Source organism: Streptomyces sp. HSS9-12 (assembly GCF_054963655.1).
Genome location: NZ_JBUEGC010000023.1, coordinates 1 through 56934 on the forward strand (window position 1 = coordinate 1; position 56934 = coordinate 56934).

50 protein-coding genes, 4 pseudogenes and 1 riboswitch (1 of these 55 only partly in view) are annotated in these 56934 nt (G+C 70.0%); of the genes and pseudogenes, 39 read left to right on the forward strand and 15 right to left on the reverse strand.

Annotated features, from left to right (window positions below):
* Nucleotides 1–215 precede the first annotated feature (215 nt).
* Nucleotides 216–1778 (forward strand): signal recognition particle protein, encoded by a 1563-nt coding sequence (gene ffh / locus ACY34J_RS14510; RefSeq protein ID WP_462726948.1) that lies wholly within the window; start codon nt 216–218, stop codon nt 1776–1778.
* A 101-nt stretch (nt 1779–1879) separates the two neighbouring features.
* Here the strand turns inward: ffh and ACY34J_RS14515 are convergent, their stop codons facing one another.
* Entirely contained in the window at nt 1880–2743 is an 864-nt protein-coding gene (locus ACY34J_RS14515) for a methyltransferase domain-containing protein (protein ID WP_462726947.1), read from the reverse strand.
* Nucleotides 2744–2979: 236 nt separating this feature from the next.
* Here ACY34J_RS14515 and proS point away from each other — a divergent pair, with 236 nt between their 5' ends.
* From proS to ACY34J_RS14605, 18 genes and pseudogenes are all read left to right on the forward strand, one after another.
* Nucleotides 2980–4395: a proline--tRNA ligase gene (proS, locus tag ACY34J_RS14520; protein ID WP_462726946.1), complete on the forward strand. Its 1416-nt coding sequence runs from the start codon at nt 2980–2982 to the stop codon at nt 4393–4395.
* A gap of 157 nt (nt 4396–4552) precedes the next feature.
* Complete coding sequence (locus ACY34J_RS14525; RefSeq protein ID WP_462726945.1) at nt 4553–5143, forward strand: hypothetical protein; 591 nt, start codon at nt 4553–4555, stop codon at nt 5141–5143.
* 219 nt (nt 5144–5362) lie between these two features.
* Nucleotides 5363–5806: a 30S ribosomal protein S16 gene (rpsP, locus tag ACY34J_RS14530; RefSeq protein ID WP_462726944.1), complete on the forward strand. Its 444-nt coding sequence runs from the start codon at nt 5363–5365 to the stop codon at nt 5804–5806.
* Between the two features lie 2 nt (nt 5807–5808).
* Complete coding sequence (locus ACY34J_RS14535; protein ID WP_462726943.1) at nt 5809–6048, forward strand: RNA-binding protein; 240 nt, start codon at nt 5809–5811, stop codon at nt 6046–6048.
* Between the two features lie 164 nt (nt 6049–6212).
* Nucleotides 6213–6785, forward strand: a complete 573-nt coding sequence (gene rimM / locus ACY34J_RS14540) for a ribosome maturation factor RimM (RefSeq protein ID WP_462726942.1) — start codon at nt 6213–6215, stop codon at nt 6783–6785.
* Complete coding sequence (gene trmD / locus ACY34J_RS14545) at nt 6782–7597, forward strand: tRNA (guanosine(37)-N1)-methyltransferase TrmD (protein ID WP_462726941.1); 816 nt, start codon at nt 6782–6784, stop codon at nt 7595–7597. Before rimM ends, trmD begins: the two co-directional genes overlap by 4 nt.
* A 147-nt stretch (nt 7598–7744) precedes the next feature.
* Nucleotides 7745–8095, forward strand: a complete 351-nt coding sequence (gene rplS / locus ACY34J_RS14550; protein WP_462726940.1) for a 50S ribosomal protein L19 — start codon at nt 7745–7747, stop codon at nt 8093–8095.
* A gap of 46 nt (nt 8096–8141) precedes the next feature.
* Complete coding sequence (lepB, locus tag ACY34J_RS14555; RefSeq protein WP_462726939.1) at nt 8142–8921, forward strand: signal peptidase I; 780 nt, start codon at nt 8142–8144, stop codon at nt 8919–8921.
* A pseudogene (gene lepB / locus ACY34J_RS14560) lies at nt 8914–9993 on the forward strand (signal peptidase I). The gene lepB (ACY34J_RS14555) and the pseudogene lepB (ACY34J_RS14560) overlap by 8 nt, the downstream one beginning before the upstream one ends.
* Nucleotides 9893–10891 carry a signal peptidase I gene (gene lepB, locus ACY34J_RS14565; protein ID WP_462726957.1) on the forward strand — a complete coding sequence of 333 codons (999 nt, stop codon included), beginning with the start codon at nt 9893–9895 and terminating at the stop codon, nt 10889–10891. Before lepB (ACY34J_RS14560) ends, lepB (ACY34J_RS14565) begins: the two are co-directional and overlap by 101 nt.
* Before the next feature lie 57 nt (nt 10892–10948).
* Nucleotides 10949–11698, forward strand: a pseudogene (lepB, locus tag ACY34J_RS14570) (signal peptidase I); the annotation flags it as partial.
* 36 nt (nt 11699–11734) lie between these two features.
* The gene (locus ACY34J_RS14575) at nt 11735–12250 is read left to right on the forward strand and encodes an NUDIX hydrolase (RefSeq protein ID WP_462726956.1); all 516 of its coding nucleotides are present in this window, start codon (nt 11735–11737) and stop codon (nt 12248–12250) included.
* Between the two features lie 29 nt (nt 12251–12279).
* A complete protein-coding gene (locus ACY34J_RS14580) occupies nt 12280–12606 on the forward strand; it encodes a DUF2469 domain-containing protein (protein WP_443332036.1) in 327 nt (108 codons plus the stop codon).
* 291 nt (nt 12607–12897) lie between these two features.
* A complete protein-coding gene (locus ACY34J_RS14585) occupies nt 12898–13272 on the forward strand; it encodes a YraN family protein (protein WP_462726955.1) in 375 nt (124 codons plus the stop codon).
* Entirely contained in the window at nt 13272–14888 is a 1617-nt protein-coding gene (locus tag ACY34J_RS14590) for a YifB family Mg chelatase-like AAA ATPase (RefSeq protein WP_462726938.1), read from the forward strand. Before ACY34J_RS14585 ends, ACY34J_RS14590 begins: the two co-directional genes overlap by 1 nt.
* A complete protein-coding gene (dprA, locus tag ACY34J_RS14595; RefSeq protein ID WP_462726937.1) occupies nt 14885–16093 on the forward strand; it encodes a DNA-processing protein DprA in 1209 nt (402 codons plus the stop codon). The genes ACY34J_RS14590 and dprA overlap by 4 nt, the downstream gene beginning before the upstream one ends.
* A gap of 241 nt (nt 16094–16334) precedes the next feature.
* A complete protein-coding gene (gene whiG, locus ACY34J_RS14600) occupies nt 16335–17174 on the forward strand; it encodes an RNA polymerase sigma factor WhiG (protein WP_462726936.1) in 840 nt (279 codons plus the stop codon).
* A gap of 258 nt (nt 17175–17432) precedes the next feature.
* Nucleotides 17433–17972, forward strand: coding sequence for a TetR/AcrR family transcriptional regulator (locus ACY34J_RS14605; RefSeq protein WP_462726954.1), 540 nt, complete (start codon nt 17433–17435; stop codon nt 17970–17972).
* On the opposite strand, the gene ACY34J_RS14610 is transcribed toward ACY34J_RS14605, so the two are convergent.
* Nucleotides 17926–18933, reverse strand: a complete 1008-nt coding sequence (locus ACY34J_RS14610; protein WP_462761961.1) for a murein hydrolase activator EnvC family protein — start codon at nt 18931–18933, stop codon at nt 17926–17928. The genes ACY34J_RS14605 and ACY34J_RS14610 overlap by 47 nt on opposite strands.
* A gap of 363 nt (nt 18934–19296) precedes the next feature.
* On the opposite strand from ACY34J_RS14610, the gene rpsB reads away from it, so the two are divergent.
* The 6 genes from rpsB to ACY34J_RS14640 all read left to right on the forward strand — a co-directional run bounded on the left by rpsB (nt 19297) and on the right by ACY34J_RS14640 (nt 24317).
* The gene (gene rpsB, locus ACY34J_RS14615) at nt 19297–20190 is read left to right on the forward strand and encodes a 30S ribosomal protein S2 (RefSeq protein ID WP_462726935.1); all 894 of its coding nucleotides are present in this window, start codon (nt 19297–19299) and stop codon (nt 20188–20190) included.
* A 97-nt stretch (nt 20191–20287) separates the two neighbouring features.
* A complete protein-coding gene (tsf, locus tag ACY34J_RS14620; protein WP_462726934.1) occupies nt 20288–21124 on the forward strand; it encodes a translation elongation factor Ts in 837 nt (278 codons plus the stop codon).
* A 168-nt stretch (nt 21125–21292) separates the two neighbouring features.
* A complete protein-coding gene (pyrH, locus tag ACY34J_RS14625) occupies nt 21293–22060 on the forward strand; it encodes a UMP kinase (protein WP_462726933.1) in 768 nt (255 codons plus the stop codon).
* Nucleotides 22061–22191: 131 nt separating this feature from the next.
* A complete protein-coding gene (gene frr, locus ACY34J_RS14630; RefSeq protein WP_462726932.1) occupies nt 22192–22749 on the forward strand; it encodes a ribosome recycling factor in 558 nt (185 codons plus the stop codon).
* Complete coding sequence (locus tag ACY34J_RS14635; protein ID WP_462726931.1) at nt 22749–23786, forward strand: phosphatidate cytidylyltransferase; 1038 nt, start codon at nt 22749–22751, stop codon at nt 23784–23786. Before frr ends, ACY34J_RS14635 begins: the two co-directional genes overlap by 1 nt.
* A gap of 168 nt (nt 23787–23954) precedes the next feature.
* Entirely contained in the window at nt 23955–24317 is a 363-nt protein-coding gene (locus ACY34J_RS14640) for a DUF2267 domain-containing protein (RefSeq protein ID WP_462726930.1), read from the forward strand.
* Between the two features lie 155 nt (nt 24318–24472).
* On the opposite strand, the gene ACY34J_RS14645 is transcribed toward ACY34J_RS14640, so the two are convergent.
* The 3 genes from ACY34J_RS14645 to ACY34J_RS14655 are packed head-to-tail and all read right to left on the reverse strand — an operon-like array spanning nt 24473 to nt 28263.
* Nucleotides 24473–26701: a molybdopterin cofactor-binding domain-containing protein gene (locus ACY34J_RS14645; RefSeq protein WP_462726929.1), complete on the reverse strand. Its 2229-nt coding sequence runs from the start codon at nt 26699–26701 to the stop codon at nt 24473–24475.
* Between the two features lie 9 nt (nt 26702–26710).
* Nucleotides 26711–27694 (reverse strand): FAD binding domain-containing protein, encoded by a 984-nt coding sequence (locus tag ACY34J_RS14650; protein ID WP_462726928.1) that lies wholly within the window; start codon nt 27692–27694, stop codon nt 26711–26713.
* Nucleotides 27691–28263, reverse strand: a complete 573-nt coding sequence (locus ACY34J_RS14655) for a 2Fe-2S iron-sulfur cluster-binding protein (protein ID WP_462726927.1) — start codon at nt 28261–28263, stop codon at nt 27691–27693. Before ACY34J_RS14655 ends, ACY34J_RS14650 begins: the two co-directional genes overlap by 4 nt.
* A gap of 550 nt (nt 28264–28813) precedes the next feature.
* Here ACY34J_RS14655 and rlmN point away from each other — a divergent pair.
* The 4 genes from rlmN to ACY34J_RS14675 all read left to right on the forward strand — a co-directional run bounded on the left by rlmN (nt 28814) and on the right by ACY34J_RS14675 (nt 34003).
* Nucleotides 28814–29920, forward strand: coding sequence for a dual-specificity RNA methyltransferase RlmN (gene rlmN / locus ACY34J_RS14660; RefSeq protein ID WP_462726926.1), 1107 nt, complete (start codon nt 28814–28816; stop codon nt 29918–29920).
* Nucleotides 29921–29951: 31 nt separating this feature from the next.
* Nucleotides 29952–30072, forward strand: a riboswitch (TPP riboswitch).
* Between the two features lie 80 nt (nt 30073–30152).
* Nucleotides 30153–31247, forward strand: coding sequence for a thiamine ABC transporter substrate-binding protein (locus ACY34J_RS14665; RefSeq protein ID WP_462726925.1), 1095 nt, complete (start codon nt 30153–30155; stop codon nt 31245–31247).
* 74 nt (nt 31248–31321) lie between these two features.
* On the forward strand, nt 31322–32932 hold the full coding sequence (locus ACY34J_RS14670; RefSeq protein ID WP_462726952.1) for an ABC transporter permease: 1611 nt from the start codon (nt 31322–31324) through the stop codon (nt 32930–32932).
* Nucleotides 32933–34003 (forward strand): ABC transporter ATP-binding protein, encoded by a 1071-nt coding sequence (locus ACY34J_RS14675; RefSeq protein ID WP_462726924.1) that lies wholly within the window; start codon nt 32933–32935, stop codon nt 34001–34003.
* Between the two features lie 11 nt (nt 34004–34014).
* On the opposite strand, the gene ACY34J_RS14680 is transcribed toward ACY34J_RS14675, so the two are convergent.
* The 4 genes from ACY34J_RS14680 to ACY34J_RS14695 all read right to left on the reverse strand — a co-directional run bounded on the left by ACY34J_RS14680 (nt 34015) and on the right by ACY34J_RS14695 (nt 39525).
* Nucleotides 34015–35205 carry a hypothetical protein gene (locus ACY34J_RS14680; RefSeq protein ID WP_462726923.1) on the reverse strand — a complete coding sequence of 397 codons (1191 nt, stop codon included), beginning with the start codon at nt 35203–35205 and terminating at the stop codon, nt 34015–34017.
* Nucleotides 35187–35915 (reverse strand): ABC transporter ATP-binding protein, encoded by a 729-nt coding sequence (locus ACY34J_RS14685; RefSeq protein ID WP_462726922.1) that lies wholly within the window; start codon nt 35913–35915, stop codon nt 35187–35189. Before ACY34J_RS14685 ends, ACY34J_RS14680 begins: the two co-directional genes overlap by 19 nt.
* 228 nt (nt 35916–36143) lie before the next feature.
* A complete protein-coding gene (locus ACY34J_RS14690; RefSeq protein ID WP_462726921.1) occupies nt 36144–37775 on the reverse strand; it encodes a thiamine pyrophosphate-binding protein in 1632 nt (543 codons plus the stop codon).
* A gap of 268 nt (nt 37776–38043) precedes the next feature.
* Nucleotides 38044–39525 carry a sodium:solute symporter family protein gene (locus tag ACY34J_RS14695; protein ID WP_462726920.1) on the reverse strand — a complete coding sequence of 494 codons (1482 nt, stop codon included), beginning with the start codon at nt 39523–39525 and terminating at the stop codon, nt 38044–38046.
* A gap of 132 nt (nt 39526–39657) precedes the next feature.
* Here ACY34J_RS14695 and ACY34J_RS14700 point away from each other — a divergent pair, with 132 nt between their 5' ends.
* Entirely contained in the window at nt 39658–41214 is a 1557-nt protein-coding gene (locus ACY34J_RS14700; protein WP_462726919.1) for a PucR family transcriptional regulator, read from the forward strand.
* Nucleotides 41215–41296: 82 nt separating this feature from the next.
* Here ACY34J_RS14700 and ACY34J_RS14705 read toward each other — a convergent pair whose 3' ends face one another.
* Nucleotides 41297–42658 (reverse strand): aspartate aminotransferase family protein, encoded by a 1362-nt coding sequence (locus ACY34J_RS14705; protein ID WP_462726918.1) that lies wholly within the window; start codon nt 42656–42658, stop codon nt 41297–41299.
* Between the two features lie 2 nt (nt 42659–42660).
* Nucleotides 42661–43134, reverse strand: coding sequence for an Lrp/AsnC family transcriptional regulator (locus tag ACY34J_RS14710; protein WP_462726917.1), 474 nt, complete (start codon nt 43132–43134; stop codon nt 42661–42663).
* Nucleotides 43135–43311: 177 nt separating this feature from the next.
* Here ACY34J_RS14710 and ACY34J_RS14715 point away from each other — a divergent pair, with 177 nt between their 5' ends.
* Nucleotides 43312–44751, forward strand: coding sequence for a gamma-aminobutyraldehyde dehydrogenase (locus ACY34J_RS14715; RefSeq protein ID WP_462726916.1), 1440 nt, complete (start codon nt 43312–43314; stop codon nt 44749–44751).
* 244 nt (nt 44752–44995) lie between these two features.
* Here ACY34J_RS14715 and ACY34J_RS14720 read toward each other — a convergent pair whose 3' ends face one another.
* Entirely contained in the window at nt 44996–46018 is a 1023-nt protein-coding gene (locus tag ACY34J_RS14720; RefSeq protein ID WP_462726915.1) for an adenosine deaminase, read from the reverse strand.
* A 135-nt stretch (nt 46019–46153) separates the two neighbouring features.
* Here ACY34J_RS14720 and ACY34J_RS14725 point away from each other — a divergent pair, with 135 nt between their 5' ends.
* Nucleotides 46154–46933, forward strand: coding sequence for a DUF4190 domain-containing protein (locus tag ACY34J_RS14725; RefSeq protein ID WP_462726914.1), 780 nt, complete (start codon nt 46154–46156; stop codon nt 46931–46933).
* Here the strand turns inward: ACY34J_RS14725 and ACY34J_RS14730 are convergent.
* Nucleotides 46848–47562: pseudogene (locus ACY34J_RS14730) on the reverse strand (NADAR family protein). The gene ACY34J_RS14725 and the pseudogene ACY34J_RS14730 overlap by 86 nt on opposite strands.
* Nucleotides 47563–47763: 201 nt before the next feature.
* On the opposite strand from ACY34J_RS14730, the gene ACY34J_RS14735 reads away from it, so the two are divergent.
* From ACY34J_RS14735 to ACY34J_RS14765, 7 genes and pseudogenes are all read left to right on the forward strand, one after another.
* Entirely contained in the window at nt 47764–49278 is a 1515-nt protein-coding gene (locus ACY34J_RS14735; protein ID WP_462726913.1) for a gamma-aminobutyraldehyde dehydrogenase, read from the forward strand.
* Between the two features lie 23 nt (nt 49279–49301).
* Complete coding sequence (locus ACY34J_RS14740) at nt 49302–50534, forward strand: polyamine ABC transporter substrate-binding protein (RefSeq protein WP_462726912.1); 1233 nt, start codon at nt 49302–49304, stop codon at nt 50532–50534.
* 13 nt (nt 50535–50547) lie between these two features.
* The gene (locus tag ACY34J_RS14745; RefSeq protein ID WP_462726911.1) at nt 50548–51693 is read left to right on the forward strand and encodes an ABC transporter ATP-binding protein; all 1146 of its coding nucleotides are present in this window, start codon (nt 50548–50550) and stop codon (nt 51691–51693) included.
* Nucleotides 51690–52619: an ABC transporter permease gene (locus tag ACY34J_RS14750; protein WP_462726910.1), complete on the forward strand. Its 930-nt coding sequence runs from the start codon at nt 51690–51692 to the stop codon at nt 52617–52619. The genes ACY34J_RS14745 and ACY34J_RS14750 overlap by 4 nt, the downstream gene beginning before the upstream one ends.
* Nucleotides 52619–53425 carry an ABC transporter permease gene (locus tag ACY34J_RS14755; protein WP_462726909.1) on the forward strand — a complete coding sequence of 269 codons (807 nt, stop codon included), beginning with the start codon at nt 52619–52621 and terminating at the stop codon, nt 53423–53425. Before ACY34J_RS14750 ends, ACY34J_RS14755 begins: the two co-directional genes overlap by 1 nt.
* Nucleotides 53422–54837: an NAD(P)/FAD-dependent oxidoreductase gene (locus tag ACY34J_RS14760; protein ID WP_462726908.1), complete on the forward strand. Its 1416-nt coding sequence runs from the start codon at nt 53422–53424 to the stop codon at nt 54835–54837. Before ACY34J_RS14755 ends, ACY34J_RS14760 begins: the two co-directional genes overlap by 4 nt.
* A 91-nt stretch (nt 54838–54928) precedes the next feature.
* Nucleotides 54929–55200: pseudogene (locus ACY34J_RS14765) on the forward strand (hypothetical protein); the annotation flags it as partial.
* Here ACY34J_RS14765 and ACY34J_RS14770 read toward each other — a convergent pair.
* Nucleotides 55127–55753: a phosphatase PAP2 family protein gene (locus ACY34J_RS14770; RefSeq protein WP_462726907.1), complete on the reverse strand. Its 627-nt coding sequence runs from the start codon at nt 55751–55753 to the stop codon at nt 55127–55129. The pseudogene ACY34J_RS14765 and the gene ACY34J_RS14770 overlap by 74 nt on opposite strands.
* 355 nt (nt 55754–56108) lie before the next feature.
* Nucleotides 56109–56934: the 3' portion of a 4-aminobutyrate--2-oxoglutarate transaminase gene (gabT, locus tag ACY34J_RS14775; protein WP_462726906.1), read on the reverse strand. Its footprint extends 524 nt past the window's final position; 826 of the gene's 1350 nt are visible here — the last part of the coding sequence; the start codon falls outside the window, past its right edge; its stop codon occupies nt 56109–56111.

A 56934-nucleotide genomic window follows, 5' to 3' on the forward strand; every position in this document is an offset into this window, starting at 1 on the left:
GCGCTAGCCAGGAGGAGAAGCCGCCCACCCGGCAGATCCCACGCAGGCGCGGGGACGGCCCTGTCGCCGCGAGGCGATGGGAGACGGCGCCGAAGTGGACCCCGCGCACGGCGGTCACTGACTGTCCCCACGCAGACAGGGACGGTTTCCCCGCCGGGACGGATACCCTGGAGGGCGATTGCCTCCGCCCCCGACCCAAGGGATCAACGACCGCCGTGTTCGATACGCTTTCCGACCGCCTGGCGAGTACTTTCAAGAACCTTCGGGGCAAGGGCCGCCTTTCCGAGGCCGACATCGACGCCACGGCGCGCGAAATCCGTATCGCCCTCCTCGAGGCCGATGTCGCCCTGCCCGTCGTGCGGGAGTTCATCAAGCACGTCAAGCAGCGGGCGCTCGGCGCTGAGGTGTCCCAGGCGCTCAACCCGGCGCAGCAGGTCATCAAGATCGTCAACGAGGAGCTGATCGGCATCCTCGGTGGCGAGACCCGCCGTCTGCGGTTCGCCAAGCAGCCACCGACCGTGATCATGCTCGCCGGTCTGCAGGGTGCCGGTAAGACCACCCTGGCCGGAAAGCTCGGCCTGTGGCTCATGGGCCAGGGCCACACCCCGGTGCTCGTCGCCGCCGACCTCCAGCGCCCCAACGCGGTCAACCAGCTGCAGGTCGTCGCCGAGCGCGCGGGCGTCGCATTCTTCGGGCCCGAGCCGGGCAACGGTGCAGGCGACCCGGTGCAGGTCGCCAAGGACTCCATCGAGCACGCGCGGACCAAGCAGCACGACGTCGTGATCGTCGACACCGCCGGCCGCCTTGGTATCGACGCCGAGATGATGCAGCAGGCCGCGGACATCCGGGACGCCATCAACCCGGACGAGATCCTGTTCGTCGTCGACGCGATGATCGGTCAGGACGCGGTGAACACCGCGGAGGCATTCCGTGACGGCGTCGGCTTCGACGGTGTCGTGCTGTCCAAGCTCGACGGCGACGCGCGCGGCGGTGCCGCGCTCTCCGTCGCGCACGTCACCGGCCGCCAGATCATGTTCGCCTCCAACGGCGAGAAGCTGGACGACTTCGACGCGTTCCACCCGGACCGCATGGCGTCCCGGATCCTCGGCATGGGCGACGTGCTCAGCCTGATCGAGAAGGCCGAGCAGACCTTCAGCCAGGCCGAGGCCGAGAAGATGGCGGCCAAGCTGGCGAAGGGTCCCAAGGAGTTCACGCTCGACGACTTCCTGGCCCAGATGGAGCAGGTCCGCAAGATGGGCTCCATCTCCAAGCTGCTCGGCATGCTGCCCGGCATGGGCCAGATGAAGGACCAGATCAACAACCTCGACGAGCGGGACGTGGACCGCACGGCCGCGATCATCAAGTCGATGACGCCCGCCGAGCGCCAGGACCCGACGATCATCAACGGCTCGCGCCGTGCCCGTATCGCCAGGGGCTCCGGCGTCGACGTCAGCGCGGTGAAGAACCTGGTGGAGCGCTTCTTCGAGGCCCGCAAGATGATGTCGCGGATGGCGCAGGGCGGCATGCCGGGTATGCCCGGGATGCCCGGGATGCCGGGCCTGGGCGGTGCCAAGAAGAAGGCCAAGCAGCAAAAGAAGGCCAAGGGCAAGCAGCGCAGCGGCAACCCGATGAAGAGGGCGCAGCAGGAGCAGGAGGCGGCTCAGCGCAAGGCCGCGTCTCAGGACGGCGCCTTCGGGCTGCCGGGCGCGGGCCAGGAGCCGGGAGGCTTCGAGCTGCCGCCGGAGTTCAAGGACATGCTGGGCGGCGGCCCGAAGTAACACACTGCGGGGCGGGCGCCCCCACTGCACCCGCCCCCAAGATCCCCGCAGGTATGTGGCCGACGGCCGGCCAGTGCTAGGCCATCCGAGTTACGGGGCGCCTACGTGCCGTAGACCCGGGCGATCAGATAGCGGAAGACGTTCGGCATCCAGACGGTGCCATCGGCGCGCCGGTGCGCGTGCAGGGCCTCGGTCAGCTCCTTGTCGACCTGGGCCCGGTCGGTCGCCGCCACAGCGTCGTCGAACAGGCCGGTCGACAGCAGGCCACGGACCGCGCTGTCCACGTCGGCGTAGCCGAACGGGCAGGCCACCCGCCCCGAGCCGTCCGGCCGCAGCCCGGCCTGGTGGGCGAGCTCCTCCAGGTCGTCCCGGCCGCAGGGACGCCAGCCACCGGGTGTACGCAGGGGGTCGGCCAGCCGGGATGCCACGCGCAGCACCGAGGACGTGGCACACCGCTCCGCCGGACCCCATCCGGCGAGGACGACCGCGCTGCCGTGCTCTGCCAGCTGGGCAGCCGCCGACAGGGCCGTTACGAGGTCGTCTCCGGTGTACGACTGGGGGTCGAGGGCCGTCACCAGGTTGAAAGCCGCCCCGCCGCCCTCCGTAGCGTCTTCCGGCAGCTCGTCCAGCAGGCGCGCCCCGGTCTCCCGAGCGCCCCCCGCCGCGGTCCCCGTATCGCCCGGGATCAGCCGCTCGCGGGCCAGTGAAAGACGCTGGGGATCTGCGTCCATTCCAGTGACTTCCGCCCCACGGGCCGCCGCCATCAGCAGAGCGAGGCCGGAACCGCAGCCCAGCCCCAGCAGGCGCGTATCGGTGCCGACCTCCAGCCGTTCGTAGACGGCCTCGTACAGGGGCACCAGCATGCGTTCCTGGATCTCCGCCCAGTCGCGGGCGCGTGTGCTGATGGCTGCCGGGTGACGGGAAACCGGGTGGGTGTGCTGCTGCCGAACGAGCGTGGGTGTCATCAATGCGCCCCAATCCGCCGAGAGCCGATTGCCGTCTTCTGCTTGACCGCCCCCATGGACCACGCGGTAACGCGTCCCCCGTACGTTCATCCCCCGTACGTCAGGGAACTGCGCATCCATCCCCGAGTCCAGGGGTTGCACGGGGATGCTTTCGTGCCCCCTCCGCGCGCCCCTGGTGTCGGCCCGCACACCGGCCGATTCACCATTCAGACTGACACCCCCGTACCATCTCCGCCATGGCAAAGGCTCCCGTTCTCACCCCCCAGGCGGTTGACTTCCCGCGCTGGTACCAGGACTTGATCAACAAGGCCGAGCTGGCCGACAACGGCCCGGTACGCGGCACCATGGTCATCCGACCGTACGGGTACGGGCTGTGGGAGCGGATGCAGCAGGAGATGGACGCCCGCATCAAGGCCGCGGGCGCCTCCAACGCCTACTTCCCCCTCTTCATCCCGCAGTCGTACCTGACCAGGGAGGCCGAGCACGTCGAGGGCTTCGCGCCCGAGCTCGCGGTGGTCACGCACGGCGGCGGCAAGGAACTCGAGGAGCCGGTGGTCGTCCGGCCCACCTCCGAGACGATCATCAACGAGTACTTCTCCAAGTGGGTGCAGAGCTACCGCGACCTGCCCCTGCTGATCAACCAGTGGGCCAACGTGGTCCGCTGGGAGATGCGCCCCCGCGTCTTCCTCCGCACCAGCGAGTTCCTCTGGCAGGAGGGCCACACCGCCCACGCCACCTACGAGGACGCCCGCGACTACGCCGCCCGCATCCACAAGGACGTCTACTGCGACTTCATGGTCAACGTCCTGGGCATCGACGTCGTCCTCGGCCGCAAGACCCCCAAGGAGCGCTTCGCCGGTGCCATCAACACCCTCACGCTCGAGGGGATGATGGGTGACGGCAAGGCCCTGCAGATGGGCACCAGCCACGAGTTGGGCCAGAACTTCGCCCGGGCCTTCAACACCCAGTACCTGTCCAAGGACGGCAAGCAGGAGCTGGTCTGGCAGACCTCCTGGGGTGTCTCCACCCGCATGGTGGGCGGCCTGATCATGTCTCACGGCGACGACAGCGGTCTGCGCGTCCCGCCGCGCCTCGCGCCCATCCAGGCCGTCGTCCTGGCCATCAAGGGCGATGACGCGGTGATCGCCAAGGTGCATGAGATCGGCGACCGCCTGAAGGCCGCCGGCATCCGCGTCCAGGTCGACGACCGGACCGACACCCCCTTCGGCCGCCGCGCCGTCGACTGGGAGCTCAAGGGTGTCCCGGCCCGGATCGAGGTCGGGCCCCGGGACCTGGAGAGCGGCACCGTGATGGTCGCCCGCCGCATTCCCGGGGGCAAGGAGCCGGTGCAGGCCGACCTTCTGGAGTCGCTGCTGCCGAAGGTCCTGGAGGAGGACCAGGCGCTGCTGCTGCAGCAGTCGCGCGAGCGTCGCGAGTCCCGTACCTCGGACGTGCGGACCGTCGAGGAGGCCGCGGAGGCCGCACTCGCCGGCGGCTGGGCCCGTATCCCGTGGGCCACGCTGGGCGAGGCGGGCGAGGCCAAGCTGGCGGAGCAGGCCGTGACCGTGCGCTGCCTGGTCGGCGCGGACGGATCTGTCCCCGGGGCCGACGACACCCCCGGTACGCTCGCGATCGTCGCGCGCGCCTACTGAGGGCTTTCGCCCCGGCGTGCGGAGTTTTCCACGCGCCGGGGTGTACGCGCGGTTGCGTACCGGCTTGGTGGGTGAGTGCATAACTGACTGGTACGTGCAAAATAATTGGGATGGCCCGGAATCGGAACACCGGGCCGGTCCGGCTCGTTGTCACGACGTGAGCACGACACCACCTGTTCTCGCCGCGGAGCTGGCACAGGCGTGGGCCGACATTCAACGGCACCACCCCGAGCTGCCGGATCTCGCCGCGCCCGAATCGCTGATCGGAGAGTCGTCGTCCGCCTGTGGCGCCGAGCTCTCCTTCGAGCGGCTGCTCCACGAAGCTGTGCACGGCATCGCCGCTGCCCGCGGGATCCGCGACACTTCGAGGGCCGGTCGTTACCACAACCGGAGATTCCTTGCGATCGCCGAGGAGTTGGGGCTGCACCACGCCGAAGAGCCGCACCCCAGCAGCGGCTTCTCGCTGGTGATCCTCGGCCCGGAGGCAAGAAAGCGCTATCGCCACACCATCGACCGGCTGCACCGCGCGCTCAAGGCTCATACGGCCGCCACGGCCGCCGACACCACGCGCGCCTTCCGGGGCCCTGCCGCCCGGCACGGCTCCTCCGGTGGCGGCGTCAGGGTGAAGGCCGTCTGCGGCTGTGGCCGCAATGTCCGGGTCGTTCCGTCCGTCCTCGCGCAGGCGCCGATCGTCTGCGGCGGGTGCGGCAAGCCGTTCCGGATTCCCGACGCGGTCGCGGCCGCGTAAAGACGGTCGTCGCGTATGACGGTCTACGGCATGGGCGCTCGGCGGGGACGGAGGTAAAGAGAGGGGCTGCGGTGTGGCAGAATGGACCGCTGAGTACTCGGCAGCCGGTTCGGACCCCTCTCTCCCTCGGCTGACGCGTCCATCGAGCACTCGGATCCCACCACCCCACGTGGAAGCCGTGGTGCTCAAACACGTCGTAGAGCAGGAGACACCACTCCCGTGGCAGTCAAGATCAAGCTGAAGCGTCTGGGCAAGATCCGGTCGCCGCACTACCGCATCGTCGTCGCCGACTCGCGCACCCGCCGTGACGGCCGGGCCATCGAGGAGATCGGTCTGTACCACCCGGTGCAGAACCCCTCGCGCATCGAGGTCGACTCCGAGCGGGTCCAGTACTGGCTGGGTGTCGGCGCGCAGCCGACCGAGCCGGTCCTGGCCATCCTCAAGGTCACTGGTGACTGGCAGAAGTTCAAGGGCCTGCCGGCTCCGGAGCCGATGAAGGTCGCCGAGCCGAAGGCCGACAAGCGCGCCCTCTTCGAGGCCGCCGCCAAGGAGGCCGCCGACGAGCCGAAGGGTGAGGCCATCACCCCGAAGGCGAAGAAGTCCGAGAAGAAGGCGGACGAGGCGGCCCAGGCCGCTGAGTCCACCGAGTCGACCGAGGCCTGAGGATGCTCGAGGAAGCCCTCGAGCACCTGGTGAAGGGCATCGTCGACTACCCCGATGACGTGCAGGTCGCGTCGCGCAACCTGCGTCGCGGGCGCGTGCTGGAGGTCCGGGTGCACCCTGACGACCTCGGCAAGGTGATCGGCCGCAACGGCCGCACCGCGCGCGCTCTGCGCACCGTCGTGGGCGCCCTCGGCGGCCGTGGCGTCCGGGTCGACCTCGTCGACGTGGACCAGGTCCGCTGAGAAGCGTGAGAGCACCGGCACGGGCCGGGGACAGCGGGCAGCCGTTGTTCCCGGCCCGTGTGCGTGACCGAAGGACGCGCCGGTGCCGGAAGATGGGTACCTCGTGGGCGCCCCCAGCGGTGGCTGGAACGGTGATACTGCCGTAGAGAGCAGGAGAGGCAACAGTGCAGCTGGTAGTCGCACGGATCGGCCGCGCCCACGGCATCAAGGGCGAGGTCACGGTGGAGGTGCGGACGGACGAGCCGGAGCTGCGGCTCGCCCCGGGCGCTGTGCTGGCCACGGATCCGCCCTCGGTCGGGCCGCTGACCATCGAGACCGGCCGGGTGCACAGCGGCCGGCTGCTGCTGCGCTTCGAGGGCGTACGGGACCGCAACGCCGCAGAGGCGCTGCGCAACACCCTGCTCATCGCGGAGGTGGATCCGGACGAAACCCCGGAGGACCCCGAGGAGTTCTACGACCACCAGCTGATCGATCTCGACGTGGTGACCACCGACGGCACCGAGGTCGGGCGGATCGCGGAGATCTCCCATCTCCCGTACCAGGACCTGCTGATCGTCAAGACCCCCGACGGCCGTGAGGTCATGGTGCCGTTCGTCGCCGAGATCGTCCCGGAGATCGACCTCGAGGCGCAGCGGGCCGTCATCGCGCCGCCGCCCGGGCTGCTCGACGAGAGCCACGCGGTCGTCGGTGGCGCAGGCAGTGATGGCGACGCGGGCAGCGAGGACGAGTCCGCATGAGGCTGGACGTCGTCACGATCTTCCCCGAGTACCTGGAGCCGCTGAACGTCTCCTTGGTCGGCAAGGCACGCGCGCGTGGACAGTTGGACGTCCGCGTGCACGACCTGCGCCAGTGGACCCACGACCGGCACCACACCGTGGACGACACCCCGTACGGCGGTGGCCCGGGCATGGTCATGAAGCCCGAGCCGTGGGGCGAGGCGCTCGACTCGATCATCGGATCCGGTACCGGAGACGAGCGGCCGACCATCGTCGTGCCCACGCCGAGCGGCCGCCCGTTCACCCAGACGCTCGCGGTCGAGCTCGCCGAGCGGCCCTGGCTGATCTTCACCCCCGCCCGCTACGAGGGCATCGACCGGCGCGTCATCGAGGAGTACGGCGAGCGCTACGAGATCCACGAGGTCTCCATAGGCGACTACGTCCTCGCGGGCGGTGAGGCCGCGGTGCTGGTCATCACCGAGGCCGTCGCCCGGCTGCTGCCCGGAGTGCTGGGCAACGCCGCATCCCACCAGGACGACTCCTTCGCCCCCGGCGCGATGGCCAACCTTCTGGAGGGCCCCGTCTACACCAAGCCGCCCCAGTGGCGCGGCCGGGGCATCCCCGAGGTCCTGCTCAGCGGGCACCACGGAAAGATCGCCCGCTGGCGGCGCGACGAGGCATTCCGCCGCACCACACTCAACCGGCCCGATCTGATCGAGCGTTGTGACCCCGCTGCCCTGGACAAGCACGACCGCAAGATCCTGGCCGAGCTGGGCTGGACCGAGGGCCCGGACGGGCGATTTTGGCGGGCGGCAGGGGCCGTGGAAGAATAGGCGGCTGCCCGGCGTCCGGCGCACGCCCCTGCCACAGGGGGAACGACGTCCGCCCGACGCCACGCCACCCGCTCCGGGTGGCACACCCGGATCTCATCACGACATTCCGCTGATGACCTGTGGCATCAGCGAGGAAAGCAGACGGTCATGTCTCACCTTCTCGACACTGTCGACGCCGCATCGCTGCGCAGCGATGTCCCGGCCTTCCGCCCCGGCGACACCGTGAACGTCCACGTGCGCGTCATCGAGGGCAACCGCTCTCGTATCCAGCAGTTCAAGGGCGTCGTCATCCGCCGCCAGGGCGCCGGCGTGCGCGAGACCTTCACCGTCCGCAAGGTGAGCTTCGGTGTCGGCGTCGAGCGCACCTTCCCGGTGCACAGCCCGATCTTCGAGAAGATCGAGCTCGTCACCCGTGGTGACGTGCGCCGCGCCAAGCTGTACTACCTGCGCGAGCTGCGCGGCAAGGCCGCCAAGATCAAGGAGAAGCGCGAGAGCTGATCTCCCCATCGGCCGTCCAGGACCGGCCGGATAGGCTCTGGACTCGATGGACAGCGACGCACAGTTTTCGGAGCGCGATCCCTCTCCCCAACCCGGCGACGGGCAGGAGAAGGGATCGCGCTCCTCGCGTTCTCCGGAGTACGGGCGTCGGTCGTGGCGCCGTACTGCCCTGTTCATGGGCATTTGCTTGAGTTTCGTGATGCTGCTGAATGCCTTTGTGGTCCAGCCCTTTCTCGTCCCGAGTGGCTCGATGGAAAAAACCATTCGCGAGGGAGACCGGGTTCTGGTGAACAAGCTGGCGTACCGTTTCGGTGATGAACCGCGTCGCGGCGATCTGGTGGTCTTCGATGGCACCGGATCGTTCGTCGACGGGGAGTCGTCCGGAAACCCGGTCACCGAGCTGCTGCGCGAGGGCGCGGCTGCGGTGGGACTGGCAAAGCCGGACGAGACCGACTACATCAAGCGCGTGGTCGGCGTGGGGGGCGACCGTGTCACCTGCTGTGACAAGCGGGGGAGGATCAAGGTGAACGGACAGCCGGTCGACGAGGACTATCTGTACCCGGGTGACGACCCGTCGCGGGTGCGTTTCGACATCGCGGTGCCGGACGGCAGGCTGTGGGTCCTGGGCGACCACCGCAGCGACTCCCGCGACTCCCGGGACCACCTGGGCGACCCCGGTGGCGGCATGGTCCCGGTCGACCGGGTGATCGGCCGGGCCGACTGGATCGGCTGGCCGACCGACCGCTGGAGCTCCCTGGAACGGCCCACTGTCTTCGGCCATGTGCCGGTCCCGGCCGGGGCCGGCGCGGACGGTGCTCATGGGTAACCGCGGCATACCGAAGTCCGGCATGCACCGCGTGGGCGTGATACGGACACCCCGGACGACCGGGCGTGCCGAGCGCCGCCGGGCCGCCAAGCGGATCAAATGGCGTCGCCGCCGGTCCGCCGCCAGGGAAGTGCCGATCCTCATCGGGGTGGCGCTGCTGATCGCCCTGGTTCTCAAGACCTTCCTGGTCCAGGCGTTTGTCATCCCTTCGGGGTCGATGGAGCAGACGATCCGGATCGGCGATCGAGTGCTGGTGGACAAGCTCACCCCCTGGTTCGGGTCGAAGCCGAAGCGCGGGGACGTGGTGGTCTTCAGGGACCCGGGCGGCTGGCTGGAGCAGGAGCGGACGCCCGTGGCCGACGACCCGGCGGGGATCAAGCAGGCCAAGGAGGCCCTGACCTTCATCGGCCTGCTGCCGTCGGCGGACGAGCGGGACCTGATCAAGCGGGTCGTCGCGGTCGGCGGGGACACCGTGAAGTGCTGTGACACCACCGGGCGGGTCACCGTCAACGGCGTGCCGCTCAACGAGCCGTATCTGCACCCGGGGAACCCGCCGTCGAAGCTGAAGTTCGAAGTGCGTGTGCCGCCCGGCCGGCTCTTCATGATGGGCGACCACCGGTCCAACTCGGCCGACTCCCGCTTCCACCTCAACGACGTCGGCAATGGAACGGTCGGCGAGGACCTGGTGGTCGGCAGGGCCGTGGTGATCGCATGGCCGTTCGGACACTGGCGAGGCCTCGAGGAGCCGGAGACGTACGCCTCGGTGCCCGACGCGTACGGCACAACGACGGCTGCCGACGCTGCGCCCCCTAGGGTGGTCTCCGGGGCCGGAAGATCAGCGGCACCCCAAGAAGTGCAAGGAATGATCCAACTCCCGACCCCTGCGGAACTCCCGCTCGTTATGGGAGTGGTGGGCCTGCGCCGAGCCCGGGGCAGGCGGCAGCGTGCAGTGAGGAGTTGATGTGGGGGAATTGGCGGTCGGCGCACGGTCCGGCCACGAAGAACCCGAGAAGCGCCCGGACGGATTCGCCGAACCGCCCGCGGCGGCCGGCGAGCACCCCAGGGCGCCTGAGCCGGACCCGGGTGAAGAGGGCGACAGTGGGGAGAGGCCGAAGCAGCGTTCCTTCTGGAAGGAGCTGCCAATCCTCGTCGGCATCGCCCTGCTGCTCGCCCTGCTGATCAAGACCTTCCTGGTCCAGGCCTTCTCGATCCCATCCGAATCGATGCGGGACACGCTGCAGCGTGGCGACCGCGTGCTGGTGGACAAGCTCACCCCGTGGTTCGGCGCCAAGCCGGAGCGCGGTGAGGTCGTGGTCTTCCACGACCCGGGAGGCTGGCTCGGTGAGACGCAGCAGCCGACCTCCGGGCCGGTCGCCCGGGGGCTGCAGAGGGTGCTGAGCTTCATCGGCCTGATGCCCTCGGCGGAGGAGAAGGACCTGATCAAGCGGGTCATCGCGATCGGCGGGGACACCGTCGAGTGCAAGGGCGGCAACCAGCCGGTCGTGGTGAACGGCAGAGCGCTCAACGAGCCGTACATCGCCCCGGGGAACACGCCCTGCGGGGACAAGCCGTTCGGGCCGATCAAGGTGCCGCAGGGCCGGATCTGGGTGATGGGCGACCACCGTCAGTACTCCCTGGACTCCCGCTACCACCAGGACCTGCCGGGCCGCGGCACCGTCTCGAACGACGATGTGGTCGGGCGCGCCATCGTGGTGGCCTGGCCGCTCAACCGCTGGGCCACCCTGCCCATTCCGAGCACCTTCGACCAGCCGGGTCTGAACGCCGCGGGCGCCGTAGCCCCCGCGGCGCTCGGGCTCGCCGGCGCGGTGCCGATCGTGGTGTGGCGGCGTCGGCGCCTGACCGGCCAGGACGCGGTTTCGGGGCCCGGTGCGGCCCCCGGGCCGCAGGGCGCGGCCCGAACCGCCGAGCGCGTGGAACCGCTGAGCGAGAAGGCCGTCCAGGACGGCTGACTCGATTCGGTACCGCCGGGTAGGGTTCGGTCCCAGACTTCGATCCGGGGAGCTGGGATGAGCGAGGCAGGACGTCGTGCGGATGGCGGCCAGGGCCGCCTGGGCAGTGTGCTGTCCGGGCTGGCCGTGGCCGTCGGCTGTGTGCTCTTCCTTGGCGGCTTCGTCTGGGGAGCGGTGCTGTACCAGCCGTACACCGTGCCGACGGACTCGATGGAGCCCACGGTGGGCGCCGGGGACCGGGTGCTGGCGCAGCGGATCGACGGCAGCGAGGTGCGGCGCGGGGACGTCGTCGTCTTCACCGACAAGGTGTGGGGCGATATGCCGATGGTCAAGCGCGTCGTCGGGACCGGCGGCGACAAGGTCGTCTGCTGCGACCGCAGGGGGCGGCTCACGGTGAACGGGAAGCCGCTGGACGAACCGTATCTGCGGGACCAGCACGCGTCGGGCCGTTTCGACGCGACAGTGCCACAGAGCAGCCTCTTCCTGCTCGGCGACAACCGGGTCACTTCGCTGGACTCGCGCGAGCACCTGACGGACGCCGCGCAGGGCTCGGTGCCGCGAGCGGCCGTGCAAGCCCGGGTCGACGCCGTCGCGTGGCCCACCGAGACCCTGGGGATGCTGGCCCGGCCCACACCGTTCGAGGCGCTGCCCGGCGGGATCTCGGAGCCCGGGCCGCTCCGGCTGATCTGCACGGCCATGGCCGCGGGAGCGGTGCTGATCTTCGGGGGAGCGGCGTACGGCCCGATCGCCAGCCGTGCGGGACGCGGGGCGCGCGGGGGCGGCACCGAGACAGCGGGGAGCAGCGGACGGAAGGGCACGGAAGGCGGCAGACGGAGCAGGCCCGTGCCTGACGGGCAGCCGCGTACCGTCGCGCGCGTCGTCCTCCTCGATCCGCAGGACCGGATACTGCTGCTGCACGGATTCGAGCCCGCCGATCCCACCTCCAGGTGGTGGTTCACGCCGGGCGGCGGCGTCGAGGACGGGGAGACGCTCGAGCAGGCGGCCCGCCGCGAGCTCCTGGAGGAGACCGGGATCAGCGATGTCCGGCTCGGGCCGGTGCTGTGGCGGCGCAACTGCTCGTTCCCCTTCGACGGCCGCCGCTGGGATCAGGATGAGTGGTACTACCTGGGGCGTACCGGGCAGACGCGCACCGAGACGAGCGGGCACTCGGAGCTGGAGCGGCGCAGCGTCGCGGGGCTGCGGTGGTGGACGTCCGAGGAACTGTCGGCCACCCGTGAGACCGTGTATCCGATCAGGCTCGCTGAGCTGCTCCGAATGCTGCTCGACGAGGGTCCTCCGAGGGAGCCTGTGGTCCTGGCGACGGAAATCGTCCAGGGCGACAGGACTGAGGAACAATAGGGGGACGCACGGCTGAAGGGGAACATGCCATGAGCGCCGAGGACCTCGAGAAGTACGAGACCGAGATGGAGCTGAAGCTCTACCGGGAGTACCGCGACGTCGTCGGCCTGTTCAAATATGTGATCGAGACCGAGCGGCGCTTCTACCTGACCAACGACTACGAGATGCAGGTGCACTCGGTGCAGGGTGAGGTGTTCTTCGAAGTGTCCATGGCCGACGCCTGGGTGTGGGACATGTACCGGCCGGCGCGCTTCGTGAAGCAGGTGCGGGTGCTCACGTTCAAGGACGTGAACATCGAGGAGCTGAACAAGAGCGATCTCGACCTGCCGTCCGGGGAGTCCGGCTTCAGCAGCTGACGCCGGGTTTCGGCGTGAGAGGTTCACTCGTCGGGGTGGCCGGGTTGTCCACAACCAGCGAGTAATCCACCGTTCCGCAGCAAGATCCACTTTTTGCCTCGGAGACCGTCACAGTCGGTGACGGAGGTGGTGCCGATGCTGCGGTTCTCCGGGGAGCGAATCTCCCCCGACGTTCGGTACGGGGTGTCCGACGTACCCCTGCGACATGGCGCGGCGGCCGGGACGGAGCCGGGCGGGAGCGCGAGACCCGGCCAGGTGCGAGCCGGCCTGAGCCGGCCCAGGCGCGGCCTGGTGCAGGCCAGGCGGGCGCTCGGGCGCTACGGCGAGGACTTGGCCGCCAGGCGGCTGGCCGAGGCCGGGGTGACGGTCCTGGAGCGGAATTGGCGCTGCCGGGACGGTGAGATCGACATTGTCGCCAAGGACGGCGATGCCCTGGTGATCTGCGAGGTCAAGACCCGCAGGGCCGGAGCGTACGAGCACCCGATGGCCGCCGTCACCCCGCGTAAGGCGGCGCGGCTGCGGCGGCTGGCCGCGCGCTGGCTCGCGGAGCGGTGGCTGGAGCGGCATGGCGGCCCACCGCCTGGCGGTGTGCGGATCGATCTGGTCGGAGTGCTGCTGCCGCTGCGCGGGGCGCCGCTCGTGGAGCACGTCCGGGGGGTGGCCTGATGGGCTTCGCGCGTACGTGTTCGGTGGCGCTGGTGGGCGTCGAGGGAGTGGTGGTCGAGGTCCAGGCGGACCTGGAACCCGGCGTCGCCGCGTTCACGCTGGTCGGCCTGCCCGACAAGAGCCTGGTCGAAAGCCGTGACCGGGTGCGTGCGGCCGTTGCGAATTCCGGAGCCGACTGGCCGCAGAAGAAGCTCACCGTCGGGCTCAGTCCGGCATCCGTTCCGAAGGGCGGCAGCGGCTTCGATCTGGCCGTGGCCTGCGCGGTGCTCGCGGCCGCCGAGCGTGTCGACCCCCGGCAGATCGCCGATCTGATGATGATCGGTGAGCTCGGCCTCGACGGGCGGGTGCGGCCCGTGCGGGGTGTGCTGCCGGCAGTGCTCGCGGCGGCCGACGCCGGCTACCGCCAGGTAGTCGTCCCGGAGCGGATGGCCGCCGAGGCGTCCCTGGTACCCGGCGTCTCGGTGCTCGGAATCCGCAGCCTGCGTCAGCTCATCGCGATCCTGGCGGACGAGCCCGTCCCGGACGAGGAAGACCTGCCCGAGGACGGTCGGCCTGATCCGATGCTGGCGGGTCTCACGGTGCCCGGGGCGGGCATGGGCGTCGGCTTCGCCGCCGGGGGCGATGGTGGCACGGTGCCCGACCTGGCTGATGTCGCGGGCCAGAAGGCGGCCCGACTGGCGCTGGAAGTCGCCGCAGCGGGTGGCCATCACCTCTACCTCAAAGGCCCGCCGGGCGCTGGAAAGACCATGCTGGCAGAACGGCTTCCGGGCCTCTTACCGAAGCTCACCCGACAGGAGTCGCTGGAAGTCACGGCGGTGCACTCGGTAGCGGGCATTCTGCCTGCGGGAAAGCCACTGGTGGACAGCCCGCCGTACTGCGCTCCGCACCACTCGGCGACGATGCCCTCGCTGGTGGGAGGCGGCAACGGGCTGCCGAGACCTGGGGCGGTCGCGCTCGCCCACCGTGGGGTGCTCTTCTTGGACGAGGCGCCGGAGTTCAGCGGGCGCGTGCTCGACGCCTTGCGCCAGCCGCTGGAGTCCGGGCATGTCGTGGTGGCCCGCAGCGCAGGGGTGGTACGGCTGCCTGCCAAGTTCCTGCTGGTCCTCGCCGCCAACCCGTGCCCCTGTGGACGCCATTCGCTCCGTACGGGCTGTGAGTGCACGGCGTCTGTCATTCGCCGGTACCAGTCCCGGCTGTCCGGGCCCCTGATCGACCGGGTCGACCTCCGCGTCGAGGTCGAGGCGGTGAGCCGGTCCGAACTGACCGGATGCATGGTGGGCGCCGAGTCCACCGAAACGGTTGCCGACCGGGTGAGGGCGGCCAGAGAGAGGGCTGCCGCGCGCCTGGCGGACACCCCATGGCGGGTCAACAGCGAGGTGCCCGGGCACGAGCTGCGTACGCGATGGCGGGTGGAACCCGGTGCGCTGTGGCAGGCGGAGCGCGACATGGAGCTCGGACTGCTCACAGCTCGTGGTCTGGACCGTGTCCTCCGTGTCGCCTGGACGATTGCCGATCTGGCCGGCAATGGCCGCCCCACATCGCGGGACGTGGCGTGCGCCCTCCAACTGCGCACCGGTGTGAACCGCGGCGCTGTACCGGCAGGTGGTCCGGCATGACCGACGGCCGGGACGAGACGGTCTTGAGCGAGGCGGCCTCCGTGGGCGGTGCGGCCTGTCTGGGGCAAGAGGAACGGCTGGCGCGGGCCGAGCTGACCAGGATGGTGGAGCCGGGTGACGAGCTCGTCGGCCGGTGGCTGCGGGAACACGGGGCGGTGGAGGTGGCCCGGATACTGACCGGGACCGGAGCCGTGCTGTCGGGGGTGAGCGAGCAGCGGATCGCCGGATACCGGGCCCGCGCCGCGCGGATCGAACCCGCCGCCGACCTCGCCGCCGTCGCCGCGATGGGGGGCCGGTTCATCTGCCCGGGCGACCAGGAGTGGCCGCGGCAGCTCGACGATCTCGGGGACGCCCGGCCGATCGGACTGTGGGTGCGGGGACGGCCGTCGCTGCGAATCTGGGCCCTGCGGTCCGTGGCCGTGGTCGGGGCGCGGGCCTGTACGGACTACGGCGCGCACGTGGCCGCGATACTCGGCGCCGGGCTGGCGGAGACTGGCTGGGCCGTCGTCTCGGGCGCTGCCTACGGCGTGGACGGCGCCGCCCACCGAGGGGCGCTCGCGGCGAGTGGTGCGACGGTCGGTGTGCTCGCGTCCGGCGTGGATATTGCCTACCCGCGCGGCCATACCCAGTTGATCGCACGCATCGCCGAACAGGGGCTGCTGGTGGCCGAGTTGCCGCCCGGAGCGCGCCCCAGGCGCAGCCGGTTCATCCTTCGCAACCGCGTCATCGCGGCCCTCACCCGGGGCACCGTCGTGGTGGAGGCGGAGTACCGCAGCGGTTCGCTGGTCACCGCTCGGCGTGCGCAGCAGCTGGGCCGGTTCACCATGGGGGTGCCAGGACCGGTGACATCGGGGCTGTCCGCGGGCGTACACGAACTCCTGCGCGCGGGTGCCACGCTGGTCACCGACGCGGCGGAAGTGGCCGAACTGGTCGGGAGCATCGGGGACCTCGCTCCCGAACGGCGTGGCCCGGTACTCGACCGGGACCTCTTGGATCCGGTCGCCGCACGTGTCCTGGATGCCCTGCCCTCGGGAGAGGGAGCGGACGCCCAGCAGGTCGCCCTGGATGCCGGTGCGGCCCAGGAAGAGGCATGGGCAAAGCTGTACGAACTCCAGTCACTGGGGTTCGTCGAACGGATCGGCGAACGCTGGCAGTTGACGCGTCATCCCGGGCGTTCGGGCGCCCTTCGGCGAGGCGGTCCTTGACCTGGTGCGATCGGGTGAAAGGGTTGGGCCGATGACCGCAACAGCCGACTCTGCGTTCTTGCCCCGGCCGACACGCGTTCCGGCGGCCGTAACCCTGGCGTGCCGTCAGCGGAACGTATCTGCGCAAGCCCGCGCCCGCGCTCTTCGCGCGCTGCAACGCTCCAGTCACGCTACGCTCACATGCGTTCCGACCACGAAAGACGTCCGCACCAGGTGACGGCAGAACGGCTCAAGGCGACGAATGCCCCAGCACACCTCCGGGTCTGATCGCGCGGCAGCGCCCCCCGCCGCCCGCGGGAGCGTGCGCCGCCCCGGCACACCCTCGTCGCTCGACGAACTGTGGCGGTCGTACAAGGCCACGGCAGACGAGCGGCTGCGGGAGCAGCTGATCCTGCACTACTCGCCGCTGGTGAAGTACGTGGCCGGCCGGGTCAGCGTCGGCCTTCCGCCCAACATCGAACAGGCGGACTTCGTCTCCTCCGGGGTCTTCGGGCTGATCGATGCCATCGAGAAGTTCGACCCGGACCGCTCCATCAAGTTCGAGACGTACGCGATCACCCGGATCCGCGGCGCCATGATCGACGAACTCCGCGCGCTGGACTGGATCCCCCGCTCGGTCCGGCAGAAGGCCCGCGCGGTCGAGCGGGCCTACGCCACGCTGGAGGCCGCGCTCCACCGCACTCCGACAGAGGCCGAGGTGGCTGCGGAGATGGGGATCGGACTCGACGAACTGCACAATGTCTTCAGTCAGTTGTCCCTGGCCAATGTGGTGGCGCTGGAGGAGCTGCTGCATGTCGGCGGCGAGGGCAACGACCGGCTCAGCCTGATGGACACGCTGGAGGACACGGCCGCGGACAATCCCGTGGAGGTGGCTGAGGACCGCGAACTGCGCCGGCTGCTGGCGCGGGCCATCAACACCCTCCCGGAGCGGGAGAAGACCGTGGTGACGCTCTACTACTACGAGGGGCTGACCCTCGCCGAGATCGGCCAGGTCCTCGGAGTAACCGAGAGCCGCGTCAGTCAGATCCACACCAAGTCGGTGCTCCAGCTGCGGGCCAAGCTGGCCGATGTCGGACGCTGAGTCAGGTAAATCGATCTGCCGGTCTGCTGGCCACGGTGGCCGCTCCGGGCCGGGGCCAGGGCCCTCTGCCCGAGGTGTCGGCGAGGTCTGGTCGTTCGGTTTGGGGTGTGGGTGCCAGGCCGTACTGCCGCCCGGACTCGTGGCGCCGCCGTGCTGAGGGGGTGTTGAGTGCGGCGAGGAGTGCCGCGGCCGGGCGGGCGTCCGTAGAGTGGGGGCGTGCCAAGGATTCGAGCGGCCTCTGTGGCCGAGCACCGGACGATGCAGCGTGGCGCCCTGCTGGAGGCCGCCCGCTCCCTGCTGTCCGAGGGAGGTACGGAAGCCCTGACCTTCCCCGCCCTCGCCGAGCGCACCGGGCTGGCGCGCTCGTCCGTCTACGAGTACTTCCGCTCCCGGGCGGCTGTCGTCGAGGAACTGTGCGCTGTCGACTTCCCGGTCTGGGCGGCTGAGGTCGAGGCCGCCATGGAGCGCGCCGACTCACCCGAAGGGAAGGTCGAGGCGTATGTGCGGAAGCAGCTGGCCCTCGTCGGCGACCGCCGGCACCGGGCCGTGGTCGCCATCTCGGCGGGAGAGCTGGACGCCGGCGCGCGGGAGAAGATCCGCGCCGCCCACGGCGGACTGATCGCCATGATCGTCGAGGCCCTCGGCGCCCTCGGCCATGAGCAGCCCCGGCTGGTGGCCATGCTCCTGCAGGGCGTCGTGGACGCCGCGGTCCGCCGTATCGAACTCGGGGCGGCGGAGGACCCGGAGGAGATCACCGAGGCTGCGGTTGCGATGGCTCTGCGGGGCGTCCGGGGCTGACCCCGCCGGCCCGGACCCAAGCCGGGAGGTCGCGGCCAGGGACGTCCCCGCCCGTACTTGCCCTGGGGCGGCGCTGTCCGTGCCGAGAGCGGAGCCTGCCGTGGGCCCGCCACGCCGCGACGGCCAAGGCGACGGCCGACGCCCCCTCCGCCACGCCTGGCTCACTCAACCCGCTCTGCGCGACCGCGGTCATCCGCTCACTCGTCGCCGACCCGGCCGCAGCCCCGGACCCTGCCGCGGTCACCGGCTCGGGCTCAGGGACACCGAAGACCGGGAGCAGCCGGGATGGCCCGCCGCGCAGCATCCACCCAGGCAGAAGCGAGAGCGGGTCGAGATAGCGGTCCCCACGCAGCAGTCCCCAGTGCAGACAGCCGGCTGGGCAGTGGAAGGGGCCGGAAGCGAGCTCCCCGACCGTCTGGCCCGCCGCCACCCGGGCTCCCTTCTCGACACTTGCCCGCACCGGCTCGTATGTGATCCGAAGCGGCGGATCGCCCGTACCCGCGAGCTCGATGGACACAACCGGACGTCCCGCCACCCGTCCCGCGAAGGAGACCCGGCCTGCCGCTGCCGCGCGGACGGGATCGCCCGGCCGCGCGGCCAGGTCCACTCCCCGGTGCCCCGCCGCATACGGCGAAGGCGGCGGCTCCCACCCCCGCAGCACCACAGGACGTTCCAGCGCCCCCGCTCCTTCGACTGGCCACGCACGGTCGCCTCCCCCGACGCTCTGCGTGGCTCCGCCTCCATCCGCGCTTGCCGAAGCCGGAACCGGTGCCGCGGCGGCCAGGCCACCGACGAGGAGCAGTGAGGCCAAGGTCACGGCCACCCGAGCGGCCACGCAAGCGGCCACGCGAGCAGCCGCGCGGCAGGTGGTGCGGCGCAGCCGTGGGTGGCCGTGCGCGGTCGTCAGGCGCCCTTTCCGTACGCGGCAGCCCCCGGGCGCGCGCATGTCGTGGTGTCGCATGAGACGACGGTGGCGTACCCCGCCGATGTGTGGGGATCATGGCCGCGGACTGTGGAGTACTCGTCGGTTGTGGACACCGCCTTCACCTTTCCGGGTGAGGCGCCGCACTCCGGCCAACAGCGGCGGCTTGGTCGCTCCGTGGTTCGGCGGTCCCGTACACTTCTGGTGGCGACCCGGGTCACCGGGTCGACTTCGCACGCCCCGCCACCGGCGCTCCATCCGCCCTCGGGCAACAGCACGGCGGTCGCGCCCCTCGGTCCTCGGAAGGCCCCGCAAGGTTCCTCCGTGGCAAGGCGCCTCGGGGCGTCAGGAGCGGTGGCCGCCCGGCCGCCGTGGAAACCGAGTACCTCGAGGAGTACGGCCATGGCCGTCGTCACGATGCGGGAGCTGCTTGAGAGCGGCGTCCACTTCGGACACCAGACCCGCCGTTGGAACCCGAAGATGAAGCGCTTCATCTTCACCGAGCGCAACGGCATCTACATCATCGACCTGCTCCAGTCGCTGTCGTACATCGACCGCGCCTACGAGTTCGTCAAGGAGACCGTCGCGCACGGCGGCTCCATCATGTTCGTCGGCACCAAGAAGCAGGCCCAGGAGGCCATCGCCGAGCAGGCGACGCGCGTTGGCATGCCGTACGTCAACCAGCGCTGGCTGGGTGGCATGCTCACCAACTTCTCGACCGTCTACAAGCGCCTGCAGCGCCTGAAGGAGCTCGAGCAGATCGACTTCGAGGACGTGGCCGCCTCCGGCCTCACCAAGAAGGAGCTCCTGGTCCTCTCCCGCGAGAAGGCGAAGCTGGAGAAGACCCTCGGCGGTATCCGCGAGATGCAGAAGGTGCCCAGCGCCGTCTGGATCGTGGACACCAAGAAGGAGCACATCGCCGTCGGTGAGGCGCGCAAGCTCAACATCCCGGTTGTCGCGATCCTCGACACCAACTGCGACCCGGACGAGGTCGACTACAAGATCCCGGGTAACGACGACGCGATCCGCTCCGTGACCCTGCTCACCCGCGTGATCGCCGACGCCGTCGCCGAGGGCCTGATCGCCCGCTCCGGCGCCGCCGCCGAGGGCAAGGGCGAGAAGGCCGCCGGCGAGCCGCTCGCCGAGTGGGAGCGCGACCTGCTCGAGGGCGACAAGAAGGCCGAGGGGTCGACGGCCGCCGAGGAGCCGGCCGCCGCCGAGAAGCCGGCGGAGACCGCGTCTGCCGAGGGCGACGCCGCTGCCGAGGCTCCGGCCTCCGGCGCCGAGCAGGCCTGACGCACAGCTGACGGCTGCTGACGGCGGGGGTCCACCGGCCCCCGCCGTCCACCCGTAGATCAATCGACTTTTCGAGATCGGGAAGAGATTCCAGACCATGGCGAACTTCACCGCCGCTGATGTCAAGAAGCTCCGTGAGCTCACCGGCGCCGGCATGATGGACTGCAAGAAGGCGCTGGACGAGGCGGAGGGCAACGTCGACAAGGCCGTCGAGATCCTGCGCGTCAAGGGCCAGAAGGGTGTCGCCAAGCGCGAGGGCCGCAGCGCCGAGAACGGTGCTGTCGTCTCTCTCCTCGCCGACGACAAGTCCTCCGGTGTGCTGGTCGAGCTGAAGTGCGAGACCGACTTCGTCGCCAAGGGCGACAAGTTCGTCGGCGTCGCCGATGCCATCGCCGCCCACATCGCCAAGACCTCCCCGGCCGACCTCGAGGCGCTGCTCGCCTCCGAGATCGAGCCCGGGAAGACCGTCCAGGCGTTCGTGGACGAGGCCAACGCCACCCTCGGCGAGAAGATCGTCCTCGACCGCTTCGCGCAGTTCACCGGCGGCTACGTCGCCGCTTACATGCACCGCACCAGCCCGGACCTCCCGCCGCAGGTGGGCGTCCTGGTCGAGCTGGACAAGGAGAACGCCGAGGTCGCCAAGGACGTCGCGCAGCACATCGCCGCCTTCGCCCCGAAGTACCTCACCCGTGAGGACGTTCCGGCCGAGACCGTCGAGAACGAGCGCCGCGTCGCCGAGGCCACCGCTCGCGAGGAGGGCAAGCCGGAGGCTGCCCTGCCGAAGATCGTCGACGGTCGCGTCAACGGCTTCTTCAAGGAGAACGTGCTGGTCGACCAGCCGTTTGCCAAGGACAACAAGAAGACCGTCCAGAAGGTGCTGGACGAGGCCGGCGCCACGCTGAAGCGCTTCGCCCGCTTCCGCGTCGGCGTCTGAGTCCGTACAGCTCCGTTCAGCGACGGAATACGCCCGACCCGCTAGGGTCGAGTGCAGTCGGCCGCTACGCCGGACGACCGCAGATGTGACGAGGAGGCCATTGCCGCAGAGGGCTCAACACGACCCCAGCCGGCAATGGCCTTCTTGTATGTGCACGAGGAGATCCCCATGAATCAGGGCGCCGACAAGAACGACAAAAGCGACCACACGAGCAAGGGCCGCCGCTTCCTGCTCAAGCTGTCCGGTGAGGCATTCGCGGGCGGTGGAGGCCTGGGCGTCGATCCTGACGTCGTGCAGAAGATGGCGCGTGAGATCGCTGCGGTGGTCCGGGAGGGTGCGCAGATCGCCGTTGTCGTCGGCGGCGGCAACTTCTTCCGCGGCGCCGAACTGCAGCAGCGCGGCATGGACCGGGCGCGCTCCGACTACATGGGCATGCTCGGCACGGTCATGAACTGCCTCGCCCTCCAGGACTTCTTGGAGCGGGAGGGCATCCAGTCCCGGGTTCAGACCGCCATCACCATGGGGCAGGTCGCGGAGCCGTACATCCCGCTGCGGGCCGTACGGCACCTGGAGAAAGGCCGCGTCGTCATCTTCGGCGCGGGTATGGGCATGCCCTACTTCTCCACGGACACCACCGCCGCCCAGCGTGCCCTGGAGATCGATGCCGAGGCGCTGCTCATGGGCAAGAACGGTGTGGACGGGGTCTACGACTCCGACCCGAAGGTGAACCCGGACGCGGTGAAGTTCGACGCCCTGGAGTACAGCGAGGTGCTCGCCCGGGGTCTGAAGGTCGCCGACGCCACCGCCATCAGCCTGTGCATGGACAACAAGCTTCCGATCCTCGTCTTCGAACTGCTCGCCGAGGGCAATATCGCGCGCGCCGTGAAGGGTGAGAAGATCGGCACGCTCGTGAGTGACGAGGGAACCCGGGTCTGACCGTTGGCGATTCCCGGCCGTACGGACAGCCCGGCACGGGGATGGACAACGGCCTGCCGGTTCGGACACCGTGCAGGAGAAGACGCACGCAGGGGCGAGGCTGTGCTCACAACGAAGACCAGGAGCAAGTGGTGATCGAAGAGATCCTCCTCGAGGCCGAGGAGAAGATGGAGAAGGCCGTCGTGGTCGCCAAGGAGGACTTCGCCGCGATCCGCACCGGGCGTGCGCACCCGGCGATGTTCAACAAGATCGTGGCGGACTACTACGGTGCCCTGACGCCGATCAACCAGCTGGCGTCGTTCTCGGTGCCCGAGCCGCGGATGGCCGTGGTGACCCCGTTCGACCAGAGCGCGCTGCGCAACATCGAGCAGGCGATCCGCGACTCGGACCTGGGCGTGAACCCGTCCAACGACGGCAGGATCATCCGGGTGGTGTTCCCGGAGCTCACCCAGGAGCGCCGCAAGGAGTACATCAAGGTCGCCAAGGCCAAGGGCGAGGACGCGAAGATCTCGATCCGCAGCGTCCGCCGTAAGGCCAAGGAGTCCATCGACAAGCTCATCAAGGACGGCGAGGTCGGCGAGGACGAGGGCCGCCGCGCCGAGAAGGAGCTCGACGACACCACCGCGAAGTACGTCGCGCAGGTGGACGAGCTGCTCAAGCACAAGGAAGCCGAGCTGCTCGAGGTCTGATGAACGACTCTTCCTGGGGCGCCCCGCCACGCCTCGGCTACGGCGGACCGCCCGACCAGGGGCCTGCCCCGGCGGGTCCCCTGCATGGGGCGGACGACGCGGCGCAGACTCGGCCCATGCCCATCGTGCCCGACGCAGGCGGAGACCAGGACGACCGTGACCGGGGGGCCGCTCGGCCGAGCGGCCCCTCGCCGCAGCCGTCTGAGCAGCGGTCGCGGAAGAAGCGCGCGGGTCGCGATCTGCGCGCGGCGATAGGTGTCGGGGTCGGCCTGGGTGCCGTCATCATCGCCGCGCTGTTCATCGTCAAGGCCGTCTTCGTCGTTGTGATCGCCGCAGCGGTCGTCGTCGGCCTGTGGGAGCTGTCTTCCCGGCTCAAGGAGCAGAAGGGCATCCGGATCCCGCTGGTGCCGCTCGCGGTCGGCGGCGTCGCCATGGTCGTCGCCGGGTACGTGCGGGGCGCCGAAGGCGCGTGGGTGGCGATGGCCCTCACCGCGCTCGCGGTGCTGGTCTGGCGTATGACAGAGCCGCCCGAGGACTATCTGCGCGATGTCACCGCCGGTGTCTTCGCGGCCTTCTACGTGCCGTTCCTCGCCACCTTTGTGGCGCTCATGCTGTCCGCGGAGGACGGCCCCTGGCGCGTTCTGATCTTCCTGCTGCTGACCGTCGTCAGCGACACCGGTGCGTACGCGGTCGGCTGGCGTTTCGGCAAGCACAAGCTCGCGCCGCGCATCAGCCCCGGCAAGACCCGCGAGGGGCTGATCGGGGCGGTGGTCTTCGCGATGGCGGTCGGCGCGCTGTGCCTGCAGTTCCTGATCGACGGCGGTGTCTGGTGGGAGGGGCTGCTGCTCGGTCTGGCGGTCGCCATCAGCGCGACCCTCGGCGACCTGGGTGAGTCCATGATCAAGCGGGACCTGGGGATCAAGGACATGGGCAAGCTGCTGCCCGGCCACGGCGGGATCATGGACCGGCTGGACTCCCTGCTGCCCACCGCTCCCGTCGCCTGGCTGCTGCTCGTGATCTTCGTCGGCTCAGGCTGAACTCGGGGCGTCCTGGCTGCCCGGTATCCGTCGGGGTCCGCTCCCTCGCGCGGTAGGGCCCCTTCGTACGTCCGAGGGCACTGGGTTACGCCGCAGGGGCGATGATCGATCCCGTTTTGGGGGATATGTCACGGGTACCCCGAGGGGCGTTTCGACGAGGAGGCGCCCATGGAGTACGACGAGTTCATTCGGTTGGTGGCTCAGCGGGCCCATGTGCCGGAGGAGCAGGCAACGGCGCTGACGCGCGCGACGACGCTGACGCTCGCCGAGCGGATCACCGGTGGCGAAGCCCGTGATCTGGCCGAAGTACTTCCCCCCGAGGTAGCCCCGCCGCTGATCCCGCCGGAGGACGTGGCGCAGAAATTCGGCGTCGACGAATTCGTGCGGCGCGTGAGCGAGCGCGCGGGCACCGACGAGACGGTGGCGCGCCGGGGGGTGGCGGCGGTGTTCATGACGCTGCACGACGCTGTGCCGGGCAAGGAATTCCAGGACGTCATGGACCAGTTGCCGAACGAGTTCCAGAACATTTAGGCCCTGCGTCCGTCATCGCGGTGCGCGCATGCCGTGCTGCCGGGCGGAGGCGTACGGCTCGCCGGGCGCAGGTGTCGGGATGAGGTCCGCGGCGGCGAGGGCGGGTTTCCACGGCCCGGCGAAACCGGCATCGCCGTCACGGATTCGTCACGGACTCAGGCCTCCAGCAGTGGCAGACCGGGCAGCACCTTCTCGATGGTGATGGGGAAGTCGCGCACGCGCACGCCGGTGGCGTTGAACACCGCGTTCGCGACCGCCGCGCCGGCCCCGCAGATTCCCAGCTCACCGACGCCCTTCGCGCCAAGGACGTTGGCCTTGTCGTCGAACCCGTCAAGGACGACGGCGTCGACGTAGGGGACGTCGGCGTGGACCGGCACCAGGTACTGCGCGAAATCGCGGTTGACGAAGGCGCCGGATCGCGGGTCGACGACGGCCTCTTCCTCGAGGGCCGCACCGACTCCCCAAATCATGCCGCCGATCAGCTGCGAGCGGGTCGTCTTCGGGTTGAACACGCGGCCCACCGAGAACACGCCGAGCATCCGCCTCAGACGGATCTCGGCGGTGTCCGCGTCGACCCCCACTTCGGCGAAATGGGCCCCGTAGGTGTTGATCGAGTAGGCCGTGTAGTTCGGATCATCGCCCATGAAGCGGGTCCCGCCCTCCGCCTCCACACCTTCGGGATGGCTGCGTGCGACGATCTCGCTCACTGCCTCGGACGCGCCGCCGATACCCACGTTGCCATCGGAGAACACGGCGTCTGCTGGGTCGAGGCCGTGCAGCGGAGAGCGCGTGTCGCTGCCCGCCGCGACCAGCACCTTCTCGCGCAGGGCCAGGCACGCCCGATGCACCGCGGTGCACGAATTGGTGGCGCCCCACGAGGCCCCGGACCCCCAGCTGGAGGGAAGATCGGACCGCCCGAGCTCGATCCGCACCCGATCGGGCGAGAGCCCGAGGCCGTCAGCCGCGACCTGGGTCAGGATGGTGTAGGTACCGGTGCCGATGTCGGTCATGTCCGTCTGGACGACGGCGGTGCCGTCGGCCTCCAACCGTACGCGCACCGCGGTCGGCCCTTGGAAGTGCCCGCGGATGGCGGCCGACATGCCGTAGCCGACCAGCCATCGCCCGTCGCGCACGCTCGCCGGGGCGGCGGGGCGGTGCTCCCAGCCGAACCGGCGCGCACCTTCGCGCAGACACTCGACCAGGTGCCGGTCGCTGTACGGCACATCCCGCTCGGGATCGACGGTGGGCTCGTTGCGGATCCGCAGCTCGACCGGGTCCATATCGAGCGCATGGGCCAGCTCGTCCATCGCCGACTCGACCGCGAGCATGCCCGGCGCCTCGCCCGGTGCGCGGACGTCCGTCCCGCGCGGCAGGTCGAGCGGCGCCAGCCGGTGACTGGTCAACCGGTGGGGCGCCGCGTAGAGGCTGCGGGTCGTGGCGGCGGTCTGCTCGGCGTACTCCACGTCGGGGTTCGTGTGCATGGTGACGTCATGGGCGATCGCAGCCAGCCGTCCGTCCTGCCCCGCGCCCAGCCGAACCCGCTGGCTGGATGTGGGGCGCATGCCGACGAGCTGGAAGATCTGCTGCCGGGTCATCGCGATCTTGACCGGTTGGCGCAACGCGCGAGCGGCGAGCGCTGCCAGGATCGTCTCGGAATGGACGCCCAGCTTGGACCCGAATCCCCCGCCGACGAAGGGGGTGACAATGTGAACCCGCGCCGGGTCGATCCCCAGTGTGCTGGCGATCGAGGTCTGCGCCGCATCGACGATCTGGCAGCTGACGTAGACGACCAGGTCCTCGTCACGCGGTTCCACCACACATGCGTGCGGTTCCATCGGCATCGAGAACTCGTACGGCGTCGTGTAGTACTGGTCGATCCTGACGTCCGCGCTGTCGAACCCGGCATCGAAATCGCCCACCGCGGTGTCGGTGGGGAGACCGGCATTGACCACCTTCGGGATGTACACCTCGTCTTCCTGCTCGGCAAAGTTGAAACGTCCACGCCCGCTGGTGTATTTGACTTCGATGAGATCGGCCGCCGCACGGGCCTGCTCGAGGGCCGTGGCGACGACGAGTGCCACCGGCTCGCCGTAATGGTGAATGTCGGGGCCGGTCAGCACCGGCTGGGCGCGCCAGTACTCGAACGGAATCGACTCATCGCGAGTGCCTTGCGCCGGGGCATTGAGATGGGTCATGACCATGTGCACGCCGGGCGCGCGTTCGGCGCTCTCCGTGTCGATCCGGGTGATACGGCCCTTGCCGATCGTCGCCCCGACGATGGAACCGTAGAGCGGCTGGCCGGCCTCCCATTGCTCGTAGGCATAAGTGGCCCGGCCGGCGACCTTCGACGGGCCGTCGACGCGGTTCAGAGCTTGCCCGATCATGCCGCCTCCTCAGCTCGCCCGGGCCACTTGCGCCAGCGTGCGGCACAGCGTGCGCTTGGCCAGCTCGATCTTGAAGTCGTTGTGCCCCTGCCCGACCGCGTCGCGCATCGCCGCCTCGGCGGCGGCGTGATAGGTGGCCATCGTGGCCGGACGGCCGGTCAACGCGGCCTCCGCCTCGACGGACCGCCACGGCTTGTGCGCGACACCGCCGAACGCCACCCGCGCCTCACTGATCGTTCCCTGATCGGTCGAGACGACAGCCGCCACGGAGACCAGCGCGAACTCGTACGACGCCCGGTCGCGCACCTTGCGGTACTTCTGCCGGCCCGGCGGGGGCGGGGGCAGGAGGACGCCCGTGATCATCTCGCCCGGCCTCAGCACGTTCTCGATGTGCGGCGTGTCGCCCGGCAGCCGGTAGAAGTCCGTGATGGCGACGCGGCGCACCTCCTGATCGGCGCCGAGCAGCTCGATCTCCGCATCCAGTGCGGTCAACGCGACGGCCATGTCCGAGGGGTGGGTGGCGATGCAGGAGTCGCTGGCTCCGAGGATCGCGTGTATCCGGTTGAACCCGCCGATCGCCGAGCATCCGGAGCCGGGATCGCGCTTGTTGCAGCCCGCGGCGGTGTCGTAGAAGTACGGGCAGCGAGTGCGCTGCACCAGGTTTCCGCCGGTGGACGCCTTGTTGCGCAACTGGCCCGATGCGCCGGACACCAGCGCCTCCGACAGCACCGGATAGCGGGTGCGTACGCGGGCGTCGGCGGCCACCTCGGAGTTCGCCGCCTGGGCGCCGATGCGCAGTCCGCCGTCCGGGAGTTCCTCGATGTCCCGCAGCGGAAGCCGGCTGATGTCGACCAGATGGCTGGGCTTCTCGATGCCGAGCTTCATCAGGTCGAGCAGATTGGTGCCGCCGCTGATGAACTTCGCGCCGTCTTTGGACACCGCGGCAACGGCGGCTTGCGCGTCCGTCGCTCGCTCGTAGGTGAACGGCCTCATTCCGGGCCCCCTTCCGCGGTGCTGCCGCGGATGGCCGCGACGATGTTCGGATAGGCGGCGCACCGGCAGATGTTGCCGCTCATCCGCTCGCGGATCTCCTCGTCGGTCAACGCGACCTGCGGCGCGGACACGTCAGCCGTGGCGTGGCTGGGCCAGCCCGCCTCCACCTCGGCGAGCATGCCGACGGCCGAACAGATCTGGCCTGGTGTGCAGTAGCCGCACTGGAAGCCGTCGTTCTCGACGAAGGCGCGTTGCATGGGGTGCAGGGCATCGGGGTCGCCCAGGCCTTCGATCGTGACGATCTGGTCGTCCTCGTGCATCACGGCGAGCGTCAAGCAGGAGTTGACGCGCCAGCCGTTGATCAGCACGGTGCAGGCGCCGCACTGCCCGTGGTCGCACCCTTTCTTGGTGCCGCTCAGGCGCAGATGTTCGCGCAGTGCGTCGAGCAGCGAGGTCCGCGGATCGACCTCAAGCTGCCGCACCTGATCGTTGACGCTCAGCCTGATCGTCGAGAGTCCGGCCGTCTCGCCCTGGGTCCGCCCCATGGCGCCGGTATCGGAATCGCTCATCACGGCCCGCCTTCTTAGCCAGGTGCGGGTTCCGGCTGGGAATGCGTCGCCACATTCGGGCGCGCTCCTCCCTCCCAGCGTCTCGCGAAAGCCGTCGCCCCGCGCGTCGGAAGGCGGACGCCGGGCTGCCCGCAAGGTCCCCGGTGCCGCTCATCGCGCGGCCTGGCGTATCACGACACAGGTAGGCCGCGCCAACAGCTAGACCAATCCGAACGATGAGCATCGAGAGCGGCTTGGTGGGCGAAGAGTCGCAAGTCAGCGAGTCGTACGAGTGGCACGCCAGTCGATTTGCGCCGGGTTTGCTTCGGCCCCGGACGCGCGTTTGCAGCCTGGTGGAGGAAGATGCCGGCTGCGGAAGCAATCGGGTCGGTGTGATTGATCGCCTCTGACATCTTCGATAGTCGATGGCCCTGCGGTCTGCCATCGACTGCTGGGCCGTCTCTGGGCCGTGCGCGGTTGGCCAACGGTGATCAGAGGACCACCGGGGGTGACCGTTCGCGCACCACTGCGGCCTGGGCCGCTCCTGGCGATCTGCGACACTGGACGGACCATGCCTGCACCCGGAGAACTCACTTTCGTCGCGCCGCGCGGAGCCAAGAAGCCCCCGCGGCACCTTGCTGATCTCACGCCCGCCGAGCGCCGCGAAGCCGTGGCCGCCCTCGGCGAGAAGCCGTTCCGGGCCGGCCAGGTGTCGCGGCACTACTTCGCCCGCTACGCCCACGACCCGGCGGACTGGACCGACATCCCGGCGGCGGCCCGCGAGAAGCTGGCGAGTGAGCTGCTGCCCGACCTGATGTCCGTGGTGCGGCACATCTCCTGCGACAACGACACGACCCGCAAGACGCTGTGGCGGCTCTTCGACGGCACGCTCGTCGAGTCCGTGCTTATGCGCTATCCGGACCGGGTCACCATGTGCATCTCCTCGCAGGCGGGCTGCGGCATGAACTGCCCGTTCTGTGCCACCGGCCAGGCCGGCCTCGACCGCAACCTGTCCACCGCCGAGATCGTGCACCAGATCGTCGACGGCATGCGGGCGCTGCGCGACGGACAGATCCCTGGAGGCCCGGCGCGGCTGTCCAACATCGTCTTCATGGGCATGGGCGAGCCGCTGGCCAACTACAACCGCGTCGTCGGCGCCATCCGTCGCCTCACCGACCCCGAGCCCGACGGTCTCGGGCTCTCGCAGCGCGGCATCACCGTCTCGACGGTCGGCCTGGTCCCCGCGATGCTGCGGTTCGCCGACGAGGGCTTCAAGTGCCGCCTCGCGGTCTCTCTCCACGCGCCCGACGACGAACTGCGCGACACCCTCGTACCGGTCAACACCCGCTGGAGGGTGCGCGAGGTTCTCGACGCGGCCTGGCAGTACGCCGAGAAGTCCGGCCGCCGGATCTCCATCGAGTACGCCCTGATTCGGGACATCAACGACCAGGCGTGGCGCGGCGACCTGCTCGGGCGTCTCCTCAAGGGGAACCGGGTGCACGTCAATCTCATCCCGCTCAACCCGACGCCCGGTTCGAAGTGGACGGCCTCCCGGCCGGAGGACGAGAAGGCATTTGTCGCGGCCATCGAGGCGCATGGTGTGCCCGTGACCGTACGGGACACCCGCGGTCAGGAGATCGACGGCGCCTGCGGGCAGCTCGCCGCTTCCGAGCGTTGACAGGTCAGGTATCGTCTGATCGAACAAATACACATTCCGACAGGGGAGCGCACAGCGCTGAGAGTGCGGCAGTGTCATCGACAAGACGCTGTCGCAGACCCTCGAACCTGAACCGGGTCATACCGGCGTAGGAAGTTCGGTCACCACTCAAGCTGCCCTGCCCTGCCCGGCCACCGCTCATCAAGCGCCGGGCGGGGCACGCGCCTTCTCCTGGCCTCCCAGGAGGAAACTTGTGAGCACCACCACGAAGCGCCTGCGGACCGCCGCCCTTGCCCTCGCCGCCGCACTGGGCACCTCGACCCTCGCGGCCTGCGGCGGCTCGGGCGAATCCGCGGACAACAGCGGCCAGTCGAAGACGGTCACGCTGGTCAGCCACGACTCGTTCGCTGCCTCCAAGTCCGTCCTGAAGCAGTTCACCAAGGAGACCGGCTACAAGGTCAAGGTGCTGCGCGGCGGTGACGCCGGCGCGGCCGTGAACCAGGCCGTTCTCTCCAAGGGCAACCCGCAGGGCGACGTCTTCTTCGGCATCGACAACACGCTGCTCTCCCGCGGGCTCGACAACGGCCTGTTCACCCCGTACGAGGCCAAGGGCCTGGACCAGGTGCCCGAGAAGCTGCAACTCGACGCGAAGCAGCACCGCGTCACCCCGATCGACTTCGGCGACATCTGCGTCAACTACGACCGCAAGTACTTCGCCGACAAGAAGCTGGCCCCGCCGAAGACCCTCGACGACCTGACCAAGCCGGCGTACAAGAACCTGCTTGTCACCGAGAACGCCGCCACCTCATCCCCTGGCCTGGGCTTCCTTCTCGCCACCGCCGCGGCCCACGGCGATCAGGGCTGGCAGGGCTACTGGAAGAAGCTCAAGGCCAACGGCGTCGAGGTGGTCGACGGTTGGGAGCAGGCCTACTACGACCGCTTCTCCGGCTCGGGCGGCGGCAAGGGCAAGGGCGACAAGCCGCTGGTGGTCTCGTACGCCTCCAGCCCGCCCGCCGAGGTGCTGTCCCTGAAGCCGCAGCCGGGGCAGGCCCCGACCGGGGTCGCGACCGGTACCTGCTTCCGGCAGATCGAGTTCGCCGGACTGCTCAGCGGCGCCAAGAACAGGGAAGGCGGCCAGGCGCTGCTGGACTTCCTGCTGAGCAAGAGCTTCCAGGAGGACATGCCGCTGAACATGTTCGTCAACCCCGCGCGCAAGGACGCGAAGCTGCCGGAGATCTTCACCAAGTACGGCGCGACCATCGAGGACCCGGCGACCATGGCCCCTGACAAGATCGCCAAGAACCGTGAGCAGTGGATCAAGACGTGGTCCTCGCTCGTCCTGAAGTAGCGGCAGCCGAGAGTGCCGCGGCGCCTTCCAAGGGCACCGCGGCGCTCAAGGGGACCGTGGCGCGGCTCGGCCTGATGGCCGTACCCGTCGCCTTCTTCGCCCTCTTCTTCGCCTACCCGGTGGCCTCGATCGTCGAGCGCGGCCTGCGACCCGCCGGGACATGGCAGTTCGGCCGAATCCGCGAGGTCCTGTCCGACCCGGACGTCCTGCACGTGCTGTGGTTCACCACCTGGCAGGCCGCCGCCTCCACCGCGCTCACCCTGGCACTCGCGCTCCCCGGCGCATACGTCTTCGCCCGGTTCGCCTTCCCCGGAAAGCAGTTGCTGCGGGCGTTCGTGACCGTGCCGTTCGTGCTGCCGACCGTCGTCGTCGGATCGGCGTTCCTGGCGTTGGTGGGGCGCGGCGGGCTGCTGGACGAGCTGTGGGGCGTACGGCTCGACACCCGTGTGTGGGCCATCCTGCTCGCACACGTCTTCTTCAACTACGCGGTGGTGGTCCGTACGGTCGGGGGGCTGTGGGCCCAGCTCGATCCCCGGCAGGAGGAGGCGGCGCGGGTCCTGGGCGCCGGCCGGTTCACCGCCTGGCGCCGCGTCACACTGCCCGCGCTGGCGCCCGCCGTGGCCGCCGCGGCGCTCATGGTCTTCCTGTTCACCTTCACTTCCTTCGGGGTCGTCCAGATTCTCGGCGGCCCGCGGTATTCCACCCTGGAAGTGGAGATCTACCGGCAGACCGCCCAGCTGCTCGATTTGCCGACGGCCGCCGTGCTCACCCTTGGCCAGTTCGCGGCCGTCGCCGCGCTGCTCGCGGTGCACGCGCGGACCGTACGGCGCCGTGAGACCGCCCTGAAGCTGGTGCCCGCGGAGCAGACGGCCCGGCGGCCACGGGGTGCGTCCCAATGGGCCCTGCTGGGCAGCGTGCTGGCCGTGATCGCGCTGCTGCTTCTGCTGCCTCTGGTCGTGCTGGCCGAGCGCTCCCTGGCCGGACCGGACGGATACGGGTTCGGCTACTACCGCGCCCTGGGGTCCGCGCCCGACGGGGGGACCTTCGTCGTCCCCCCGCTGCAGGCCGTCTGGAACTCCCTCGAGTACGCCGCCGCCGCGACCGCGATCGCCCTTGTCGTCGGCGGACTCGCCGCGGCCGCCCTGACCCGCCGCGCGGGCAGGCTCGTACGGGGCTTCGATGCGCTGCTGATGCTGCCGCTGGGCACCTCCGCCGTGACCGTCGGCTTCGGATTCCTCATCACGCTCGACGAACCGCCGCTGGATCTGCGCTCCTCGTGGATCCTGGTGCCGCTGGCCCAGGCCCTGGTCGGGGTGCCGTTCGTCGCCCGCACCATGCTGCCGGTCCTGCGTGCGGTGGACGCCCGGCTGCGGGAGGCGGCAGCGGTGCTGGGCGCCTCCCCGCTGCGGGCGTGGCGCGAGGTGGACCTGCCCCTGGCCCGCCGGGCCTTGGGTGTCGCCGCGGGCTTCGCCTTCGCCGTCTCGCTGGGCGAGTTCGGGGCCACGGTCTTCATCGCGCGGCCCGACAACCCGACTCTGCCGGTCGCCGTCGCCCGGTTCCTGGGCCGCGCCGGAGAGCTCAACTACGGGCAAGCGATGGCGCTGAGCACGATTTTGATGCTGGTGTGCGCGGGCTCCTTGCTGGTGCTCGAGCATCTGCGCCCCGACCGTTCGGGAGAGTTCTGAATGGCCATGTTGCGACTGGACGGTGTGACCGTCCGCTTCGGCGACCGTACGGCGCTGGACGCGGTGGACCTGGAGGTCGACGAGCACGAGACGGTGTGCGTTCTGGGGCCCAGCGGGAGCGGCAAGTCCACGCTGCTGCGGGTGGTCGCCGGGCTTCAGCAGGCCCAGGCCGGCCGGGTCATGCTCGCGGGCCGCGACCAGTCGGGCGTGCCCACGCACCGGCGCGGGGTGGGGCTGATGTTCCAGGACCACCAGCTCTTTCCGCAGCGGGACGTCGGCGGCAACATCGCCTTCGGGCTGCGTATGCGGGGGGCGCGCCGCGCGGAGGCCGAGCGCACGGTCGCCGAACTGCTCGACCTGGTCGGTCTGCCGGGCGCGCAGCGGCGGTCGGTCGCCGCCCTGTCCGGCGGTGAGCAGCAGCGGGTCGCCCTCGCCCGCTCCCTGGCGCCGCGGCCGAAGCTGCTGATGCTGGACGAGCCGCTGGGGCAGCTCGACCGCAGCCTGCGGGAGCGGCTGGTCGTCGAGCTGCGCGGGCTGTTCCGCCGGCTGGGGACGACAGTCCTCGCGGTCACCCATGACCAGGGCGAGGCGTTCGCGCTGGCCGACCGGGTGGTGGTGATGCAGGGCGGCCGGATAGCCCAGGCCGGCACGCCACTTGAGGTCTGGCGGCGGCCCGCTTCGGAGTTCGTGGCCCGCTTCCTCGGCTTCGACAACGTGGTGGAGGCCACCGTGCACCAGGACGCCGCCGACACCCCGTGGGGCAAGGTGCCGATGCCGGACGGCTCGCCACAGGGACCGTGCCGTCTGCTGATCCGCCCGGCCGGGGTACTGCTGACCTCGGTGTCCGACGGCCTGCCCTGCACGGTGGCTGGGCGCACCTTTCGCGGCAACCATGTCGCGCTCATGCTCCAGCCCGAGAACGCACCGCGGCTGGAGGCGGCGTGCGCGCTGCACGACGCGCCGCCGGAGGGCGCGACCGTGGGCGTCACGTTCGCCGCGCGGGACGTGGTGGTGCTCGACAGCACCGGACCCGCTCCCGCGGGCACCCCGTCTCGCGGTGACGGGCAGTGAGGTGAGCCGGTTCAGTACTGCAGCGGGCCCGCGGCCAGTACCGCGACCATCCAGGTGATCGGCGTCAGTACGGCCACGAGCACGGCGGCGCGCAGCGCAGCCGCCTGACGCAGGAGTACCGACGGGGTCCCGGCCCGCAACAGCGCCAACGTCGTCTCGCGCCGCGCGGCCTTGGCCTCCAGCGCCGCGGTGAACACTGTCGCGGTGGCACACGCCATCACCAGCGCCGCGCCGAGTCCCGTGAACGGTCCGAAGGGTGGGCTGCCCGTCGAGTCCAGCCCTGTGCCGTACAGCCGGACCGCTGCCACACCGGCAGCGGCGACAGCGCACAGCACACCGAGCGGGCGCCCGAGCCGCTGCGCCTCCTCCTGCAGTACGCGTCCGGACAGCAGCCGTACCGCGCCCGGCTGCCCCGCCGCCAGCAACCTGCCGCACAGGTGGGTGAGGCCGGGACAGCCCAGCACCAGACCGGTCGCGATCAGCACCCAGCCGGCGATCACACCCGGCTGGATGGTGTCCAGGCGCCCGGGCAGCGGCAGCAGTCCCTCAGAGGACGTGGGGGGCGCGACACGGCGCGCATACGCCCCCAGTGCGAGCCCCGCCGCCGTCAGCGCGACTCCCCAGGGGAGGGCCGTGGATACGGGCGGCGCACCGGCAGGGGCGCTGGGGGCGTCCGTTGCCGACTGCTCCGGCCGCGGCCGCATCGCGATCGCCGCCGCCGCGGCTGCCATGGCAGGCACCACCGCGAGCAGGGTGACGACGGCCGCGAAGGGCAGCGTTTTTCCCGCGCCGAGCAGATCCGCCGCGGCGCCGGTGTACGGCAGCGCGCCGCCGAAGTCCCCGCGCAGGTGCAGAAAGACGAGCAGGGCCAGCACGCTGCCGAACGTGCAGGAGACCGCGGTCGACACGGCCGCCAGCATGGCCAGCAGTACCGGCCCGAGACCGGCGGAGGACAGGCCGGGCTGCGGGCGGGCAGCCGGATCCGTACGGGCGACGGCGACGGCCAGCTGCACCGCTGCCGCCAACGGCACCGCGCACCACAGCAGGCGCGCGGCCGACCCGGCCGCCTCCTGCGGATGGCTGGCCGCGTAGCCCAGGGTGCACAGCAACAGCAGGCCGACCCCTGCGGACGCACCGGCGACCATCAGCCGCCGCAGCTGGACGAGGGGGTGGGCGCCGCGGGCTAGACGGAGAGCGAGCACGCCGCCCTGCCCTCCGCGTCGGGCACCGGGATGCCGGCCACCCGGCGGCCGTCGACCAGTGCGATCGTGCGGTCCGCCAGCTTGGCCACCTCAGTGTCGAGGGTGGCCAGTACGACGGTGATGTCGTGCGAGCGGGCCGCGTTGGTCAGGGTGCGCAGCACCTGCGTACGGTCGGGGAGGTGCAGCGGGGCTGAGGGTTCGTCGGCGAACAGCACCGACGGCTTGGCGGTGAGCGCGCGGGCGATGGCGATGCGCTGGCGCTGCGCCTGGAGGAGTGCGGCGGGGCGCTTGCGGGCGCAGTCGCCGACATCCAGCCGTTCCAGCCATTCGAGGGCGGCAGCCCGCGCGGCCCGGTGCGGGATGCCCCGCACCAGCAGGGGGAGCGCGGCGTTCTCCCAGCCGGTCAGTTCGGGCACCAGCCGCGGCTCGGGGTCGATCCAGCCGAAGCGGTCCCGGCGCAGCCGCTCGCGGGCGAGAGCACTGAGGGGGTGCACCGGAGCGCTGTTGAACCACACTTCACCGCTCTGCGGGACGAGCTGGCCCGAAAGGCACTGCAGCAGTGTGGTCTTGCCGCTGCCGCGTGGTCCGGTGACGGCGAGGATCTCGCCCTCACGGACGCCGACGGAGACGCCGGCGAGCGCGGGGGAGCCGCTGTGCGAGCAGTGCAAGGAGCGTGCCCAGAGCACGTCGTTGTCCGGCGGGGCCACCATGGCGAACACCTCGGCTTACCTACGTCAGTCCGTTCCCCTGGCCGGGTGAACGAACACGAGGCCAATCGGTCACTGGCACCGTAGGTGGCAGGCGGCTGCGGAGGGTGCGCACGGGGCGGCCGGGCGCCCAGGTTCCTCCTAACGGGCTCACCGGATCGCCTCAGCATGGCGGCGCTCGGTGGAGCGCCCGGGCGGAGCGCTCGCGCCTGCCGTCCGGGCGGGGCGCCCTCAGGCAGGGTCGCCGAGATGGGTCGGGGCGAACATGCGCAGCAAGGCCGGAAGGACCACGACGGAGGGGCCGGGCGCGGCCAGCGCCGCCGCCAGATCCTCGCTCAGCCGCTCGGGGAAGGTCCGTACCGCGGGCACGCCGAAGGACTCGGCGAGCGCCACGAAGTCCGGGCGGGCGAGCTCGGTGGCGGTTGCCTCCCCGAAGGTGCCGGTCATGTACTCGCGGAGAATGCCGTAGCCGCCGTCGTCGACGATCAGCCAGGTGACCGGCAGGTCGTACTGCCGGGCGGTGGCCAGCTCGGCGATCGAGTACATCGCGCCGCCGTCGCCCGACACCGCCAGCACCGGGGTCGTACGGTCCGCCGCCGCGGCGCCCAGCGCGGCGGGGAAGCCGTAGCCGAGGCCGCCCGCGCCCTGCGCGGAGTGCATCGCGCCCGCCCGCGGGTCGAAGGCGGACCAGGCCCAGTACGCGAGGATCGTCATGTCCCAGAAGCTGGGGGAGCGGTCCGGCAGCGCGGTGCGGACGGCGGCGAGGACCTGCTGCTCCAGCTGCAGGTCTTGCACGGCGATCCGGTCCCGTACCCGCGCGAGCAGCTCACTCGCCAGCTTCGCGCCGTCCCCCTCGGGTCGCGGTGCGACCGACTCTGCGAGCGCGGCGAGAGCGAGCCGGGCGTCGGCGTGGATGCCCAGAGCCGGATGGTTTGACTCCAGCTTGCCGAGATCCGCCTCGATCTGGATGACCCGGCCGCGCGGCGCGAACGTGTGGTAGTTCGAGGAGAGTTCACCGAGGCCGGAGCCGACGACGAGCAGGACGTCGGCCTCTTCGAGGAAGTCGGTGGTGTGCCGGTCCTCCAGCCAGGACTGCAGGGACAGCCGGTGCTCCCAGGGGAAGGCACCCTTGCCGCCGAACGTCGTGACCACGGGCGCGTCCAACTTCTCGGACAGCGCGCGCAGCTCGGCGTGCGCCCCCGCCCGTACGACGCCGCCGCCGGCCAGGATCGCCGGCCGCTTGGCGTGGTTCAGCAGCCGTACGGCCTCGGTGATCAGCTCCTCCCGGGGCGCGAGCGGACGAGGCGCGGCGGTGAGCGAGCGCACCGGCGGGATTTCGGTCGGGCCCAGCAGCACATCCTGCGGGATCTCCACCCACACCGGTCCGCATGGGGCCTCGAGGGCGGATGCCCAGGCGGCGGCGAGCGCGGAGGGGATCTGGGAGGCCGCACGGACGATGTGTACCGACTTCACCACGTCGCGGAAGGACGCCTGCTGGTCGGTGAGTTCGTGCAGGTAGCCCTTGCGGCCGCCGCCGAGGCCGGCGGTGGGGATCTGGCTGCTGATACCAAGCACCGGGGCGGACGCTGCGGCCGCCTCCTGGAGCGCGGCGAGCGTCATGAGGGCGCCGGGGCCGGTCGAGACCAGCAGCGGAGCGACGCTGCCGGTCACCCGGGCGAAGGCGTCCGCGGCGAAGCCGGCGTTGTTCTCCACCCGCAGGCCGATGTAGTCCAGGCGCGAACGGCGCAGCGCGTCGAAGGTGCCGAGCGCGTGCTGTCCCGGCAGCCCGAAGACGGTGGTCGCGCCGAGGGCGGTCAGGGACTCGACGACCAGGTCGCCACCGTGGCGCTGCGCGCTGCTCATCTATGCGGGCCTTTCTTGGTTGGTGCGGTGCGGCTCCGCGGGGCCGGCCAGATCGAGCCTGCGGAGTGTTGTTCAGCCCCGCCCACCCGCCCCAGTGATGGGGCCAGGTGGGCGGGTGGTCCGGCGCGGTGCGCCGCGCGACCTGTCGGGGGAGTCAGGCCTGGGCGGCACCGGCCGGAGTCGGAGGCGTCGGCGTGACGGGGGTCCACCCGCCCCATGACCATGGGGCGGGTGGCCGGGAATGCTCGCGCCGACGGGCCGTCAGACCTCAGGCGCCGGCCGGGGCCGGAGCCGTCGCCTCGGCGGCCGGCTCCTCGGGCGAGACCTCGCCCGCGAGCCGCTTGCGCCAGGCGTCCAGCACCGCCGCGTCGGTCGGCTTCGTGCTCAGGCTGACCACCACAAACGCCACCAGCGAGGCGAGCAGGCCGTAGTAGATCGGCTCGTTGGCGAGGATGCCCTTCCAGGCCATCAGGGCGATGACGGCCACACCGCCGACCGCGACCGAGGCGAGCGCGCCCGCCACGGTGCCGCGCTTCCACACCAGACCGCCGAGGATCGGCACCAGCAGTCCGCCGACCAGCAGGTTGTAGGCCACGGTCAGCGCCTCGACCACGTTGTTGAGCGAGATGGCGATACCGACCATCGCGATGCCCATGATCAGGATGAAGAGCCGGTTGCCCTTGACCTCGTCGTGCGGCTCCCCGCCGGTCGTGGGCACCACCTTGCCGCGCAGCCGCGACCAGATGTCGTTGTTGGCGACGGTGGCGCAGGCGATAAGGGCACCCGAGGAGGTGGACATCACCGCGGACAGCGCGGCGGCGAGCACAAGTCCCTTGATGCCGATCGGCAGGGCGTCCTTGACGATGGTCGCGAACGCGTCGTCGGCGCTGTCCAGGTGCGGGTAGAGCACCTTGGCCGCCGTACCGATGACGGCACCAGCCACCGCGTAGGCCAGGCAGTACGTGCCGGCGGCGGTACCGCCGAGCTTGGCGACCTTGTCGTTGCGGGCAGTGAAGACGCGCTGCCAGATGTCCTGACCGATGAGCATGCCGAAGGTGTAGATCAGCACATAGGTGAAGACCGTCTGCCCGCCGATGCTCATGGGCGAGAAGTAGTCGTGCGGCAGCTGGGCCTTCATCTCGGCGAAGCCGCCCGCCTTCACGACCGCGATCGGGAGCAGCAGGAGCAGCACACCGATGGTCTTCACGACGAACTGCACCATGTCGGTGAGGGTGATCGACCACATGCCGCCGAGGGTCGAGTAACAGACCACGATCGCGCCGCCGAGGATGATCGCGAGCGTCCGGTCGAGGCCGAAGATGACATCGAAGATGGTCGCGTAGGCGATGGTCGAGGTCACCGCGAGCATGAGGGTGTACGCCCACATGACGACGCCGGAGATCAGACCGGACGAGCCGCCGTAGCGCAGGTCCAGCATCTGGCTGACCGTGTACACCTTCAGCCGGGAGATGCGGGCCGAGAAGAAGATGCTCAGAGCCAGCAGGCCAAGGCCGATGGAGATGACCATCCAGGCGCCGGAGAGCCCGTACTGGTAGCCGAGGCCCACACCGCCGATGGTGGACGCACCGCCCAGGACGATCGCGGCCATGGTGCCGGAGTACATGCTCGGCCCCAGCCGGCGGCCCGCGACCAGGAAGTCGCTCTTGGACTTGGAGCGGCGCATTCCCCACCAGCCCATGGCCAGCATGCCCGCGAGATAGATAACGATGACCGCGTAGTCGACAGCCATGGCCACTCCCCAACCATTCGTGGAGACGGATGTTTATGAGGCACTGACGATAGGTCTCGGCCATGTGGCGGAGAAGTGTACGTTTGCTCCACCATGGAGCCGGGGACAGGACGAAACAGCCATGAGGCATCCGTGAACGACGCCGTACCGCCCACCCCGCCGGTCCTTCTGCGGACCCTGCTGGACCGGGCGGACCTCGGTTTGCGGCAGGTCGCCGGACCGCGCCAGGAAACCCTGGTGTACGCGGTGCACACCAGCGAGATGGACGACCCGGTCCCGTACCTGCTCGGCGGGGAACTGCTGCTCACATCGGGACTGCACCAGGCCGTCGAGGCCGCAGGGCGTGAACCCGCGAAGCCGCAGGAGTCGACCGAGTACTGGGAGCGCTACGTCGCCCGCACCGTGCAGGCGGGAGCGGCCGCGCTCGGATTCGGCGTCGCCCCGGTGTACGCCACCGTCCCGCAGGCACTGATCGATGCGTGCGAAGGGCATGAGCTGCCGCTGGTCGAGGTCCCGCCGCAGACGCCTTTCACGGCCGTCGCCCGAGCCATGTGGCGGGCCATGGACGAGGAGCGGCACCGAGAGCTGACCCGCATCTCCGAAGCCCAGCAATCCCTCGCCCGCGCCGCTGCCGGCGCCAATCCCGTACCGGCGCTGCTGCGGCAGCTGGCCCAGTACCTCGGCGGGTGGGCCGTGCTCCTCGGTCCGGACGGAGCGGAGCTGGCGGCGGCCGGATCGCGGCCACCGCAGGAGGCGCGTACGGAGCTCGCCTCGCTTGCCGCCCGGCTGCGCCGCGGACCGTCCTCCGCGGCAGGCACCGCGGCGGGGCTGCAGCTGACGGCGTACGGCCTGACCGGCCCGGCCGGCTCGGCGGAGGCACGGCCCGCGCTCGGCGTGTGCGCGGAGCGGCGCGAAAGCATCGGCGGGGCGATCGCCGGTGTCGCCGTCGTGCTGCTGTCGCTGCTGACGGCCCCGCGCGCGGCGAGTGTCGACGCGGACCGCTCGGCGGCCCTGGTACGGCTGATGCTCGGCGCGGATCCGGCCCAGGTGGCGCCTCTGCTGACCAGTGCCCTGTCGGGGCCGGCGGCTGCCGGCGAGGGCACCGCCGGGCGGAGTCCGGCAGCCCTGTGGACGGTGGTGCACGGGCGCAGGCGGGGGCGCGCGGCAGCAGGCAATGCGCCATTGGCGGCGGCCGCCCTGTCAGCCGGCCTGGGCACAACCCTGCTCGATCTCAGCGGGGAGGAGTTCCGCGCGATCGTCCCCGGAACGCACGCCGTGGCGGCGCAGCCCGGCTGGACGGTCGGCGTCGGCCCGTCGGTTCCGGTCGAGCAGCTGGCCCGCAGCGACGCCGAGGCCGCGCGGGCGCTGCGCCGGGCCGTCGCCGAGCGGACCCCGCTCGTACGCAGCCGGTCCGACGCCGTGGCCGGGTTCTCCGCGCTGGTCGCCCCGGAGGAGGCGCGGGCCGTGGCCGCCGTGCGCCTCGGCCCGCTCGCCGACTCGCCGGCGCTGCTGGAGACCCTGCGGGTCTGGCTCTCGCTGCACGGCAGCTGGGACCGTACGGCGGTGGCCCTCGGTATCCACCGCAACACCGTCCGCCAGCGGATCGCCCGCGCCGCGGAGCTGCTCGCTACGGATCTGGGCGACCCGGATGTGCGGATGGATCTGTGGTTCGCCCTGAAATGGCTCTGACCCTCCACCGTGGCGGGGAACGGTCGCCACGGGTGAGGGTCGGAGGGTCAGAGCTCCGGGACGCCTGAGCTGCGGCTGGGCGTCAGATCTTCGTCCAGGCCTCGGTGAGGACACCGCGGATGATCTGCTCGATCTCGTCGAAGGTCGACTGGTCGGAGATCAGCGGCGGGGACAGCTGGATGACCGGGTCGCCACGGTCGTCGGCGCGGCAGTACAGGCCGTTCTCGAAGAGCTTCTTCGAGACGAAGCCGTACAGAATGCGCTCGGACTCCTCGTCGTTGAAGGACTCCTTGGTGGCCTTGTCCTTCACCAGCTCGATGCCGTAGAAGAAGCCGTTGCCGCGGACGTCGCCGACGATCGGCAGGTCGTTCAGCTTCGCCAGGGTGCCCAAGAACGCCGCCTCGTTGTCCAGCACGTGCTGGTTCAGGCCCTCGCGCTCGAAGATGTCGAGGTTCGCGAGCGCCACGGCCGAGGAGACCGGGTGGCCGCCGAAGGTGTAGCCGTGCAGGAAGACGTTGTCGCCCTTGAAGAACGGCTCGGCGATGCGGTCGGAGACGATGGCGGCACCGATCGGGGAGTAGCCCGAGGTCATGCCCTTGGCGCAGGTGATGATGTCCGGAACGTAGCCGAACTTGTCACAGGCGAACATCGTGCCGAGGCGGCCGAAGGCGCAGATGACCTCGTCGGAGACGAGCAGCACGTCGTACTGGTCGCAGATCTCGCGAACCCGCTGGAAGTACCCGGGCGGCGGCGGGAAGCAGCCACCGGCGTTCTGCACCGGCTCCAGGAAGACCGCGGCGACGGTCTCGGGGCCCTCGAAGAGGATCTGGGCCTCGATCTGGTCGGCGCACCAGCGGCCGAAGGCCTCGGGGTCGTCGCCGTGGATCGGGGCGCGGTAGATGTTGGTGTTCGGCACCTTGTGCGCACCGGGAACCAGCGGCTCGAAGGGGGCCTTCAGGGCCGGCAGACCGGTGATGGACAGCGCACCCTGCGGGGTGCCGTGGTAGGCGACCGCGCGGGATATGACCTTGTACTTGGTGTGGTTGCCCTTGAGCTTGTGGTACTGCTTCGCGAGCTTCCACGCGGTCTCGACCGCCTCGCCGCCGCCGGTGGTGAAGAAGACCTTGTTCAGGTCGCCCGGGGCGTAGTGCGCCAGGCGCTCGGCCAGCTCGACGGCCTTGGGGTGGGCGTAGGACCACACCGGGAAGAAGGCCAGCTCAGCCGCCTGCTTGGCGGCGACCTCGGCGAGCTCCTGGCGGCCGTGGCCGGCCTGCACCACGAACAGGCCCGCGAGCCCGTCGAGGTACTTCTTGCCCTCGTCGTCGTAGATGTAGGTTCCCTCGCCGCGGACGATCGTCGGCACGGCGGCGTTCTCGTACGACGACATGCGGGTGAAGTGCATCCACAGGTGGTCGTACGCCGTCTTGGAGAGGTCGGCGCTCATGGCTATCTGGTTCCCCAGGTGTAGGTCTGCTTGCGGAGCTTGAGATAGACGAAGCTCTCGGTGGAGCGCACGCCGGGAAGCGTGCGGATCCGCTTGTTGATCATGTTGAGCAGGTGGTCGTCGTCCTCGCAGACGATTTCCACAATGAGGTCGAACGAGCCCGCAGTGATGACCACGTACTCGACCTCATCCATCTCGGTCAGCGCGTCCGCGACCGGATCGAGGTCACCTTCGACGTTGATGCCCACCATCGCCTGCCGCCGGAATCCCACCGTGAGGGGGTCGGTGACGGCGACGATCTGCATCACGCCCTGGTCGAGCAGCTTCTGCACGCGCTGCCGGACGGCGGCTTCGGACAGGCCCACGGCCTTGCCGATCGCAGCGTACGGACGGCGCCCGTCCTCCTGGAGCTGTTCAATGATCGCCAGGGAGACGGCGTCAATCTGCGAGTTGCCGTTCTTGTCATGAGTGGCCACGCAGACCACTGTGCATGAGGACTCGGCAGTCTGGCAACCCTGAATCAATGAAATCCGTTGTTGACCTCATCGCATCTCACTGATTTCGTTGTTCCGGGGTGGCGGGTATGTCGAATGCGTCACCTTCATGATTAGTGTGGTGTCTCACCCATTGGAATCTGCAAGGAGGGGTGGCAAGTGACCACCGAACTGCGTCGTCTGCGCAACTACATCGACGGGGAGTTCCGGGACGCCGCCGACGGGCGTACCACTGAGGTGGTCAATCCGGCCACGGGTGAGGCGTACGCCACGGCACCGCTGTCGGGCGCCGCGGACGTCGACGCCGCCATGGCGGCCGCCGAGGCCGCGTTCCCGGCCTGGCGCGACCTGGTACCCGGCGAGCGCCAGAAGGCCCTGCTGAAGATCGCGGACGCGATCGAGGCGCGGGCCGATGAGCTCGTCGCCGCCGAGTCGGAGAACACGGGCAAGCCGCTGGGCCTCACGGCGTCGGAGGAGATCCCGCCGATGGTGGACCAGATCCGCTTCTTCGCCGGTGCCGCGCGCATGCTGGAAGGCCGCTCGGCCGGCGAGTACATGGACGGGATGACCTCGATCATCCGTCGTGAGCCGGTCGGCGTCTGCGCGCAGGTCGCGCCGTGGAACTACCCGATGATGATGGCCGTGTGGAAGTTCGCCCCGGCGCTCGCCGCGGGCAACACGGTCGTCCTCAAGCCGTCCGACACCACCCCGGCGTCGACGGTCCTGCTCGCCGAGATCCTCGGCGAGATCCTGCCCAAGGGCGTCTTCAACGTCCTGTGCGGCGACCGTGAGACCGGCCGCCTGATGGTCGAGCACAAGACCCCCGCCATGGCCTCCATCACCGGTTCTGTACGGGCCGGCATGCAGGTCGCCGAGAGCGCCTCCAAGGACGTCAAGCGGGTCCACCTGGAGCTCGGCGGCAAGGCACCGGTCGTCGTCTTCGAGGACACCGACATCCCCAAGGCCGTCGAGGACATCTCGGTGGCGGGCTTCTTCAACGCCGGCCAGGACTGTACGGCCGCGACCCGCGTGCTCGTCCACGAGTCCATCCACGACGAGTTCGTCGAGGCGCTCGCCAAGGCCGCCGCCGAGACCAAGACCGGCCGGCCGGACGACGAGGACGTGCTGTTCGGCCCGCTCAACAACGCCAACCAGCTGAAGCAGGTCAGCGGGTTCATCGAGCGCCTGCCCGCCCACGCCAAGGTCGAGACCGGCGGCCACCGCGTCGGTGACAAGGGCTACTTCTTCGCTCCGACCGTCGTCTCCGGCCTCAAGCAGGACGACGAGATCATCCAGAAGGAGGTCTTCGGCCCGGTCATCACCGTCCAGAAGTTCACGGACGAGAAGCAGGCCATCGAGTACGCGAACGGCGTGGAGTACGCCCTCGCCTCCTCGGTGTGGACCAAGGACCACGCGCGTGCGATGCGTATGTCCAAGGCCCTCGACTTCGGCTGCGTGTGGATCAACACCCACATCCCGCTGGTCGCCGAGATGCCGCACGGTGGCTTCAAGAAGTCCGGCTACGGCAAGGACCTTTCGGCGTACGGCTTCGAGGACTACACCCGCATCAAGCACGTGATGACGTCGCTGGACGGCTGACCTTGCTGGCTGCGTAGCTGCCTCGTACGGGCCCCGGGACACAGCCGTGTCCCGGGGCCTGTGCGTATCCGGCCGGGCTGGTGCTCCGTCATCAGCGTGTGATATGGGGAACCTTCGCGGTCAGGGCCGGCGCAGCCCGCGGGCCAGGGTGTGGCCCGCTACGCCCGTGAGTGCGGCGAGCGCGCCTCCGGCCCGGTCCAACCCAGCGGATCTGATCGACCAACGAGCGCTGCTCAGCGGTCGGTTACAGCAGCCAGGCGTTGGCGTATGCGTCGATCTCGGCGGCCAGTTTGGCCTTGGCGGGCTGGTCCAGGAACGATGCCTCGACCGCGTTCTTGGCGAGGGCCGTGAGACCCCGCTCGTCGAGGTCCAGCAGCCGGGCCACGACGCCGTACTCGCTGTTGAGGTCGGTGCCGAACATGGGCGGATCGTCGCTGTTGATGGTCACCAGCACACCGGCGTCCACCATCTCCTTGACCGGGTGCGCGTCGAGGTCGGTCACGGCGCGCGTGGCGATGTTGGACGTCGGGCAGACCTCGAGCGGGATGCGGTGCTCGGCGAGGTACTCCAGCAGCCGGGGGTCCTGGGTGGCGCTGGTGCCGTGCCCGATGCGCTCGGCGCGCAGCTCCGTCAGCGCGTCCCAGATCGTCTGCGGGCCGGTGGTCTCGCCCGCGTGCGGAACGCTGTGCAGTCCGGCCGCGATGGCCCGGTCGAAGTACGGCTTGAACTGGGGCCGCGGCACGCCGTTTTCCGGTCCGCCGAGGCCGAACGACACCAGCCCTTCGGGCTTCAGGTCGACGGCGATCCGCGCGGTCTCCTCGGCCGACTCCAGCCCTGCCTCGCCGGGAATGTCGAAGCACCAGCGCAGCACCACGCCGAGCTCGGTCTCCGCGGCCCGCCGGGCGTCCTCGATCGCCTCGACGAAGGCGGCATCCGGGATGCCGCGCCGGGTGGAGCTGTACGGCGTGACCGTCAGCTCGGCGTAGCGGATGCTCTGGCGGGCCATGTCGCGGGCGACCTCGTAGGTCAGCAGCCGGACGTCCTCGGCGTCGCGGATGAGGTCCACGACGGACAGATACACCTCGATGAAGTGGGCGAAGTCCCGGAAGGTGAAGTAGTCGACCAGGGCCTCGGGGTCGGTGGGGACCTTGGAGTCGGGGTGGCGGGCGGCCAGCTCGGCGACGATCCGGGGGGACGCGGACCCGACGTGGTGCACATGGAGCTCCGCCTTGGGCAGCCCGGCGATGAAGGTGTGGAGATCGTGCATCGGTCCTCCTGGGACAGCCGTCGAGGCGGGGCAGTGGGGGCACCCCCGGCCAGCGTCCGGGGGAGGGATCCGGCGAGATCATCGTAGGCGGGGCCGGGTGGAGCCCGGGCACGCAGGCCAGGTGCAGGCCGTAGCATGGCCGGACGTCCACAGGGGAGGATGATGTCCGACAACGCCGAAAGGCCTCAGCAGGCCGAGCCGCGCGATCCATGGGCTCCGCCGGAACAGCAGTCGGTGTCGCTGGACAAGAAGCAGCAGGACACGCCGCGCCGGCAGGTACCGCGCCCCGGCATACCGCAGGACGCGACGCCTGCGGCGGCCGGCCGGCCGACGGCCGGCGGGCTGCCGTCCCCGCCCCCGGGGCCGTACGGCTCCTACCCCGGGACCGGCGCTGTGCCACCGCCTCCGATCGCGCCCACCGGGCCCGGAGCTCCGGGAGGCTATGAAGCCGGTCCGTACGGCGGGTCCCCGTACGGTGGCGCCGGCCCGTACGGCAGCGCGGGATATGGCGGCAATCCGTACGCGGCGGGCGCCCCGGCCGGATATCCCGGTTACCTGGGCTACCCGGGCGGCTACGGCTGGCATCCCCTGCCCCCGCCGCCGAACAACGGCCTCGGTGTGGCCGCGCTGGTGCTCGGCATCCTGTCCGTCGCCCTCTTCATCACCAGCGTCTTCGCGATGATCCTCGGTGTCCTCGCGATCATCTTCGGGGCGATCGGCCGGGCAAAGGCGTCGCGCGGCGAGGCGACCAACGGCGGGCAGGCGCTGGCCGGCTTGATACTCGGCGTGGCCGGCATCCTGGTGGGTGCCGCACTGGTGACCGCGATCGTCATCGACGAGAGCAATAACGCGGACCCCTCAGGCTCGAGCGGGGACTCGTACTCAACCGCGCTCGTCGTCGACGTGAGGCGCTAGCGGCAAGCCGCTCCCGCGCCTCCATCACCGTGAAGCCGAGCAGATTCAGACCCCGCAAGCGGGCCGGATCATGCGCACGGTCGTCGTCCGCGGCCAGGCCGATCCCTCCATATCCGGTCCAGCGGGCTGCCCGCGGCCGGAGGCCGCTGATGTCACTGCCACCAGCACCTTGTTGCCCGTGTTCAGCAGATACGACCGCGGAGCGGCATGCTGCCCGAACGTGTGCAGACTGCCCGCCGGCACGATCTCGTACCGGTGCTGCCGCCAGGTCTCCTCGTCGAAGCCGCGCACCAGGCGGTCGGCCTTCTTCGCGGCAGCCGGGCTGGTGGCGCTGGATCGCCGCTCGCTCCGCCTCGGTGTCCCCGAACAGCCGGGCCTTGCCGGCCATCATCCAGTGCTCCGCGGTCGCGTACGTCACGCCGTCGACCGCGAACGGCGCGGGCCACCTCCCCTGGCCTGCGGCATGGGGGACCCCAGACTGAAGCACCCGGGCCCGATCGCCCCGTCCCGCCGCGGCGCATGCCCCAGAAATGCAGGTACTGGATCCGCTCGCCGCGCGCAGCCCGCTCGGCCAGCTCCTCGACCCGGGTGTCCCGGGCCTGTTCCCCCCGTTCCCCGTGAAGTTTCATGCAGTTGAGTGTGACAGCCGCCACTGACACTGCGTACGCAGGTCAAGATCACGCCTCGACACAATGAACAGATTCCGTCGCGTAATCAAATGGAAACAACGGAATCCCTTGTTGCAGGCACGTGGTTCTGTCAGGATCAGCGTTCACATTGAGCTGGAGCTACGCCTTGCCGCTTTCGCGGGGACGGCGGAGGAGAGCGTCATGAGCAATCCCTTCCAGGCAGCGGAGCGCTTCGCGGACGGAGTGCAGTACATCGACGGGCGGCTGCGGCCAGGTACGTCGGGCCGTAAGCACGCGGTGATCGATCCGGCGACGGGTGAGCCGGTCCTGACGTACGAGCTGGCCGGCACGGCCGACGTCGACGTCGCCGTAGAAGCGGCCCAGCGGGCCTTCCCGGCCTGGGCGGGTGCGACCCCCGGCGAGCGCTCCGACGCAATGCACCGCTTCGCGGCTGCCCTGGCCGAGCGGGCCGGGGACCTCGCGGACGCCGAGACGCTGCAGTGCGGCAAGCCGATCAAGCTCTCCACCGAGTTCGATGTGCCGGGCACGATCGACAACACCGCCTTCTTCGCCGGAGCGGCCCGCCATCTGGAAGGGAAGTCCGCGGCGGAGTACAGCGGCGACCACACCTCGTACATCCGTCGCGAGCCCATCGGCGTCATCGGCTCCATCGCCCCCTGGAACTACCCGCTCCAGATGGCCGCCTGGAAGGTCCTCCCGGCCATCGCCGCAGGCAACACGATCGTCCTCAAGCCCGCGGAACTGACCCCGCTCACCTCCCTGATGTTCGCCCAGGCGGCCACCGAGGCGGGCATCCCCGACGGCGTGATCAACATCGTCACCGGCGCGGGCAAGGAAGCGGGCGAGCACCTGGTGGGCCACCCGTCCGTCGCCATGACCTCCTTCACCGGCTCCACGGCCGTCGGCAAGCGCGTCGCCGAAATCGCCACCGGCACCGTCAAGCGCCTCCACCTCGAACTCGGTGGCAAGGCCCCCTTCGTGGTCTTCGACGATGCCGACCTGGAAGCCGCGGTGCACGGCGCGGTCGCCGGCGCGCTGATCAACACCGGGCAGGACTGCACCGCCGCCACCCGCGCGTATGTCCAACGCCCGCTTTACGACGCCTTCGTGGCCGGTGTCGCCGAGCTGATGGCGACCGTGCGCCTGGGCGACCCGTACGACCCGGGCACCGACCTCGGCCCGCTCATCTCCCACACCCAGCGGGACCGCGTCGCCGGCTTCGTGGAGCGGGCCCGTGCCTACGCCACCGTCGTCACGGGCGGCGAGGCTCCCGGCGGCGATCTGGCTCAGGGCGCGTACTACCGCCCCACGCTCATCGCCGACGCCCCCCAGGGCAGCGAGATCGTCCAGTCCGAGATCTTCGGCCCGGTGCTGGTCGTCCTCCCCTTCGACAGCGACGAGGACGGCATCGCTCTCGCCAACGACACGGCGTACGGACTCGCGGCCTCCGCCTGGACTCGAGATGTCTACCGGGCCGGACGGGCCACCCGCGAGATCGCGGCGGGCTGTGTCTGGGTCAACGACCACATCCCGATCATCAGTGAGATGCCGCACGGAGGCTATAAGGCCTCCGGCTACGGCAAGGACATGTCGGCCTACTCCTTCGAGGAGTACACGCAGGTCAAGCATGTCATGCAGGACATCAGGGGCATTGCCCACAAGGACTGGCACCGGACCGTTTTCGGGGACCGCTAATTCATTCTGGAAGAGGCTGGAACATGACGGAGCAGTACGAACCCCTGTCGGAGCCCGTACGCAAGGCGATGATGCGCAGCCTCACGTCGGGGCGCGGAGCGCTGGGCCGCCGCAATTTCCTGGCTGCCGCCGGGGCCATGATGGGCATGGGAGCGCTCGCCGCGTGCGGAATTCCGCCGGCCGGCAAGAAGGGCGACGACCCGAAGTCGGCCGACGTCTCCGAGAAGGAGAAGCTGGTCAACTTCTCCAACTGGCCGCTCTACATCGATGTCGACGACAAGACCAAGCGCCGCCCGACCCTTGAGGCCTTCACCAAGAGAACCGGCATCAAGGTCGCATACAAAGAGGACATCAACGACAACAACGAGTTCTTCGGAAAGGTCAAGCCGCAGCTCGCCGCGGGCCAGGACACCGGCCGTGACCTGATCTGTCTCACCGACTGGATGGCCTCGCGGCTGGTCCGCCTCGGCTGGGTGCAGAAGCTCGACCCCGCCAATCTGCGCAACGCGATCGGCAATCTCCAGCCGCAGTACCGCAACCCCGACTGGGACCCCGGCCGCACCTACTCCTACCCCTGGGCCGGCGTGATGGCCGTGGTCGCCTACAACAAGAAGGCGACCAAGGGCAAGAAGATCGAAAGCGTCTCCCAGCTGCTCGAGGACAAGTCCCTCAGGGGCCGCGTGACCATGCTCACCGAGATGCGCGACACCATGGGCATGGTGCTCCTCGACATGGGCAAGAAGCCCGAGGACTTCACCGCGGACGACTTCGACGCAGCCCTTGCGAAGGTCCAGAAGGCCGTGGACAACAAGCAGATCCGCAAGTTCACCGGCAACGAATACGGCCAGGAACTCGCCGACGGCGACATCGCGGCCTGCGTCGCCTGGGCCGGTGACCTGATCCAGCTTCAGGTCGACAGCCCCGACATCGAGTACGTCATTCCCGAGGCGGGCGTGACCCTCGCCAACGACAACCTCATGGTGCCCGTCAGGGCCCGGCACAAGAAGAACGCCGAGCTGCTGATCGACCACTACTACCGCCCGGATATGGCCGCCCAGCTCGCCGCGTATGTGAACTACATCAGCCCGGTCACCGGTGTCCACGACGAACTGGCCAAGATCGACAAGGAACTGGCGAACAACCCGCTGATCGTTCCCGACGCCAAGCTGGCCGCCAAGGCACATGGATTCCGCGCGCTCTCCGCGAAGGAAGAGACCGCGTTCGAGGAGAAGTTCTCCAAACTCATCGGTGCCTGAGGTGAAAGACGACATGAACGACTTTTCCGGCGGTGAGGTTCGCCTTTCCGGAATCAGCAAGACGTACGGCTCGTTCACGGCCGTACACCCCCTCGATCTGACCGTTCCCGCGGGCTCCTTCTTCGCCCTGCTCGGAGCGTCCGGCTGTGGAAAGACCACCACCCTGCGGATGATCGCCGGGCTCGAGGATCCGACGACCGGCACGGTCGTCCTGGGCGACAAGGACATCACCGCCCTGCCGCCCTACAAGCGCCCGGTGAATACCGTCTTCCAGAACTACGCGCTCTTCCCGCACCTGGACGTCTACGAGAACGTCGCCTTCGGCCTGCGCCGACGCGGCGTCAAGTCCGTGGGCAGCCAGGTTGCGGAGATGCTGGAGCTGGTGCAGCTCGGCCAGTACGCGCGCCGCAAGCCGACCCAGCTCTCCGGCGGTCAGCAGCAGCGCGTCGCCGTCGCCCGTGCGCTGATCAACCACCCGCAGGTGCTGCTCCTGGACGAGCCCCTCGGCGCGCTCGACCTCAAGTTGCGCCGCCAGATGCAGCTGGAGCTCAAGCGGATCCAGACCGAGGTCGGCATTACCTTCATTCACGTCACCCACGACCAGGAGGAGGCCATGACCATGGCCGACACCATCGCGGTGATGAACGCCGGCCGGGTCGAGCAACTGGGCGCGCCCGCCGACCTGTACGAGAACCCGCGGACGACGTTCGTGGCCAACTTCCTCGGCCAGTCCAACCTCATCGAGGCGGAGATCACCGGTAAGTCCGGCGACGATCTGCTCCTGAAGGCGGCCGGGGAGAGGCTGGCCCTGCCGGCCGGGCGCTGCAGTACGGGCTCCACCGCCGAGGGCAGCAAGGTCCTCGCGGGCGTCCGCCCGGAGAAGATCTCCATCAGCCACCGGGACGACGCCGACGGCATACCCGCCGGGCGCAACCGGATATCCGGCACCGTCGTGGACTCCAGCTTCATCGGGGTCTCCACGCAGTACGTGGTGAAGAGCGCGGCCGGGGAGATCGCGGTCTTCGAGCAGAACGTCGAGCGCGACTCCCGGCTCGCTCCCGGAGCGCCGGTCGTCCTGCACTGGAACCCGGCCCACACCTTCGGCCTGGACGCCGCCCAGGACATCGACGCCGGAACAGAGGAGGTGGGGGACGAATGACCCTGACTGCCCCACCGCCTCTCGAGGTGCCGGCGGCGCCGCAAGCGGTCGGCGCACCCGCCGCCCGCCGCCGGCGGGTGCCCTATCTGCTGCTGCTCCCCGGTATCGCCTGGCTGCTGGTGTTCTTCGTGGCACCGATGGTCTACCAGGCCTCCACCTCGGTGCAGACCGGTTCCCTGGAAACCGGCTACCGGGTCACCTGGCACTTCCAGACCTACACGGACGCCATCGCCGAGTACTACCCGCACTTCCTGCGGTCGGTCCTGTTCGGCGGGCTCGCGACGGTGCTGTGCCTGCTGATCGGCTACCCGCTCGCGTACATGATCGCGTTCCGGGCCGGCCGGTGGCGCAATGTGCTGCTGGTGATGGTCGTGGCGCCGTTCTTCACCAGCTTCCTGATCCGCACCCTGGCCTGGAAGACGATCCTGTCCGACCAGGGCCCGCTGGTCACCACCCTCGATTCGCTCGGGATCCTCCACCTCACCTCGGCGATCGGCCTGACCGAGGGCAGCCGCGTTCTCGCGACCCCGCTCGCGGTGGTGTGCGGACTGACGTACAACTTCCTGCCCTTCATGATCCTGCCGCTGTACTCCAGCCTGGAGCGGATCGACCCCCGGCTGCACGAGGCGGCAGGGGACCTGTACGCCAAGCCGGCCATCACCTTCCGCAAGGTGACCTTCCCGCTGTCCATGCCGGGTGTGGTGGCGGGCACGCTGCTCACCTTCATTCCGGCGTCCGGCGACTACATCAACGCCGAACTCCTCGGTACGACCAACCAGAAGATGGTCGGCAATGTCATCCAGTCGCAGTTCCTGCGCGTGCTGGACTATCCGACCGCCGCCGCCCTGTCGTTCATCCTCATGGCGGTGATCCTGGTGATCGTCAGCATCTACATCCGCAAGGCAGGGACGGAGGAACTGGTCTGATGACGACTGTCCTCACCTGGATCCGCCGCAATCTGGTCGTGCTCGCGGGCCTCCTCGCGCTCGCGTATCTGATCCTGCCGAACATCGTGGTGCTGGTCTTCTCCTTCAACCAGCCCAAGGGCCGGTTCAACTACCAGTGGCAGGGCTTCTCCACCCACGCCTGGGCCAATCCGTGCGGTCAGGCCGATCTGTGCCAGTCGCTCGGCATCAGTCTGCAGATCGCGATCTACGCCACGGTCGGGGCGACCATCCTGGGCACGATGATCGCCTTCGCGCTCGCCCGCTACCGCTTCCGGGGCCGCGCCGCGACCAATCTGCTCATCTTCCTCCCGATGTCGATGCCCGAGGTCGTCATGGCCGCCTCGCTCGGCACGCTGTTCCTCAACATGCGAATCGACTTCGGGTTCTGGACCGTCCTCATCGCGCACATCATGTTCTGCCTGAGCTTTGTCGTCGTGGCGGTCAAGGCGCGCGTGCTGAGCATGGACCCGCGGCTGGAGCAGGCCGCCCAAGACCTGTACGCGACCCCCACGCAGACGTTCTTCAAGGTGACCCTGCCCCTGGCCGCCCCCGGCATCGCCGGCGGAGCGCTGCTGTCCTTCGCCCTGTCCTTCGACGATTTCATCATCACCAACTTCAACGCGGGCGCGATGGTGACGTTCCCGATGTACGTCTGGGGCGCGGCGCAGCGCGGAACGCCGGTGCAGATCAATGTCATCGGTACGGCGATGTTCATCGTCGCCGTGCTGTGCGTCCTCGGCGGCCAGCTGGTCGGACGAGGCCGCCAGAAAGCTGAAAGGCCATGAGGCACCCCGCAGCCACACCCGCCGCCGCCCATGCGCTCGCCGGCGCCCAGCCGGTGCCGTACTGGCTGGACGACCCGGACCGGCCCCGGGCCCGTCCCGCTCTCGTCGGCGACGAGCACTGCGACCTGCTCGTCGTCGGCGGGGGCTACAGCGGACTGTGGACCGCCCTGCTCGCCAAGGAGCGCGACCGGGCCCGCGATGTCGTGCTGGTCGAGGGCGAGGAGGTCGGCTGGGCCGCCTCCGGCCGCAACGGAGGCTTCTGCGCCGCCTCCCTCACCCACGGCCTCGCCAACGGCCTCTCCCGCTGGCCGCGGGAGCTTGCGAAGCTGGAGGAGCTGGGCCGCCGCAATCTCGACGGGATCGAGGAGGCGGTCGCCCGCCACGGCATCGACTGCGACTTCGAGCGCACCGGCGAGATCGATGTGGCGACCCAGCCGCACCAGGTCGCCGAGCTGCGCGAGACCGTGGAGGAGGCGGCGAAGCTCGGCGTCGAGCTGACCTTCCTCGACCGCGACGCGATGCGGGCCGAGGTCGACTCGCCGACCTTCCTCGCCGGAGTCTGGAACCGCACCGACGTTGCGATGCTCAACCCTGCCCGGCTCGCCTGGGGGCTGAAGCGCGCCTGCCTCGACCTCGGCGTGCGCATCTACGAACACACCCCCGCCGCCGCTCTGGCCTCCCAGGGGGCGCAGATGGCGGTCCGCACGCCGTACGGCCGGGTGTTCGCCCGGCAGGTCGCCCTCGGCACCAACGCCTTCCCGTCGCTGGTGCGGCGCGTCCGCCCGTACGTCATCCCGGTCTACGACTACGCCCTGATGACCGAGCCGCTCACCCCCGAGCAGCTGGACTCGGTCGGCTGGAAGAACCGTCAGGGCCTCAGCGACAGCGCCAACCACTTCCACTACTTCCGGCTGACGGCCGACAACCGCATCCTGTGGGGCGGTTACGACGCCGTGTACCACTACGGCAGCCGGATCGACCGGGAGCTCGACCAGCGGCCGGAGACGTTCCTGAAGCTCGCCACCCACTTCCTCCGCTGCTTCCCCCAGCTGGAGGGGGTGCGCTTCAGCCACACCTGGGGCGGCGTGATCGACACCTGCTCGCGCTTCTCGCCCTTCTTCGGCACCGCCCACGGCGGCCGGGTGGCCTACGCGCTCGGCTACACCGGGCTCGGCGTCGGCGCGACCCGCTTCGGCGCGGATGTGATGCTCGACCTGCTGAGCGGCGAGCGCACCGAGCGTACGGAGTCGGAGATGGTCCTTACGAAGCCGCTGCCGTTCCCGCCCGAGCCGGTGCGCTGGGCGGGGATCGGTATCACCCAGTGGTCGCTGACCCGTGCCGACGCGACGGCCGGCCGCCGCAACCTGTGGTTGAAGGCGATGGACCGGCTCGGCCTCGGCTTCGACTCGTAGTCGCAGGGCTGCACGAGCGGTCGCTCGCTCCAACTTGTGCGCCTCGACGTGCGCTCTGGCGCAGAGTCTGACAACTCCGCTGTCGCTCCCACCGGGGCCGGTCCTCGCCGACTTCGCCGACTCCCGGACCGGCTTCTTCGTGCCACCCGGCACCGTGTCCCACTGGCTTGGCACGAACGTACGAGGAGCAGGCAGCGGCACCTGGATCGCCGTCCCCTGCCCGGGCCGGTCCACCGGTGCCGTCCGGTGGCTGCTCCCGTACTCATCCCACCGGACGGCACGGGCACACTCACCGATCTGGGGATTCTGGAGCTGGGCATGCATGAGGCCGCCGCGGGAATCGCCCGAGCAACGGACCACTGACGGCCCACAGGAGGGTGCCGCACAGGCACCAGCTGCCGATCACGTCGAGGGGCCAGTGGTAGCCCCGCCGGACCAGGCTCGCACCCACGGCGAGGTTCAGCGCGACCGCTGCCGCCACGAGCAGACACCGCGTCAGGAGGCGCCGCATGGAGGGCAGGAGCAGCAGGGCCGCGGCTCCGTACGCGACGGTGGCCGTGGCCGCGTGGCCCGACGGGTAGAAGCCCGGGTAGTTCACCAGCGGTCCGGTCGGGCCCGGCCGGGCGATCCAGGTCTTCAGCGGCAGCACCAGCGCCGGGACTATGGCCATCACCAGGGCGGCGGTGAGGGGCGGCAGCCAGTGGCGCCCCCTGCCGTCGCTCCAGCCCCGCCATGCGGTCCAGCCGGCCGCCACCACCAGCACACCCACCGCGACCGGGATGTTGGCCAGGTCCACACAGAACTGGGCGACGGGAGAGTGGGCCTTCGGCACCGCGAGCCGGTGGCTGGCCCGCTCGTCCACGTGCCGCAGCGGCCCGCCGGCCACCACCTGCCAGGTGACGACGGCGAACAGCACCGGGAGCAGCAGGCCCAGGGGAAGGAACGAGAGAGGCCGCCCCGGAACAGGGGGGGAGGTTCCGAGGCGGCCACCTCGACCGGTGAACCGCGCGCCCCGGGGGGTTTGGGGCGGGCGGTCGTCCGATCGGTGAGGAATCCCAGAGCCAGAGGCTCCAGTGGTGTGCGCGAGGGCACGACCGGGCCGGGGCTGGGGATGCACCGGGCCGGTGCCGCCCGCAGGGCCCTGCGGGCGGGGTGTTTCTCTCATCTCCAGAAACCGTACGGCAGCTGTGGCGGGGCCGACAGGCGCAACGCCGGTCCGCCATCGGCCTCCCACACATTCTTCACCGGACCACCAGCTACCGGGCGGTCACTCAGAGCGCGGCGAGCGCGCCCTCGATGATGTCCAGGCCCTCGTTCAGCAGGTCCTCGCCGATGACCAGCGGCGGCAGGAAGCGCAGCACGTTGCCGTACGTACCGCAGGTCAGGACCAGCAGACCCTCCTGGTGGCAGGCCTTGGCGAGCGCCGCCGTGGCCGCCGGGTCGGGGTCCTTGGAACCGGACTTCACCAGCTCGATCGCGATCATCGCGCCGCGGCCACGCACGTCGCCGATGATGTCGTTCTTCTCCTGCATCGCGGTGAGGCGGCCCTTCATGACCTCCTCGATGCGCTTGGCCTTGGCGTTCAGGTCCAGCTCGCGCATGGTCTGGATCGCACCGAGCGCGCCGGCGCAAGCCACCGGGTTGCCGCCGTAGGTGCCGCCGAGGCCGCCGGCGTGCGCGGCGTCCATGATCTCGGCGCGGCCGGTGACGGCGGAGAGCGGCAGACCGCCCGCGATGCCCTTGGCGGTGGTGATCAGGTCCGGGACGATGCCCTCGTCCTCACAGGCGAACCACTGGCCGGTACGGCAGAAGCCGGACTGGATCTCGTCCGCGATGAAGACGATGCCGTTGTCGCCCGCGAACTTCACCAGCGCCGGCAGGAAGCCCTTGGCCGGCTCGATGAAGCCGCCCTCACCGAGGACCGGCTCGATGACGATCGCGGCGACGTTCTCCGGGCCGATCTGCTTGGTGATGTTGTCGATCGCGATGGCCGCGGCTTCCTTGGCGCAGTTCTCCGGGCCGGTCAGCCAGCGGTAGGGGTAGGCCACCGGCACGCGGTAGACCTCGGGCGCGAACGGGCCGAACGAGTGCTTGTAC

What these genes read in the sequence shown, in the direction of transcription:
- ACY34J_RS14515 (WP_462726947.1), bottom strand. Translation starts at nt 2,743, where the DNA reads ATGACACCCACGCTCGTTCGGCAGCAGCACACCCACCCGGTTTCCCGT.
- proS (WP_462726946.1), top strand. Translation starts at nt 2,980, where the DNA reads ATGGCAAAGGCTCCCGTTCTCACCCCCCAGGCGGTTGACTTCCCGCGC.
- ACY34J_RS14535 (WP_462726943.1), top strand. Translation starts at nt 5,809, where the DNA reads ATGCTCGAGGAAGCCCTCGAGCACCTGGTGAAGGGCATCGTCGACTAC.
- trmD (WP_462726941.1), top strand. Translation starts at nt 6,782, where the DNA reads ATGAGGCTGGACGTCGTCACGATCTTCCCCGAGTACCTGGAGCCGCTG.
- rplS (WP_462726940.1), top strand. Translation starts at nt 7,745, where the DNA reads ATGTCTCACCTTCTCGACACTGTCGACGCCGCATCGCTGCGCAGCGAT.
- lepB (WP_462726939.1), top strand. Translation starts at nt 8,142, where the DNA reads ATGGACAGCGACGCACAGTTTTCGGAGCGCGATCCCTCTCCCCAACCC.
- ACY34J_RS14580 (WP_443332036.1), top strand. Translation starts at nt 12,280, where the DNA reads ATGAGCGCCGAGGACCTCGAGAAGTACGAGACCGAGATGGAGCTGAAG.
- ACY34J_RS14590 (WP_462726938.1), top strand. Translation starts at nt 13,272, where the DNA reads ATGGGCTTCGCGCGTACGTGTTCGGTGGCGCTGGTGGGCGTCGAGGGA.
- dprA (WP_462726937.1), top strand. Translation starts at nt 14,885, where the DNA reads ATGACCGACGGCCGGGACGAGACGGTCTTGAGCGAGGCGGCCTCCGTG.
- whiG (WP_462726936.1), top strand. Translation starts at nt 16,335, where the DNA reads ATGCCCCAGCACACCTCCGGGTCTGATCGCGCGGCAGCGCCCCCCGCC.
- ACY34J_RS14605 (WP_462726954.1), top strand. Translation starts at nt 17,433, where the DNA reads ATGCAGCGTGGCGCCCTGCTGGAGGCCGCCCGCTCCCTGCTGTCCGAG.
- ACY34J_RS14610 (WP_462761961.1), bottom strand. Translation starts at nt 18,933, where the DNA reads ATGCGACACCACGACATGCGCGCGCCCGGGGGCTGCCGCGTACGGAAA.
- rpsB (WP_462726935.1), top strand. Translation starts at nt 19,297, where the DNA reads ATGGCCGTCGTCACGATGCGGGAGCTGCTTGAGAGCGGCGTCCACTTC.
- tsf (WP_462726934.1), top strand. Translation starts at nt 20,288, where the DNA reads ATGGCGAACTTCACCGCCGCTGATGTCAAGAAGCTCCGTGAGCTCACC.
- pyrH (WP_462726933.1), top strand. Translation starts at nt 21,293, where the DNA reads ATGAATCAGGGCGCCGACAAGAACGACAAAAGCGACCACACGAGCAAG.
- ACY34J_RS14635 (WP_462726931.1), top strand. Translation starts at nt 22,749, where the DNA reads ATGAACGACTCTTCCTGGGGCGCCCCGCCACGCCTCGGCTACGGCGGA.
- ACY34J_RS14640 (WP_462726930.1), top strand. Translation starts at nt 23,955, where the DNA reads ATGGAGTACGACGAGTTCATTCGGTTGGTGGCTCAGCGGGCCCATGTG.
- ACY34J_RS14645 (WP_462726929.1), bottom strand. Translation starts at nt 26,701, where the DNA reads ATGATCGGGCAAGCTCTGAACCGCGTCGACGGCCCGTCGAAGGTCGCC.
- ACY34J_RS14650 (WP_462726928.1), bottom strand. Translation starts at nt 27,694, where the DNA reads ATGAGGCCGTTCACCTACGAGCGAGCGACGGACGCGCAAGCCGCCGTT.
- ACY34J_RS14655 (WP_462726927.1), bottom strand. Translation starts at nt 28,263, where the DNA reads ATGAGCGATTCCGATACCGGCGCCATGGGGCGGACCCAGGGCGAGACG.
- rlmN (WP_462726926.1), top strand. Translation starts at nt 28,814, where the DNA reads ATGCCTGCACCCGGAGAACTCACTTTCGTCGCGCCGCGCGGAGCCAAG.
- ACY34J_RS14670 (WP_462726952.1), top strand. Translation starts at nt 31,322, where the DNA reads ATGGCCGTACCCGTCGCCTTCTTCGCCCTCTTCTTCGCCTACCCGGTG.
- ACY34J_RS14675 (WP_462726924.1), top strand. Translation starts at nt 32,933, where the DNA reads ATGGCCATGTTGCGACTGGACGGTGTGACCGTCCGCTTCGGCGACCGT.
- ACY34J_RS14685 (WP_462726922.1), bottom strand. Translation starts at nt 35,915, where the DNA reads ATGGTGGCCCCGCCGGACAACGACGTGCTCTGGGCACGCTCCTTGCAC.
- ACY34J_RS14690 (WP_462726921.1), bottom strand. Translation starts at nt 37,775, where the DNA reads ATGAGCAGCGCGCAGCGCCACGGTGGCGACCTGGTCGTCGAGTCCCTG.
- ACY34J_RS14695 (WP_462726920.1), bottom strand. Translation starts at nt 39,525, where the DNA reads ATGGCTGTCGACTACGCGGTCATCGTTATCTATCTCGCGGGCATGCTG.
- ACY34J_RS14705 (WP_462726918.1), bottom strand. Translation starts at nt 42,658, where the DNA reads ATGAGCGCCGACCTCTCCAAGACGGCGTACGACCACCTGTGGATGCAC.
- ACY34J_RS14720 (WP_462726915.1), bottom strand. Translation starts at nt 46,018, where the DNA reads ATGCACGATCTCCACACCTTCATCGCCGGGCTGCCCAAGGCGGAGCTC.
- ACY34J_RS14725 (WP_462726914.1), top strand. Translation starts at nt 46,154, where the DNA reads ATGGCCGGACGTCCACAGGGGAGGATGATGTCCGACAACGCCGAAAGG.
- ACY34J_RS14735 (WP_462726913.1), top strand. Translation starts at nt 47,764, where the DNA reads ATGAGCAATCCCTTCCAGGCAGCGGAGCGCTTCGCGGACGGAGTGCAG.
- ACY34J_RS14740 (WP_462726912.1), top strand. Translation starts at nt 49,302, where the DNA reads ATGACGGAGCAGTACGAACCCCTGTCGGAGCCCGTACGCAAGGCGATG.
- ACY34J_RS14745 (WP_462726911.1), top strand. Translation starts at nt 50,548, where the DNA reads ATGAACGACTTTTCCGGCGGTGAGGTTCGCCTTTCCGGAATCAGCAAG.
- ACY34J_RS14750 (WP_462726910.1), top strand. Translation starts at nt 51,690, where the DNA reads ATGACCCTGACTGCCCCACCGCCTCTCGAGGTGCCGGCGGCGCCGCAA.
- ACY34J_RS14755 (WP_462726909.1), top strand. Translation starts at nt 52,619, where the DNA reads ATGACGACTGTCCTCACCTGGATCCGCCGCAATCTGGTCGTGCTCGCG.
- ACY34J_RS14760 (WP_462726908.1), top strand. Translation starts at nt 53,422, where the DNA reads ATGAGGCACCCCGCAGCCACACCCGCCGCCGCCCATGCGCTCGCCGGC.